Raw genomic sequence first — 57,671 nt, 5'->3', positions numbered from 1 at the left:
GGTGTTTTGCTGGCAACGCGCTGATATCCCCGGAAGGCAGGTAATCCGACAGCTTACCGTTCAGCGGCGTGCTCCAGGTGCCGTCATGACGCAGGTACGAGAAGCTGAGAAAGTAATCCGATGCCTGCGTTACCGTGCCACTGTTGTTCTTCGCTATCGGCCGCTCCGTCACCCACACCACATACAGCCGGTCGTTGAACACCACCGGATGCACCATATTGTTGTACGCCGCGATACCGGTGCCGATCTCCAGCCACTCGCTCCATGCCGTCGCCGGGTATTTCCCGTCCGTCAGCATGTTCTGCTGCAGCGTGCGCCAGTAGTATTTCTCCCCTTCGGCCATCGATTTACCGATAAACCACGTTTTCCCCTCCTCAATACTGGCGTTGTCGTGGTAGGCGCTCACCACCTCCAGGTTCGCCACCTTCTCAAACTGCGTCATGTACCCCCGGAACGCGTCCCCCACCGAGTCCGCACTCAGCTCACTCTGCCCGATGGTCGCCAGCATATTGTCCATCATGCTGGTCTGCCCGGTGCGCACCGTCGGATCGATATAGTTTTCCGGGTAATACACCAGTTCCGACACCCCCGCCCAGGTGCTGTAGCGCTTGTTATACCGGTCCCAGTCGGTGAAGAACTGCCGGGTCAGCACCGCCCGCTGCACCTCCGTCTCCAGGCCGTTCTGGCAGCGGTTGACATACAACTGGATGCTGGCGATCGCTTCCGCCACCCGTGTGGTGGTCACCTGCGACGAGGCCTGCCCGTCGATCAGCAGCCACGCGTACAGCTGCTCGCGGTTGTTCACTTCCGCCGGTCCGGCCGTCTGGATGTAATAGCTGCTCAGCGCCGCGCTGGTCAGCTCGTCCAGTTGATGGTGCAGCATTACGGTATGCTCCGCGCTCAGCCCCGCCTGCAGCAGGTTGCTCACCGCCAGCCAGTCGTCATATGACGGTGAATTATCTGCGCTGATATTTGTATATTTCAGTGCCACCACTGCCGCCGCTGTCGACGGTGTGCAGTTCAGCACCGCCGAGAAGTCCAGCCACTGCAGCGTCACGTCCAGCGTTTTCAGCGAACGGATGACCCCGCCCGCCCCGCTGTCCGCCAGCGCCAGCGCCTGCTCCACCGACTGCGGTGTCGCCCCCAGCGCCTGTGCCAGCAGCGCGGTGGTCAGCGTCCCCGCCTCCAGCGCCGCCAGCACCTGCTGCGCGTAATCCCCGGTCTGCAGGATGCGCCGGTTCATCCGCCCCAGCAGGCGCAGCGACTCAATATCCAGCGGAATGACGCTCACCCCGCCGGCAAACCGCGACGGGTCACTTATCAGCATCGATAACAGGTAGTCGCTGATATCTGTTTTGCGCACCAGCAGCGCCAGCTGGGCCAGCGCCTGGCAGAACGCCACCAGCTGCCCCGTCTCCGCCTCGCTGCGGGTGTCCTTCAGCACCAGCGCGATAAACGTTTTCACGTCCGTGCCGCCCGGTTTACGCACATCCAGCCAGCGCAGAATGCTCTCCGCCCTGCCGGACTGGTTCAGTTGCCCGGCGGCGGCTATCACCGGCGCGATGTCACGGATAAGCGCCGGCGTGTCGGCGTCCGCCTGACCCACCGCCCCGCGCAGGGAAGCCACCAGACTGCTGATTTCCGGGGTCAGCACCGGGCTGTAGTCCGTGGTGGTCATCAGGTACAGGTCACCCACCGTCCAGCCCAGCTGTTTCAGCCAGCGGGTGGTGCTGTAGACAAAGTTCACCGCCGCCGCGAAACCGGCGGTGTCCAGCGACGACAGCGGCACGTCCTGCCACGGCGATACCGCCAGCAGCAGGGCCAGCTCAGACGCAGAAAGGTGGTGAACCTCCGCCAGCAGCTGCGTGCGGTAGAGCAGCGCCAGGTTATCCGCCGTGGCGGTGAACGCCGTGTTCTCACCTGCCGCTATCTGCCACAGCACCTTCAGGTCGGCACCGCTGGTGTGAAAACCGCGCTTGATGACGCTGGCGCGAAACAGGTGGTCCGCGTCCTGTGAATCCCAGTCCACCGGCGCGCCGTCGGCGCTGAAGGACCGGTTACTGAGCGGCGGGGTGTTGAACAGCGTGGTGAAGTAGCTGTCCCGGCCTTTCATCCCGACGGCGCTGATGCGCCCCCCGGCCAGTACCAGCGCATCCTCAAAGCGCAGGCTGTAGCGCTGCAGGTAGTAATAGCTGAGGAAGCTCAGCCCCAGCATACCGGTCGCAAACGGCTCCGTGCCGGGGTGGTTGTAAATCAGCAGGTACATCTGCTCCGCCGTCAGGCGGCAGGCCTTGTACAGGCGGATGATTTTGTTCAGGTAGAGCAGGTACTGCTCTGACGACAGGGTGTACTCACGGAAGGTGGCCTGCGCATAATGATAGGCACCCGTATCGTTCCTGATCCTGGAAATACCGATGTTGACGCCCGCAGTGAGCCGTTCTGCCGTCAGTGTGACCGGGATACTGTAATGCTGATTTTGTACAGGAGTGAGCTCCCCTTCATATAAATCTGAGCTACTACCACCTCCGGTACCTATCTCTAAAATCGACCTGTCAGCGAGCGTTGAGTTGAAACTGAAATTCAACAGATAGCTGTCACTACCCTGTGGCAGCAGTTCCATATAATTGAGTTGATCGGTCTGCCCGCTGCGAACAATCTGCATCACCTCCCCCGCCGTACTGTCATCACCGGAGACCAGCGTGGTCAGCGCGTTGTTAACGTAGTACGGCACCGGCTCGGAAAAATCGTGGTGCGTCAGCAGGCTGGTTAAGGCCGTCAGATCTTCAGCACTTACATCGTAATACCCGGCCAGCATATAGGTGTTCATCAGCGTGTCGGTGGTGATCGTGCCGAAGTTTTTGCTGTACAGATCGGCAGCACTACCGGCGCTGATCTCCTCGGTCAGGATGCGGTACAGCTCCGGCGACACATCCGCCACGATCGCCAGCAGCGAGTTGAGATCCACCTGCTGCGCAATCGCCGGGTTATCCGTCAGCGCGTTCAGCATCGGATCCTGCAGCAGTACCGCCAGGCGCGCGCTTTCATATGGCAGGTGGTACGGCGTGTTGCCGGAGAAGCGCCAGGCGGCGAGTTTTTCCATTACCGCGTCGCCGTCCGTCCCTTCCCGGCTGGCAATGGCGTTCAGCACGATATCGTTGGCGATGGAGAGCGTGGTGACTTCCGCGTCCATATTGTCCTGGCTCAGCGCCAGCCGGGACAGATCCGGGCGGCGGCTGTCCAGATGGCGCGCGTGGCCGGTGGTATGCAGGTCGCGGGCTTCCCGGTAGAGCTCGGTCAGGTAACCGGCAGGCGAGAACATCGATGCCACCGAACCCGGCGAAACGTACATTTGCGCCCGGTTGCCGAACGCAGAGTTGTAATCCCGTGTGTTACGGTTCTGGCTGATCCCCAGGCTGACCGCCTGCGCCAGTTGCGGGTTGGCCCGGCTGAAGGTGCGCACTTCGGTTTCGGTGTTTTTTTTCTGCGCATCGCTGATCGCCTGGCTGAGGTACTCCGCCTCGCCGAGCGTTAACACATCCTGATAGCTGGCCCAGATTTCGGCAAAGGAGTTGGGCATCAGTGAGGCGAGCAGGCTGTTTTCATCAACCAGACTGCTTTGGGTGACCACGCCACCGTCATCTGTCCCGCTGGTGCGGGCAAGGCTGATTTTGTCCAGTATCGTTTTGGTATCGTAATAAGAGTCGTACATAAGGTATCCCCTCAACTTTTTTAAATAGGGAAGGTTGTATGTGACAGAAGAGCTTTTTAACGTGCAGGTAGCGGGGCCACCATTTATTCATGGTTGCCTGTTTCCATCAGCAAAAAACTGTCCACCAGCTCTCCTGGACAGGATCAGCCGCGTTTATTACCGCTATTTCATTCAGTAAGCGTTAAATGACCTCGCCATCATGCGAGCAGATAAGCAGCCCGATAAAAGGAAGTTGAAATACAGCGTAGGAGATCATTTTATATCGCTCCAGCGAAGGTTGATCATTGGCTAAAAGCGGAATAACAGCCATAAACGGGGGGAATTCAAAGAGATACGAAAGAGATTTTATAAAATTAAAATATTCTTTCAGAACTTTATCCTGGATATATCAAACAAAAATCCGTCAGAAACCGGATGTGGATTTTAACGTTGCATAATTACCTAGGATAATTCATAAGTTCATCGTAAAAAAAATAAGACTAATCACGTAAAAAGATAAAACCAGGAATTATCATGATCTTTTCGTGCGTAAATATATTTTTAAAGCGAGTCGTTATTGCGAAAGATAGTCGCCTGCAAGGGAATATATTCTTCCCCATAATGGGGTTCTTTAGCAACATACTGATTACTCTCCTTTAAAGTGTGCAAGGAGTGCTTTTTATCGGGTAGAAATCAAAAGGCGATAATCTTCTTTTTTGGTCGAACTCAGCATTGAACAGGCTAATTTACTGATGTTTAAACGATCTCATTCCTCACTCGCTTTGGTGATATATAATACTTGTCATTTTTTAAACTCATTAAAATCATTACTGGCTTTTAATATAAATAACCGCCAATTTTGTAACTTTGCCTATAATAAATCGACGACAGACCACCCCCTTTATTTTCCCCTTAGCGACAATATACAAAAACAGAATTATGGGCCTTAACCAATATAAGGCGCTGTACTCGCGAAAAAAAACACGGAGGGAATGTTTAATCAATAAGTAGATATAAGACATGCCTGGTAAGGTAAAAGTATTAACAAGAAGTGAAGCGCAACGTCTTCACTTCTTTATGCATCAATGTTGCGCCAGATATTGCTGTACCAGCTCGTTACCGGCAACGCCCATTACATTGAATTGCTTGTATTCGCTTTTATCAAGCACTCTGACGTACTCATCGCCATTGTACAAATGCCCGGCGCTATGGAATATTTTCAGCTCGTTTTTCCACTCCGTCAGCGGGATATGACCAATGATTTCCCACTCACCACTTTTGAGGCTATCAACCGCCGCAAAGATCACATTAGTCATGCCTCTTGAGTTTTTAAACTTCAGAAACTCATCGTGTTGCGGAATGGTTTTATCAGCCTGAATGCTCAGCACGCCAAATGCGAAAGCCTTTTTAAAGCGCCCTTTTAAGGCACAGACGATCTGACACACGGCAAACCGACCATCGGCAGTTGGGATCAGAAAGATATCACCTTCCTGGTACTTTTGACTCATATGCTACCCCTTATGATAGACAGCGCGTCTTGTAAGATTTCTTTACCCCATGCTGAGCTATCGCCAGCGATTTTATAGGTGGGTGCGTTTTTATTTCCGGGGCGGTAAGAACGGATATCATTCAATAAATTCGTTAATGGATTCATTGACTTAGCACCACCATGCATACCAATAAGTTTTTCTTCCAGAAATTTAGCTTCAGCTTTGGTTAAGTTGTTGTCAAAAATGATCAGCTGTTCCAGATGCGATTTACCCGGCGTTTTCGCATGGGCGTTTAAACGGGTAGGTGCATCACCGCGCCCAACATAACGGATTTTGCCATTCTCGTGCAGAATATATAACCCTTGCCCTTTGGCGCGGTTGTACTTCTTCTTCGAGCCACCGGGCGGGCGCGTAGACGGCAGCCCCAGGCAGCGCTGCAAGCCGAGCGGATCGCTCCATGCCAGTGGATTTGGCGCATATTGGTATACGCTAACCCCCGCCACCATCCCCACCGGATCCTGGCTGATATAGGCCGCAATGTTCGGGTCATAATAGCGATAGCGGTTATAGTGCAGCCCGGTTTCCGCGTCGTAATACTGCCCCTGAAAACGCAGCGGATTGTCGATGCGGCTGGCGTAAACCTCTCCTTTCTCGCCCCAGATGCCGCTTTTCTCCGACCAGACAATCTCTCCCTGTGGCGAGGTCAATCTTACCGGCGCACCGTTGGGATCGCAGTGGTAGTGCCAGCTCTGCTTTTCACCCTCTTCTTGCGTCAGTAACGCCAGCGGCCAGAAACTATCCGGGTAGTAGATATATTCCCGCATCTCACTGAACAGGTTAGCCTGCGCTTTCTGCCGTTTTAACCTGCCGCCGGTATCGAAAATACTCAGCGCGGCCAGCGGTTCCTGTAACCTGGTGACCGTTTCACCCGCCAGCACATCATCCTGCCAGTAAAACCAGCGGGTTTCGCTCGCCGTCTGCTTGAATACCCGTCGACCCAGGCCGTCATAGCCATAACGCACCAGGCTCTCGCCTTTACGCACGGCGACCAACTGGCGATTGTCATCCCAGACAAAATCCTCTTTTTCGTCTTCGCACTGGCTATCCCGCCGCTGGCGTAGCTCACCGGCGCGGTCAAACACATAGCGCACGCCGTGGTGAATGCCTTCGCGAAACCAACCGCCCGCGCTGTCATTCACCTCGCGCGTTTGCGTCTGCAATTGATTACCGGCGGCATCCTGCACAAATTGTCGCAGTGCGCCATCCGGTGCGATATGCGCCGTCAACCGTCCCACCGGATCGTAGCTGTAGCGATCGCTGCCCCACAGGCTATCTTCCCGTAACGTCAGATTCCCGGCACGATCGTAAGCAAACCCGCTGGTAAACAATGGTAAATCGTGTTGCAGCACCTGCTGGGTACTGAGCCGCCCCAGTCTGTCGAAAGTAAAGGTACGCAGGACATCGGCGGAGAGCTGTTCGCTCACGCATCGCCCGGCCTCGTCGTAGGTGAACAGAATAGGCGCATCGTCGTTAAGCTGTATCTGGCTGAGCCGTTCATGCTCATCGAGGTGATAATGCACCTGGTGACCACTGTCGCTTTCGCGTGTGATCAACACACCGCGTTCGTTGTAACCGTAGCGCAGTTGAAAACCGTCCTGCTCTTCCAGCAGGACACGCCCGGCATCGTCATAGCGCCAGCTCAGCCGCCGCCACGGGTTTTCACACAGCACCATCCGTCCGCAGGGATCGTAATGGTATTTAACCTGTAACGTGTCGCCGCTGCGCCGCTCCGTCAGCCGTCCCCTTTTGTCATAGCCGTAGCGCACTTCGCGACCCAGCGGATCTTCACGACTTATCAACCGGCTGGCCTTATCCCAACCGTAACGCGTCACCTGCCCCCAATAATCATGCTCTTGTGTCACCCGCCCGAGCGCATCGCGCGTCAGTTGCCAGCGTTGGCCATTTTGATTCACCACCGTCACCAGGCGATCTTCCGCATCATAGAGAAAGCTCAGCGTCGCGCCGTCCGGGGTTTCGCAGGCCGTCAGCATGCCGCTGCCGTTATAGCGAAGCTGCGTAGTGCGCCCCTGCTCATCGGTGTAACTTACCGGGTCATCTTCTCGATCGTAGACAACACGTATTTCCCCGCCTGCCGGATCGGTGGTTGCCACCAGACGGTCTTTGCTGTCCCAGTGAAAACGGGTTACCCCCCCGCTTTCGTCAATACGCTCCAGCAGCGTTCCACGGACCGCGTGGCGAAGCTGTATCGCGCCCGCGCCAGCCTGTTCAATCCGCTGCGGAAAGCCATAACGATCATACTGGTAGCGCGTGGGCGAAACACCGGGCACATGCGCCGCACAAAGCTGCCCAAACGCGTCGTACTGATAACTTGTGGTGACGCCGGTGGGATCGATTTCGCGGGTAAGATTACCGGCCTCACTGTATTCCGAGCGCCAGACCGCGCCTTTCTCATCGGTAAGCGCCAGTAATTGCCCGTCATCGTCATAAACCGCCTGAATCACGCAACCATCGGGCATCTGTTCAACAGTCATGCGCCCCTGTTCGTCATACTCCCAGCGGTGCGTGCTGCCGTCCGGCTCTGTCACTTCCACCGTGCGGCCAAAATCGTCATAGCGGAACACGGTGTTGCCACCCAACGGATCGATTTCCGAGACGGGCAGGCCATTTTCATCAAAGGTGATACGCGAAACAGCACCCTGCGAGTCGGTCACTTCCACTTCGTTGAGCAGCGCGTGGTACGCAAAGTGATAATCCCACACCCCGCCATCACCCCAGGCGTGGATAACCTGCCAGGCCTCGTTGTACTGGTAGTGAAACCCCTGCCCGTTGCGATCAACATGGCTGACCATACGACGCTGCTGATACGCAAAACGGCGCGGATGCGACAGCGCATCGATCTCTGCGCTCAACTGGCCGTGGGTGTCATATTCGTAGCGGGTAAGCGGCGTTATCTCTCCATCCAGCGCATTATGCAGACGCAGAGAATGCAGACGGTTTCGCTCCTGTGTGACGAGGATTTCGCGCCCGGTCATCCCCGCGTGGGTGTACTCGCGAATTTTCCGTAACTCGCCCTCATCACGCTCGAATTTCCAGCCATTACCGCTACGATCGACAATATCGGAAATCGGCAGGGCGCCCTGTTTGCCGCTAAAGTGCAGCAGCGGGCCGCTTTCCTGGTCCACCCGCCACACCACCTCGCCATCACAGGTTTCCCGCCACAGGCGGCTGCCCTCCGGCAAACCGTGAATGGCATGTTCGCGTCCGTCGCTTTGCGGCAACGCAGCAAATAATGTCATCCCTTCCGGCTGCGTCAGCAGCGCGACGCCCTCTTCTGCCAGCACATCGAGGCGGATATCTGCCGGGGTTGACCAGCCAAAGCCGCACACCCCTTCGACCTCAATATCCGCCGACGAATAGGTCCGCGCCCACGCCAGCGGCAGACGACCCGCTAACAGGAAATCCTGCTGTTCCAGGCTGACGCTGCCGTCGCGAATATCCACCGGTTCGGCGCGCAACACGCGGCACTTGAGGAAGCCGGAGTCCATATTGCGAAACAGCTTTTGCCGCAGCTTACGAAAGCGGCGCATAAACAGCCGCCACTGCGGCGTTTTCTTCAGTTTCTTGAAGCCTTTACCCAGCCCGCTTAACCCGGCGCGCATCAGCAACGCCATCAGGTTGATGGTCGGCGGGCCGCCCACTACCACGTTATTGGGAATGGCGAGGTTAAAGGTGAGCGGGAGCGTGAGAGAGAGCGGTTTTGGCTTGGTGGCGCGCTTGAGGCGAAACGGCGGCACCAGACCAATAATGTTGCAGCTCAACACCGGCATGCCGATGCGCGAGAACGGCTCGCCGTCCACCGAGACGGTTTTGCTGCCCATAAACAGCTCGTCTTCAATCTGCGGCCCGCCCGGCGCGCGTAGCGGCGGCACCCATACGCCGCCGACCGGAATATGCACGGCGATGCCGCCCGTTCCTGCACTCGCACGCTTAATGCTGTTGACGTGCACCGTGGTGCCAATCAGCGGCAGGTAATCGAACACGTCAAAAACAATGCCGATATGCGGCGTTGGCAACGGCCACGGGTAGGTATGAATATCCAGCCCGAGCTGCGGATCGAAGTGCGCGCCGGAATGCATAAGTCTGGCCTCAGAACATGGCGCGCAGTAACGCGCGTAAGAACGTTCGAACCTCTGTCGCCAGCTCGCTATCGGAAAGGCTTAAAAACAGCAGCGCGAGCAGCGTGACGACAACAATAATAATGATGCGATTTTTCATAGCGGGTTGCTTCCTGCAGTATCAGATAACGATGCGTCATGGTTGCCCCAGTCGGGCAGGTTTTGCCACTCGCCAGGGGGCGCATCAAAGGGGTGAGCGATCTCCGGCAGGCCGTTCCAGTGCGGGTGTAATTTCTCCCGCGCCAGCCGGATAACGCGGCGAAAACTGTCATCGCCGCGACGGATCAGATTTTCCCGCTCCTCGCGGATCACGGTAAACATGGCCTCAAGTTGTAACTGCAAGCGGCTTTCAGTCTGCTTAACCTGCGCGACGGTCGGCTCACTAGGCAGCGCCGCTTCCGCCTGCTGAATTAGCCGCTGTTTTTCACGTTGCCAGCGCGCGGCGCAGGCTTCGAGCGCTTCGGTGCGACGCTTATCGTGCATACGGAGTAAATCCTGAAACACCAGCGGCAACGTGGTCTGGCTGCGTTCAGGCAGCGGCACGCTTTCCGCCGCCTGTACGGCGCGCGCGTACTCCTCCATCGCCGTCGGTCGGTGACCGGCAAGCCAGAGGCAAAACCCGGACATCCGCCAGCCTTCCATCTCAAATACCGGATGGGGAATGGCCTGCGCTTCCAGCGCCGCCTGGCGATAGCCTTTCGCCGCTTGCAGGTGATCTTTTTTCGCAAACCAGGCGCCCGCTTCACCGAAGGTACTTTGCGTGCGTAACTGCCCTTTCAGCGCCGGATCAGGAATATCACCAGAGAGGGTTTGTGCCTGCCGGTAGTGGGTGACGGCCTGCGCATGGTCGCCGCCTTTTAGCCAGCCACCGGCCATCAGGTTGTGCATCATCGCTTGTTGATCCGTCCAGCCGCGCCGCTGCGCAATGCCCAGCGCCAGCTCGCCGCGTGCGGCGACTTGTGCGGCACTGCCTTTTTCAAGCAGCAGCATCGCGTCAGCAAGGTAGCGGCGAAACAGCAACCGGTCGGCATCGGTATCCGTCTGCTGCTGCGCGGTCTGGTGCATCACCCGCATGCCATCGACTTCATCGACAATCAACTGCACCCCGTGCGGATGCGCCTCATATAACGGCTGCCAGATCGGTTGTTCCAGCGTATCAATCAACAGCACACGCGGGGCACTCGCATCCTGCTCCAGCCAGCCTGTCAACCAACGCGCCAGGGCGCTTTCGTCGCTGACACTGGCGGGTTTAAGCACCAGTACCAGGTAACGGAGATCGTCTGCAAAAGCCTGTGCGAAACTCTGTAATAAGCAGTTCAGTTGCGCCGGGGAGTAACAGGGCAGCCAGGGTTCCGCGTTCCAGGCGGCGGCATTTTCCGTGGCTTCGTACTGCTCGACAAACTCCCGCCCCAGCGCGTCGCTGTAGCCATAACCGGTTTCGAAGGGGGTATTCAGCCCAAGAAACAGATCCGGCAGTGTGCGGCCTTCCGCGTGCTGCTGCAGGGCGATAAAGGCATCCAGCAGCGATTCGCCGCCCGCCGGAACGCGCCAGATAAACAGGCGGGTACGCGCAGCGTTGTCGCTGGCGTCCAGCCAGCTTAGCTCCAGCTCGCTCATCACTTTCTCTGTGGGGTTCTTTGCCGCGCGCATTCCGTGTCCTTATCAGGCGTTAAGCTCGATTTTCTTGCCATTGACCATCACGCCCGCCGCGTTAATGGTGATGGTCGAGCCGCCCGCGGTGATCTCCACGCTGCCGTTGCCAATCAGAATGCCGCTTTCGCCGACGTTGATCTGGAAGGTATCCGTTGCGCTGTCCGCCACGCTACCCTGGGTAAAACGGGTGTCGCCGCCGGTAATGCTCAGCGTGCGTCCGGCACCGATATTCACCTCTTGCTTTCGCACCACCGTACGCACTTCGTTGCTGCTGACGGTGACGTTGCGGTTACCGGTCACTTCCAGCGTCTGGTCGCCAGTAACCTGCACGGTGCGGTTTTGCTGCACGCTCACCTTTTCGTTGCCCTGCACGGTGCGGGTTCTGTCCTGCACCACGATCAGCGTCTGGTTGCCTTGCACGGTGCCGGTGTTGTTGCTCTTCACCGTGGTGGTGTGATTGCCGGTAATGGTCTCATCGCGGTTTTGCTCGACACTGAGGGTTTCATTGCCTTTCACGCTTTCGGTGCGGTTCTGCTGCACGGTGGTGGTTTCGTTACCGTTGATGGTTTTGCTGCGATCCTGGCCGATAGTGACGGTTTCATTGCCGTCCACTGTGCGGGTGCGGTTCTGTTTGATATGGCTGGTTTCGTCTTTGCCAACGGTTTTGGTGCGGTTGCTGCCAACATCATGGGTTTCGTCGTTTTCGACTTCGGTATCCATGTTGCGCTCGGCATGCAGCCAGAGTTGCTCCTCGCCGGGTTTGTCTTCAAAGCGCAGGGCGTTGGCGTTATCCGGCGAACCGTCTTTCGAACGGCTCATAAAGCCCATCTGCGTCGCCGCCGCTGGCAGCGCCCACGGCGGCATGCTGGCTTCGTTATAGACGCGACCAATGATTATCGGTCTGTCCGGCTCACCGTTAATAAAATCGACCACCACTTCGTCGCCCACACGCGGGATCTGCACACCGCCGTAGCCCTGCCCGGCCCACGCGCTGGAGACGCGCACCCAGCAAGAGCTGTTTTCATCGCCCTGGCTTTGCCGATCCCAGTGGAACTTCACCTTCACGCGGCCATATTTGTCCGTCCAGATCGATTCGCCCTGCGGCCCGACCACGCGCGCCGTTTGCGGGCCATAGGTGCGCGGCCAGTCGGTGACCGATGCCGGGCGAAAAGGCGTTGTCGCCGGAATAACGGTAAAGGCGATGTTATGCTGTGAACTGAATTGCCCGCCGGAGGCGTACTGATTCTCTTCAAACGCATACCGGGCGCCAATCACCAGCCACTGCGCGTTATCGGCGAAATTGGGTGCATTGGTAAGGCGAAAAAGATGGCCAGGCGCGATGCCGGTCGCGGTACCGGAGCCTTGCATTTGCTGCTGCTCCGCCTGCCAGGCCTGCTGGCGAATACGCGCGTACGCTTCACCGTCGCCATGCTCAACAAAGCGGCCTGGCCAGTCATACACATCAATTTTCCCTGGGCTTGGCGAAACGGGGTTTTGCAGGGTTTGCAGCATCCAGGCATGCGGCTTTCGGAAATCGTAATCATCGGTGCTGTACAGACCCGGCGTCACCACGTGGTTCGCCACCAACTGGCTGATGCCCTCTTCGTTGACCGCGCCGCCGCCGGTTTGCGCATGCCAGGGAATAGTGTCGTAACCGGGAAAGGCCTCCGCCTGCGAGTAGTCGTCCATCAGCACCAGCGTGTGCCCCTCTTTGCTGTGGCGAAACAGGTAGCTGATGCCTTCAAGCTCCAGCAAACGGCTGATGAAGTGGAAGCTGCTTTCACCATACTGCACGCTGTAATCCCACTGGCGATAGCTGCGCGTCAGTTTGTCTTCAACCCTGACGTTGTATTCGGAAAACAGCGTTTTGGCGATATCCGGCACGCGCTGCTGCTGGAAAATACGGAAGTTGCGATCGCGCATCATCGGCCAGAAATCAGGTTCCAGCGTCGCCTGGTACGCCGCGTACTGCGTGCCGTCCAGTTCTTCGGTACGCACCGAAACGGCGGTCACTTTCCCGGAAAGATAGCGTTCGCTACCCGGAATCTGGCACGGGATCACCACCGTCATCTCCTGCCCGAGCAGTTTTTGCCGATCAAGGGTGAAGTCTTTGCTCAGCAGGTCGACCTGAAAGCGAAAAGGAGCAGAAAGATGCTCTTCCCCTTTCAATTTCCAGAACAGGAGTGAATCACTGCCAACGGATGACAGGACGGTTATCCGGTTAACCATACGTATTCCTTGGTAGCGGCGGCGGATATTTCGGGAGAAAACGATTTGCGGGAAATCATTCAAAAGAAACTTATACGCGCGCGTATTATTTACTAACGACCAACGATTACGAATAATATTATCCACAGTTCATAAAAACGACAGCTAAATACATCTCAGAATCGTCTTATTTTATAATTAAAATAATAACTTATTTAAAATCAATTCAGTGCAAATTACCCTGATAAATCAGTGGATTTCAGGTTATTCGATTCAGCTAACAATAAATAATAACGCATCATATATTCTTTTATTTCACCCAATATTCCCCTAAGCGAAATTAGTCGGTTTTAAATTAAAAACAGACGTCAGCTTGCCTGCATTTTTTAACGTCGCCGCGCTATGGCATCCACCGTTGCCGGTTGACGCTTTCGCAACGACACGCCACTCCTCACGCTACCCACTGTCCGCCAACCAGAGGGCTTTAGCACATTTGCGCATATTCTTATCCGGATATATTGGTTTTCGCCACAGACACAACGAATATAATTCATTTTAATACGGTACCAGAATAATCAACTGGAATATTTACATAGCATTCTGCCAGCTTTTTCTGGCAATAAATGATGTGCGGAAGGTGTTTAGTGCCAACATGGTTACCCTTAGCGATCGATTCGTTCTGGCCAATGCTTTCCGCCGGGCTGAAATTTACCATTCCCTTAACGTTAAGCGCATTTATTCTTGGTCTGACACTCGGTTTTATTGTGGCGTTATTGCGTTTATATGGCCCGGCATGTTTAAAACCGATAGTCATATTTTACGTCTGGTTAATTCGCGGCACCCCGTTATTAGTACAATTATTTTTAATTTTTTACGCGTTGCCCAGCGCGGGAATGACTATCGATGCCTTTCCGGCGGCGGTGATTGGTTTTACGATAAATATTGGTGCTTATACCTCGGAAGTGATCCGCGCCACGCTGCTCGCCGTGCCTAAAAGTCAGTGGGAAGCCGCGCATGCCATCAGCATGACCTGGGCGCAGGCGCTACGGCGCATTATTCTGCCGCAGGCCGCGCGCATCGCTGTGCCGCCGTTATCCAATACCTTTATCTCGCTGGTGAAAGACACCTCGCTGGCCTCGGTGATCACCGTGCCGGAGATGTTTCTCGCCGCGCAGCAAATAGCCGCGGTGACTTACGAGCCGTTAATTTTATATAGCGAGGCCGCGGTGATTTATCTCTTATTCAGCTCTGTCTTATCGCATTTACAAGAGAAGCTGGAGCGGAAATTAGCCGGGACAACCGTTAAGGAGCGAGCAAATGATAACGCTCTGCAACATTGAAAAAAGTTTTGCCGGTCACCGGGTGCTGCAAAATATTCATTTAACGGTAGCAGAAGGCACTGTCACCGCCTTAATTGGCCCCTCCGGTAGCGGGAAAAGTACATTATTACGTTGTATTAATTTGCTGGAAATCCCCCAGTCCGGGGAATTAACCATCGGCAAAGAAGAGATGGTATTTACGCCAGGTGCCCGTATCAAAGGCCAGGATATTCGCCGGATGAGCCGTCAGACCGGAATGGTTTTTCAAAACTTTGCGCTGTTTCCGCATATGACCGCTCTCGACAACATTACCGAGGGACTGATTACGGTGCATAAATGGGACCGCGAGCGAGCCCGCAAACGCGGCGAGGCGCTACTGGAGAAGGTTGGCATGCTGCATAAGCGTAACGCACTGCCGAATACACTTTCCGGCGGCCAGCAACAACGCGTGGCGATTGCCCGCGCGCTGGCACCTTCGCCTGCGGTGTTACTGTGCGATGAGCCAACCTCGGCGCTCGACCCGGAACTTTCCGGCGAAGTGGTCGCCGTCCTGCGCCAGCTGGCACACGAGGGCACGACGATGATTATGGCCACCCACGATCTACGCTTAGCGGCCCATATCGCAAGCCAGGTGGTATTTCTCGAAGCCGGGGAAATTGTCGAATCGGGCAGCGCCAGCACCCTTTTTTCACAGGCGAAGAAACCACGAACCACGGAATTCATCGCCTCTTTAAGCACAGCGTTTTCGACTATCGAAGCGCATCAATAACAATATTTACGGGGTAACGCAGATGAAGGCATTCGCAACACTGGTGATAGCAGGCGTTATGCAGCTGGGCTTTGCTCACGCGGCGCTGGCGCAGGATGATCTGGCAAAAATTCAATCCGCCGGGGTGTTAAAAATTGGCACCGAAGGGACTTATCCGCCCTTCACTTTCCATAACGCCGCCGGCAAGCTGGAAGGGTTTGATGTCGAAATCGGCCAGGAAATCGCCAAGCGCCTGAAAGTGAACGCCCAGTTTGTTGAAGGCAAATGGGATGGCCTGATCGCCGGTATTGATGCTAACCGCTACGACGCGGTGATCAATCAGGTGGGCATTACGCCGGAACGCCAGAAAAAATATGACTTCTCCGAGCCGTATATCGCCTCCAAAGCGGTGCTGATCGTCAACAGCAAAAATACGGCAATCACCCGTTTCGAGGATTTAAAAGGTAAAAAATCCGCCCACACGCTGACCAGCAACTATGCGCAGATCGCGCGCAAATATGGTGCGGAGATCGTCGCCACCGACGGCTTTAACCAGTCTGTCGATTTGGTGGTGCAGGGGCGCGCCGATGCGACCATCAACGACAACCTGTCATTCCTGGATTTCAAAAAACATAAACCCGACGCGCCGGTGAAAATTGTCGCCACGCAATCTGACGCGGAGAAATCCGGCGTGTTATTCCGCAAGGGCAACCCGCAACTGAAAGCCGCGATTGATAAGGCACTCGAAGAGATCAAAGCCGACGGTACTTATCAACGCATTTCGCAGAAATACTTCGGCGCGGATGTGTCGAAGTGATGCGTAGCCGCTGAATGGTAAGACCCCGCAACGCGGGGTTTTTTATGCCGCTGGTGCCTTGCGCACGGACACCCGTTTTATTTGTGCGCGTCTTCAACAATATGCAGTTCGACACTATGCAGAGCTGGGGCGCTGCGTTTGTGCTGCTTGCCGCAGGCGGCGTTGCGCCCACCGTTGCGGAGCTACTGCTGCATCAGTTCAGCGGGCGCGGCGCATAATAGCTGGCTTAAAGCTGAAAACTTTGCGGAACCCCGAGCCTGGCTGGGGGTTTTCTGTAGACAAAAAACCCCGCCAGGCGGGGTTTTTAAATTTGCGGCGTAACGCAAATCAGAACGGGATGTCGTCGTCGAAATCCATCGGCGGTTCGTTAGACGGTGCCGGTGCAGACTGCTGCTGCGGGCGAGACTGCGCGCCGCCGCTGAACTGGTTGCCACCCTGTGGCTGCTGAGGCTGACCCCAGCCGCCCTGCTGCTGGCCGCCACCTGCCGGAGCGCCGCCACCCTGACGGCCGCCCAGCATCTGCATGGTGCCGCCAACGTTAACCACTACTTCAGTGGTGTATTTTTCCTGACCGGATTGATCGGTCCATTTGCGGGTGCGCAGCTGGCCTTCAATATAAACCTGAGAGCCTTTACGCAGGTACTCGCCGGCCACTTCCGCCAGCTTGCCAAACAGCACAACGCGGTGCCATTCGGTCTGCTCTTTGGTTTCGCCGGTCTGCTTGTCACGCCAGGATTCGGAAGTAGCCAGCGTAATGTTGGCAACTGCGCCACCACTCGGCATATAGCGTACTTCCGGGTCCTGGCCCAGATTACCGACGAGAATCACCTTGTTTACGCCTCTGCTGGCCATATTGTGTCTCCTGAAAACGTTGCTTGATTCTTAGTAGTGTAAACGCGCGATTGTAGCATTACAAAGCCACACTTAGATAGCTGCGAGGAGGATTCCAGATTATCGCCGCGCGCCATAGTTTGACATACCCGAAGCGAAGATGCATGCGAATACTGTATATTCATTCAGGTTAAATTGTGTCATAATTAGCCGTTTCTGACCGCTGGTTGTCCTTCAAACACACCAGGCAAAAAGTGTTCCTCCGGGTAAAAGGTGAATGGATTGGATAAGATAGAAGTACGGGGCGCCCGCACCCATAATCTCAAAAACATCAACCTCGTCATCCCTCGCGACAAACTGATTGTCGTCACCGGGCTGTCGGGTTCTGGTAAGTCCTCCCTGGCTTTCGACACACTCTATGCCGAAGGGCAGCGTCGTTACGTTGAATCACTCTCCGCGTATGCGCGTCAGTTTCTGTCGCTGATGGAAAAACCGGACGTTGACCACATTGAAGGTTTATCGCCCGCCATTTCTATTGAACAAAAATCGACATCCCACAACCCGCGTTCCACCGTCGGCACGATCACGGAGATTCACGATTACCTGCGTCTGCTGTTCGCCCGCGTCGGCGAGCCGCGTTGCCCGGACCACGACGTTCCGCTGGCGGCGCAAACCGTGAGCCAGATGGTGGATAACGTGTTGTCGCAACCGGAAGGCAAGCGCCTGATGCTGCTGGCGCCAGTTATCAAAGAGCGTAAAGGTGAACACAGTAAGACGCTGGAGAACCTCGCAAGCCAGGGTTATATCCGCGCAAGGATCGACGGCGAAGTGTGCGATCTCTCCGATCCGCCGAAACTCGAGCTACAAAAGAAACACACCATTGAAGTGGTGATCGACCGTTTTAAAGTGCGCGCTGATCTTGCCCAGCGCCTGGCCGAATCGTTTGAAACCGCACTGGAACTTTCCGGCGGTACGGCAGTGGTTGCCGATATGGATGAGCCGACCGCCGAAGAGCTGCTGTTTTCCGCCAACTTCGCCTGCCCGATTTGTGGCTACAGCATGCGCGAGCTGGAACCTCGCCTGTTCTCGTTCAACAACCCGGCTGGCGCGTGTCCGACCTGCGACGGTCTGGGCGTGCAGCAATATTTCGATCCCGATCGCGTGATCCAGAACCCGGAGCTGTCGCTGGCCGGCGGCGCGATCCGCGGCTGGGATCGCCGCAACTTCTACTATTTCCAGATGCTGAAATCGCTGGCGGAACACTACAAATTCGACGTGGAAGCGCCATGGGAAAGCCTGAGCGCCAACGTGCAGAAAGTGGTGCTGTTTGGTTCCGGCAAAGAGTCGATTGAGTTCAAATACATGAACGATCGTGGCGACACTTCTGTGCGTCGTCACCCGTTTGAGGGCGTGCTGCATAACATGGAGCGCCGTTACAAAGAGACGGAATCCAGCGCGGTACGTGAGGAGCTGGCGAAGTTCATCAGCAACCGACCGTGCGCCTCCTGTGAAGGGACGCGCCTGCGTCGCGAAGCACGCCATGTGTTTGTTGAAAACACCCCGCTGCCGACCATTTCCGATATGAGCATCGGCCATGCGATGGACTTCTTCAACAATCTGAAACTTTCCGGCCAGCGGGCAAAAATCGCCGAAAAAGTGCTGAAAGAGATTGGCGATCGCCTGAAGTTCCTGGTAAACGTCGGCCTGAACTACCTGACGCTTTCCCGCTCGGCGGAAACGCTCTCCGGCGGCGAAGCGCAGCGCATTCGTCTGGCAAGCCAGATTGGCGCGGGTCTGGTAGGTGTCATGTACGTGCTGGATGAGCCGTCAATTGGCCTGCATCAGCGCGATAACGAACGTCTGCTCGGCACGCTTATCCATCTGCGTAACCTCGGTAACACGGTGATTGTTGTCGAACACGACGAAGACGCCATTCGCGCCGCCGACCATGTGATCGACATCGGCCCTGGCGCGGGCGTACACGGCGGCCAGGTGGTGGCGGAAGGGACGCTGGATGCCATCATGGCGGTGCCGGAATCCCTGACCGGGCAGTACATGAGCGGCAAACGTAAAATTGAGCTGCCGAAACAGCGCGTGAAAGCCGATCCAGAAAAAGTGCTGAAGCTGACTGGCGCGCGCGGTAACAATCTGAAAGATGTAACGCTGACGCTGCCGGTGGGCCTGTTCACCTGTATCACCGGCGTTTCCGGCTCCGGTAAATCGACGCTGATCAACGATACGCTGTTCCCAATCGCCCAGCGTCAGTTGAACGGCGCAACCATCGCCGAACCTGCGCCGTATCGCGATGTGCAGGGGCTGGAGCATTTCGACAAAGTCATTGATATCGACCAGAGCCCGATTGGGCGTACGCCACGCTCCAACCCGGCCACCTATACTGGCGTCTTTACGCCGGTGCGCGAGCTGTTTGCCGGTGTGCCGGAGTCCCGCTCGCGCGGTTACACGCCGGGGCGCTTCAGCTTTAACGTGCGCGGCGGTCGCTGCGAAGCGTGCCAGGGTGATGGCGTCATTAAGGTTGAAATGCACTTTCTGCCGGATATTTACGTGCCTTGCGACCAGTGCAAAGGCAAGCGCTACAACCGTGAAACGCTGGAGATCAAATACAAAGGCAAGACTATCCATGAAGTGCTGGATATGACTATCGAAGAAGCACGCGAGTTCTTCGATGCTGTTCCGGCGCTGGCGCGTAAGCTACAAACGCTGATGGATGTTGGCCTGACCTATATTCGTCTTGGACAGTCGGCGACGACGCTTTCCGGCGGTGAAGCCCAGCGCGTGAAGCTGGCGCGCGAGCTGTCGAAACGCGGCACCGGCCAGACGCTCTATATCCTCGACGAACCAACCACTGGCCTGCACTTTGCTGATATCCAGCAGTTGCTGGACGTGCTGCATCAGTTACGGGATCAGGGCAACACCATTGTGGTGATTGAGCACAACCTGGACGTGATTAAAACGGCGGACTGGATTGTCGATCTCGGCCCGGAAGGCGGCAGCGGCGGCGGCGAGATCCTGGTCTCCGGCACGCCGGAAACGGTCGCCGAATGCGAAGCCTCCCATACGGCGCGCTTCCTCAAACCGATGCTGAAGTAATTACACGGAGAGTTGCTGCCGGACCTGTTCCGGCACCAACTCAATCGCCTGCTGATACGACGCATCCACCAGGTAGTAAATCTGCGAATCCGGTAACGAACCATCCAGGTAAACGGTGCTCCAGTGCGCTTTATTTAAATGGCGGCTGGGGCGCACATCTTCATGCTGCTGGCGCAGCAAATCCGCCAGTTCTGGGCTCGTTTTCAACGACGCTGCCGGCCGGCCTTCCACCTCTTTCACCATCACAAACAGCACATCCGCAACTTTGATTTGTGTTGCTTTCCAGTCGCTGTGCACGCTCTGTTCAGCGCCAGGCTTCGCCATGCAATATTGCAGTAACTCGGAAATTGTCACTTTTGCTTCTCCTTGTCATGTCGTGGTGGGGTATCGCGATCGGCATAAATACATCATTAAAGCGTAGTGTATGGATAAAAAAATCGTGGGTCGTTACAAAACCTGACGATTAACACAACCTAAACAGAATTGAGAACGCTGGAACCTTTTGTGTTTTAGAGTGACAAATAGTTACAACCAGAAAGTAACAGTTATTTTTTCATGTTTTTCAAATAGATAAAAGCAGCACACTGATGTGCAATTGATTACGGATTAAAGAGAAAACTCCCGGAGATGCCTGATGAGCATATTACATGGCGAGAAGAAAACCGTCCTTGTCGCTGAAGATGATAGTGATATTGCAGGTGTTATTATTGCTTACCTTGAACGCGACAAGTTCGCGGTGATTCATGCCCCTGATGGTGAAAAAGCGGTCATGATGGCCGAAAAATACCAGCCTGATTTTATTATTCTGGATATCAGGATACCGAAAAAGGATGGCTGGCAAGTATTGATGGAGCTGCGCCAGAAAACCGATATCCCGATTATGATGCTGACCGCATCAGGCGCCGATACGGATAAAGTTCTGGCATTAAAAACGGGCGCTGATGATTATGTAGTAAAACCGTTCAACCCCGAGGAATTAGTCGCCAGGGTGCATGTTATTTTAAAAAGAAGTCAACAATATCATGCACGAGAAAATCTAAAACTGTATAAAACCAGAAACATTGAAATAAATAAAATAACGCATCAGGTATACGTTGGTCCGAAGAAAATGGATTTATCTACAGACTTAACCTCTACAGAGTTTAAGATATTGATGCATTTAATTCGCTACCCGCAGCGCATCTTTACGCGTGAAGAAATTATGAATTCTTGCATGCCAGAGGGAAACGCCTGCGATCGTACCGTAGATAGCCATGTCAGCAAATTAAGAAAGAAGATCCAGCAGGCGGGCATCGTCAATGTGCCGGAGTGCGTACGCGGCTTCGGCTATCGGTTAGGAGATTGATGTAGCCTAACAGGCTCCCGGCGGGGGATAAGCCCCGCCGGGAGCGTTCATTAAAACAGCGTCCTGCCCAACGGCAGAATGTCGCACCACTGTTTTTTATAGCTCCAGTAATCTTTATAGACCCCGAGAGAAAATTTAAATCTTTTATCTTTCGCGAGACATAATTCTTTTGCTTTGCAGATATTCACCCACAACAAAATACTGCCCAGATTAAATTCAGGATAGTTCTGAGAATACCCACCATTAATATCATCGAAATAAAAATAGCCATCGCACTCGGCCATAAAAATGATATCAAACGCGCAGGGGTGACCATGCATAAACAACACCGCGCCAAAGAGTAAATGTCGCAATGCGGCAAATGTTCTGATTAAGTCATCACGCGCAAAACAGTAAATTTTACCCTGCCAGCGCTGCCTGAACACATCGATATAAATGTCGGCCAGTTCACTATCTGAAAAGTCATCAACCCACCGAACTTCACCGCCACAGGCAAGAAACTTTTTCATTTCGCCGTTGCGTTTTTTCTGTGACGCTTTCGACAGGCTCTCTTTGACGTAGCAGATCTTGTTTTTTAAATAACCGCTGAATAAAGCATTGAGAAAATCGGATTGATGATGTGGAGATAACCGCTTGGTAACAGCAGGTAAATACCCCACTTTTTTCGTTTCCAGCGGCAGTATGATGTCATCGAAAACAAAGGGATAACGCCGATCCTGTAGCGATAACGCCCCATTCACCGCGTAACACGCGCCAACATAAACCTGCTGGCGACGAATAGCGTAAAAAGCCAGCTTCGCCCCCGTTTCAGCACTTAAAAAGTGCAGCACATCCGGATGTGTACAGACAGAACCGCCACGTTGTTGCCAGACCATTTTGTAGGTGGCGAAATCGCACGGTTCCCAACCGTACAGCCACGCGAAAACATTCCGTAAAACCATAACTACCCCGTGTTATCAGACGCACCCACACGTCTTTATGCAGGCTTATAACCGGGGTATATGGAGGTTTGATGGAGCGACTACTCTCCCTGCAGCGTGGCGATGATTTTGCGCGAGCCGCCGTGAATACGGTGTTCGCCAAGCCAAATTCCCTGCCACGTACCCAGCACTACGCGCCCTTTTTGCACGGGTAACAGCAGCGAAACGCCAAGCGTGGAGGATTTGATATGCGACGGCATATCATCCGGCCCTTCGTAATCATGCTCATACGGCGCGTTGTCCGGCACGGCTTGCAGGAAATGCTGCTCCATATCGTGGCGCACGGTGGGATCGCAATTTTCGTTCAGGGTGAGCGAAGCAGAGGTATGTTGCAGCAACAAGTGCAGCAAACCAACGTTAATGCGGGAGATATCGCGAAGTTGCCCAAGCACCTCGTCCGTCACCAGATGAAACCCGCGCGACTTCGCGCCAAGCGTAAGGGTTTGTTGATACCACATGCACATCTCCTGTCAGCAAAATGAACTCTTGTCAGTGTGGCAGCAGGCTGCGAAACAGGAAAGCCGGGGCTAATATTCGGAGTTCACAATCACTTCCTCACCCAACGCACCCGCCTGCGGTAAAGGGCGATAGGTCGAGTTTGAAGCGCGTAGCACGCGAATTGGCCGGGCTTCGCTTTCGCGCGCGGCGGTGATATCGCTGTCTGAATCGCCATAGAAAATGCGGATTTTATTGGCCTTCAGCCACTGGGTTTTGCTGTTCTGGCCAGGCTTATCACCGGCGAAAATCACCGGGTTCATATTGGCCGCAGGAATAAGAAAATCGTCCTGTAACGTTTTACTTACCGTTTCAGTTTTTGTCGGGCTACGTCCGGTGATGAAAAAGATGGTGTCACCGCGCTTTACATGCATCGCAATCAGATGGCGGGCCACTTCTTTCGGAATACTGAAGTCATCCCAGCCGTTGTTCATCTTTTCCCAAAACGCCGGGTTTTGCAGATAGGCATCGCTATCCGGCGACCAGTTTTTTTTACCGCGCCAGAAACCGGGGCTGGAAAACAGCACCGTGTCGTCAATATCAAACCCGACCGCCATTGGCGGGCGTTCGATCAGAGAATTTTCGATTTGCGCCACGGAAACCCAGTGAACGGGCGCCTGTTCGGCGAGTCTGGCAACATTGGTGCCTTCAGATACCGGCGTGGGCGCCGAAGCGTAAACCGCGCTGCCAAACGTCATCCACAGGCAGACCGCGCCGAGCGCGCGTATGAACTTTCGCATATTTATCCCTAAATTATCAGTTCGTTATATTTTATAAATGGTGCGAATGGTCAAAATGTTACCAGACCATACCCTGTGAAGCCGATGAAAAAAAGGATTTTTTGCAGATTATTCAGAGAATAAGCGAATATTGAGGCATAAATAATCCCCTGCCAGAACGCAGGGGACGGACAAAAGTAAGTGGGTGCTTACATTACTGCGGCAAATGCTTGCGCCACGCGGTGCACGTTACGGCTATTCAAGCCGGCAACACACATCCGCCCGCTGGCGATGAGATAAACGCCAAACTCTTCACGCAGACGATCGACCTGCGCCGCGCTCAGGCCGGTATAACTGAACATGCCGCGCTGTTTAAGCAGATAATCGAAATTACCGCCCGGTACCGCCTCTTTCAGCACGGTGACCAGCTCCTGGCGCATCGCCAGAATGCGCGTACGCATGGCTTCCACTTCCGCCAGCCAGGAGGCTTTCAGACCGGCGTCGCCAAGTACTGTTGCGACCAGTTGTGCGCCAAAATTCGGCGGGCTGGAGTAGTTACGGCGCACGGTGGCTTTGAGCTGCCCCAGCACGCGGCTGGCGGCGTCCACATCGTCACACACCACGGAAAGCCCGCCAACGCGCTCGCCATACAGCGAGAAAATTTTCGAAAATGAGTTGCTGACCAGCGCAGGCAGCCCGGCGTGGGCAACCGCGCGGATGGCATAAGCATCGTCTTCCATTCCGGCACCAAAGCCCTGATAGGCGATGTCGAGGAACGGGATCAGATTGCGCGCTTGCAACACCTCAACCACCTGGTCCCACTGCGCGTGAGTCAGATCCGCTCCGGTTGGGTTATGACAGCAGGGATGCAGCAGCACAATGCTCTGGGCGTCCAGGGTGTTCAGTTTTTCCAGAAATGCTTCAAAACGCACGCCGTTAGTCGCGCTGTCGTACCAGGGGTAAGTACTCACTACGAAGCCAGCGCCTTCAAAAATAGCGACATGGTTTTCCCAGGTCGGGTCACTGACCCACACGCCGGAATCTGGAAAGTAACGTTTCAGAAAATCTGCGCCGACTTTCAGCGCACCGGAGCCGCCTAATGTCTGGATGGTGGCAACGCGGTTTTGCGCCAGTACCGGGTGTTCTGCACCGAACAGCAGCGGAGCGATCGCGTTGCGATAGCTATTGAGCCCTTCCATCGGCAGATAAACTGACGCACCGTGCGGCTGCGCATTCAGGCGCGCTTCGGCTTCGGCGACCGCCTGCAAACGCGGAATAATGCCATCTTCGTTGTAGTAAAGCCCGATACTGAGATTGACCTTGTCGCTGCGGGGATCTTCTTTAAAGCGCTCCATTAACGACAGAATCGGGTCGCCGGCGTAGGCGTCAACTTTCTGAAACACGCGTGTACTCTCCAGGTTTACAGTAGGCAAGAACCACCACAATAAACCGGAAGCAGAGGAAGATCGAGAGCAGCAACTGCGATGATAAAAAATAAGCGATTTAGCCGCGCAGCGCGGCCAGTATTTGCGCCACACGCTCGCTTACCGAACCACGAACACGCAGAAAGGGAATGCCGCGTTGCGTCAGCTGTGCGTTGTACCAGGCCTGCTGACGCTGGCGGAAGGTTTCATCCTGGCGGGTGCCGTCCTGCACAAACGGAAAATCGTCGTCGCACAGCACCACGAGGTGATAATGCCGCTGCGCCAGTGCATAGAGCGCATCCGGCGCGTGGCCAAACATCGCCAGCGTATAAAACAACGTTGTTAGCGGCGAGGTGTCACATACCAGCCACTGCCGGGCATCGGCGGCTTCTTCACGCTGTACCTGCGTTTGTGCAATCGCCAGCATATCGTCATAAACCAGTTCACCGCCCTTTTCGTCCCAGCGCTCGCGGCCATATTCCGCCACATACGCCGTCTCCAGTGCCTGCGCCAGTGCGATGCTCAGCGTGCTTTTGCCGGTCGACTCGCCACCCAGCAGGCAGATGCGCTGAACGAAATCCCGGTAAACAACAGGCGCTAACATCTGCCGCCAGCGGTGAACATCACTGCGAATCAGTGTGCCGGAAGGTGCCTGCTCTCCTTGCTCACGCTGCAAACGGACATGTACGACGGGGCTGGCGAAGCGTTCGCTGAGTACGCGGGCAAAGCCGTCGCCGTACTCTTCGGCGGTAAAAACCGCCTGCGGTTGGCAGTGCAGCACCTGCAAACAGATATCAGCCATATAGTGGCGATGCAGATCGCCGTCGGCCTCGTTATGCGGTGGCGTGCTCAAGCCATAATCAGCAAGACGCTGGGGGGTGAGAACCAGAATGTCGCATTGCGGAAAACGCGCACGAAGCCAGCGTTCACGCTTTTCCGGCTCGCATCCAGGCAACTCTGGCACAGAGTAGCTGACGATCCACAGGCGTTCGCACTGTTCCAGCGCGGCGTTAATCAATCGTTCGTGGCCGCAGTGTAACGGCGCAAATTTACCGACGATCAACCCGCTGGCAAAGCGTTTCATCGCGCGGCCATCGCTTTGCGCCATTGATACAGACCATGCCAGGCGTTACACCAGAAGACAAGATATAACCCGGCGGAGAGCCAGAGATCGCGGGCGGCATACAGCGGCACGGCAATGGTGTTAACCAGCAGCCAGAAATACCAGCTTTCGAGCCTGCGCCCCATCAGCATAAATTGCGCGAGCACGCTGAAAACCATAATGGCGGAGTCCAGCCACGGCGACCACGCGTTGGTAAAGCGGTGCAACAGCCAGGCGTAACAGCCGGCGACAACCAGCGCGCCCGCTAACATCAGCAACAAATGGTTAAGCGGCGTTTTACGCACCGCCAGTTCGCTGCCGTGGTTGCCTTTCAGCCAGTTGATCCACCCGGCAATACTGCTGGCGATAAAGAACAGTTGCAGCGTGACATCGGCGTAGAGCTGTACGGAGTAGAACACCCAGCCATACAGCACGCAGCCAATAATCCCCGTCCACCAGGTGTGCATATTGTTGCGCGCGGCAAGCCATACAGAGAGGGCATAAGCCAGGCAGGCGGCGATTTCCATTGGCGACAAGGCGCAATCCTTTTAGTCGATGTATTTTAAAGTCGCCCGCGAAGTCAGGCGCGTGATAAGTTCGTAAGCACTCACTTTTGTTGCTTCAGCAATGCGTTCAACGGGTAAACCTTCGCCCCACAGCACCACTTCATCACCGGCTTTGTCTTGCGTATCCGGGCCGAGATCAACGCAAATCATATCCATCGCCACACGACCAACAATCGGCACTTCGCGACCATTAACCAGCACCGGCGTGCCGGAAGGCGCAGCGCGCGGATAGCCATCGCCATAGCCCATCGCCACCACGCCTAAACGCGTGTCGCGCGTACTTTCCCACGTGCCGCCATAGCCCACCGCATCGCCAGCTTTATGCTCGCGCACGGCGATCAGTTGCGAAGTCAGCGTCATGACTGGCTGAAAACCGAAATCGGCACCCCACGGTTTACTCTCGAGCGGCGAAACACCGTACAAAATAATGCCAGGGCGAACCCAGTCGAAGTGCGATTGCGGCCACAGCAGCGTACCGCCAGAAGCGGCTATGGAACGCAGACCAGGTTTGCCGTCAGTAAAGGTGGTGAAGATATCAAGCTGGCGCTCTGTTGCGCCGCATTCCGGTTCGTCGGCGCGGGCAAAATGGCTGGCAACGTTAACTGGCTGGCGCACATTTTTGCACTGTGACAAGCGCGCATAAAACGCCTCAGCCTCGTGCGGATGTACGCCCAGGCGGTGCATACCGGTATCGAGCTTCATCCACACGGTCACCGGCGCTTTCAGCGTTGCGGTTTCCAGCGCTTCCAGCTGTTCAAGGCTATGAATAACCGTGTGAAGCTGGTGTTCAGCGACCAATGGCAGATCGCTGGCGGCGAAGAAACCTTCCAGCAGCAAAATCGGTTGTGTGATGCCGCCCGCGCGTAATTGCAGGGCTTCTTCAAGACGGGAGACACCGAAAGCATCGGCATCGGGGAGCGTTCGCGCGGTCTCGAGAAGACCGTGTCCATAGGCGTTCGCTTTCACGACCGCAACCACGCGGCTGGCGGGAGCCAGTTGACGCAGGCGTTGCAGATTGTGTCGCAGAGCGCGGCGGTTAACTACTACGGTTGCCGCTTGCATTTACATTACCCTATCAAGCAATCGTCAACATCATTCGTCTACAGGAAGACGACAAGTCCGTCGATCCCGGCGGTTTGGTATAAACCAGGCGACCGGGATCCACGGACGCGGTCAACGTCCCTGGAATGCGAAGGATGAAGAGGATTTATTCGTCGTCGTATTGTGGCCCTGCATAATTATCAAAGCGCGACCACTGCCCGTTAAATGTCAGACGCACGGTACCAATTGGGCCGTTACGCTGTTTACCAATAATGATTTCTGCAATGCCTTTTAAGTCACTGTTTTCGTGATAAACCTCGTCACGATAAATAAACATGATCAAGTCGGCGTCCTGCTCGATGGAGCCGGATTCACGCAAGTCGGAGTTCACCGGACGTTTGTCGGCGCGCTGCTCCAGCGAGCGGTTAAGCTGCGACAGCGCCACCACCGGCACCTGTAACTCTTTCGCCAGCGCTTTTAGCGAGCGGGAGATTTCGGCGATTTCCAGCGTACGGTTATCCGACAACGACGGTACACGCATCAGTTGCAGGTAGTCGATCATGATAAGCCCAATGCCGCCATGCTCGCGAGCGATGCGCCGCGCACGGGAACGGACTTCCGTCGGCGTCAGGCCGGAAGAGTCATCAATATAGATGTTGCGTTTTTCCAGCAGGATGCCCATGGTGCCGGAGATGCGCGCCCAGTCTTCATCGTCCAGTTGGCCGGTACGAATACGCGTCTGATCGACACGTGAAAGGGAGGCCAGCGAACGCATCATGATCTGTTCGGAGGGCATCTCCAGACTGAAGATTAATACCGGTTTATCCTGCAACATCGCCGCGTTTTCGACGAGGTTCATCGCAAATGTCGTTTTACCCATCGACGGACGCGCGGCAACGATAATCAAATCCGACGGCTGTAAACCTGCCGTTTTCTTATTAAGATCGTCGTAGCCCGTGTTAACACCGGTGACACCGTCGTGCGGCTGCTGGAAAAGCTGTTCGATGCGCGAAACGGTCGCTTCAAGCACATCGGCGATGTTTTTCGGGCCTTCGTCTTTATTCGCGCGGCTTTCGGCGATTTTGAAAACACGGGATTCGGCAAGGTCGAGCAGATCTTCGCTGCTGCGCCCCTGCGGATCAAAACCGGCGTTGGCGATTTCATTCGCCACCGAAATCATTTCACGAACTACCGCACGTTCACGCACGATATCGGCATAGGCACTGATGTTCGCAGCACTTGGCGTATTTTTCGAGAGCTCCGCCAGGTAAGCAAAGCCGCCGACAATGTCCAGTTGCCCCTGCAGCTCCAGCGATTCTGCAAGCGTTATCAGATCGATGGGTTTGCCCATCTCCTGCAGGCGGTGCATCTCGGTAAAAATATGGCGGTGCGGGCGCGTATAAAAATCATCCGCCACGACGCGTTCGGCGACATCATCCCAACGCTCGTTATCCAGCATTAAACCGCCCAACACCGACTGCTCCGCTTCAATAGAATGCGGAGGCACTTTCATCCCCTCGAGCTGTACGTCGCGGGTTTCAGTCTGTTTGTTGAAGGGTTTATTTCCTGCCATAGTGAATGGAGCTATCCGGGTAATGAATGGGTTGAGAGATTATCACATCAGGAGGAAGCATGGCGACGAGAATAGAATTTCAAAAGCATGGTGGGCCTGAGGTGCTTAAAGCGGTTGAGTTCACCCCCGCAGCGCCAGCGGAAAACGAAGTGCAGGTAGAAAATAAAGCCATTGGTATCAACTATATCGATACCTATATCCGTAGCGGATTATATCCGCCGCCAGCGTTACCAAGCGGGCTGGGCACCGAAGCGGCAGGCGTGGTAAGCAAAGTGGGCAGCGGCGTCACGCAGGTGAAAGTGGGTGATCGCGTGGTGTATGCGCAATCGGGCCTGGGTGCGTATAGCTCGGTGCATAACGTTTTGGCGGATAAAGTCGCGGTGCTGCCGAACGCGATCTCCTTCGAACAAGCTGCGGCGTCATTCCTGAAGGGTCTGACGGTGTTTTATCTGCTGCGCAAAACCTACGAAATCAAGCCAGATGAAATGTTCCTGTTCCATGCTGCCGCCGGTGGTGTCGGGTTGATTGCCTGCCAGTGGGCAAAAGCTCTTGGCGCGAAACTGATTGGCACCGTGGGTTCCGCGCAAAAAGCGCAGCGCGCGTTACAGGCCGGTGCCTGGCAGGTGATCAACTACAGCGAAGAGAATGTGGTGGAACGTGTCAAAGAACTCACCGGCGGTAAAAAGGTGGCGGTGGTGTATGACTCGGTAGGGAAAGACACCTGGGAGACGTCACTTGATTGTCTGCGCCGTCGTGGGCTGATGGTCAGTTTCGGTAACGCTTCCGGCCCGGTGACCGGCGTGAATCTGGGTATTCTTAACCAGAAAGGCTCGCTCTACGCCACGCGCCCCTCCCTCAATGGCTATGTCACTAACCGGGAAGAGTTGCAGGAAGCCAGTAATGAGCTGTTTTCGCTGATTGCCAGCGGGGTTATCAAAGTGGATGTGGCTGAGAGCCAGAAGTTCGCGCTGCACGATGCACAGCGGGCGCATGAAGTGCTGGAGAGTCGGGCGACGCAGGGCTCCAGTCTGTTGATCCCTTAAGCTAATCGCCTGAAAGAATTAGGGCTTCCCGTGGGAAGCCCTTTCTTTTTTAGTTCGGCTGCATTGTAGGGTACAGCGCGATGAATTCGTTAACGTCGCGATAGTGACAGATTTAATAAGTAAATCCTATTCGGTTCTAAGCAATGTACCGGGAAAAGTCTTCGGTATGTGACGAACCACGCAATACTTTAGTAACGCCAGCGGTTATTGCGTTGATAACGTGGGAGCTTCGGTTCTTTCACGGCACGGATAATCCAGACAACGGCGACGGCCAGCAGCAGCCATGGCAATAGCTTGATCATCAACGCGAAAAGCCCGCCGAGGAACATAACAGCCGTTGCCACCAGCAGCGCCGCGATGATGCCCAGCAGCGAAACGCCGGTCACCAGCAACATGATAAAAAAGCCCACGATAAACAGTAATTCCAGCATGATGGATCTCCCAAAGAGGTAACTCCCCGGTTATTACAAGAACCATGCCAGGAAAAAATTAGCTTATTTATCAATAAAAAAGCTCCGCAACAGAAGGCGGAGCTTAGTGAATTTGACTACCTTTTGGTGAAACTTTAACGCTTTGAGGCCACCAGGTTGATCGCGTGTTCCACTACCGCGATATCCGCACCGGCTTTATGCGCATTTTCACTCAGATAACGACGCCACTGACGCGCGCCGGGAACGCCCTGAAACAGCCCCAGCATATGCCGTGTGATATGTCCGAGATACGCGCCCTGGCTCAGCTCGCGCTCAATGTAGGGATACATCGCGCGCACCACGGCGACCGGATCGGCATCCGCCACGTCTGCGCCAAAGATCTCGCGGTCAACAGACGCCAGTATGCCAGGGTTCTGATACGCTTCACGACCGACCATCACGCCATCCATATGCTCCAGATGCGCTTTGGCTTCTTCCAGCGATTTGATACCGCCGTTAATGGCCATTTTCAGGTGCGGAAAATCACGTTTCAGCTGATACACACGCGGGTAGTCCAGCGGCGGAATTTCCCGGTTCTCTTTCGGGCTTAACCCCGAAAGCCACGCTTTGCGCGCATGGATGATAAAGCTTTCGCACTCGCCTTTTCCGGCCACGGTGCCAATAAAATCGCAGAGAAATTCGTAGCTGTCCTGATCGTCAATGCCAATACGCGTTTTGACAGTGACCGGAATCGACACCACATCACGCATCGCTTTAATGCAATCCGCCACCAGTTGCGCTTCGCCCATCAGACACGCGCCGAAACGACCATTCTGCACACGATCGGACGGACACCCGACGTTGAGGTTAATTTCATCATACCCGCGCGCTTCGGCCAGCTTTGCACAATGGGCAAGCTGCGCCGGATCGCTGCCGCCGAGCTGCAACGCGACCGGATGTTCTTCTTCGCTGTACGCCAGGTAATCCCCCTTGCCATGAATGATGGCACCGATGGTGACCATTTCGGTGTAGAGCAACGTCTGGCGCGACAGCAAACGCAAAAAGTAGCGGCAATGTCTGTCCGTCCAGTCGAGCATCGGCGCCACGCTAAACCGGCCATTCCAGTGTTGAGTGGAATTGAGCGTCGTTGCGTTGGTTTGATGGGGGTTTGTCATTTCAGGGTTACCGTGCATTTTGGACAGTTAAAAAGGTTTGTCGTATCTGATTTCCACTCAGGTCCGGCAATCGCCAGCGTCTGAAATAGCGGGGCATTATTCTAGCATAGAGGAAGCACGTAAACCCGCTGACACAATGCATGGTCAGCATCTGTTATGGATATATGCCCGGGGTCGCCTTGTACAAAACGAAACCACTACCTAACATTTTTGGTAGGCATAGGAAATGTTCATTAATAGCGAAAGCTATTTATAACCGTAACAGGTCAAAGGGAGTTAAGGAAAATGACTAAACCGTATGTACGTCTTGATAAAAACAATGCCGCTGTGTTGCTCGTCGATCATCAAACGGGCTTGCTATCACTGGTCCGGGATCTCGATCCGGATAAATTCAAAAACAACGTGCTGGCGCTGGCCGACCTCGCTACATATTTTAAGCTACCCACCATTCTGACAACCAGCTTCGAGACTGGCCCGAATGGCCCTCTCATGCCGGAACTGCAAACACAATTGCCTGCGGCGCCCTACATTGCTCGTCCTGGTAATATCAACGCCTGGGATAACGAGGATTTTGTGAAAGCCGTAAAAGCAACGGGTAAGAAGCAGTTGATTATTGCGGGAGTCGTAACGGAAGTTTGCGTGGCATTTCCGGCGTTATCTGCGCTGGAAGAGGGCTTCGAGGTGTTTGTCGTCACCGATGCGTCAGGTACATTTAATGAAATTACCCGTCATTCAGCATGGAACCGTATGTCGCAGGCCGGGGCGCAGTTGATGACCTGGTTTGGTGTTGCCTGCGAGTTACACCGCGACTGGCGTAACGATATTGAAGGGTTGGGCAATCTTTTCTGTACTCATATTCCTGATTACGGCAATTTGATGACCAGCTATGCCAAGATGAGCAACATTTAATTCCACTTCTTGGCTTAATCATCTGATTTATAAGCCATAAAAAAGAACCGGAGGCATCAAGCCTCCGGCCAGAACATCTTAGAATGTGACGCTTAGCTGTGCGCCTGCGCCCCAGGTTTCATCTTCACCAACCAGACCCATCAAATCGACATGGACACGGTTAAACGGTGCAAAACCGACACCGCCTGTGAAGACGTTTTTATCATCACCTTTCACATCCGCACGGTAACCGGCCCGCACCGCCAGCCAGCTAAGCGGGCGAACTTCCGCACCAACGCCCACGTACTGGGAGTTTTTCTCGCTCTTAAAGCCTTTGGTTTCGGTTAAATCCCCGTCGGCGCTTAATGTCACCAGCTCATTATGCCAGGCCGCGCCAGCCGTCACTACCGGGCTAATCTGGTAGGTATCTTTGTAATTGGTGACCACACCGGTTCTACCATTGCGAATTCGAATATTCTGTGTATCGATATCGCGCGAGATAAGGTTGGTGCCGGTTAAGCCCACAGTGATGTTTTCACTAAGATCTGCCGCAGCACCGACATCGATGTTAAAGCCTGTGTCATCGGTACGATAACGGCTGTCTCTCAGGTCGCTGCTCTTATAGTCATAAATAGACGCGGTGTAGTTGTAGACCCACGTTTTTTGCAGTTTCGGCGTCACGCCAAGGGACAACGGCACGCCAGCGACTTCAAACTGGCGCGCCATGGCGATACCAAAGTCAGAGACGATTGCCGCACGACCGGCAGCGGTAGAGTTAAGGTTTTTGGTGATCTCTTCGCTACCGTTTGGCGAGACAACCGCCCGCAGCGCTTCGCTCAAAGCAATGCCGTCGTTGTTCTGAATGCCGCGCAGGTAATCAATATCTTGTTGATCGATATTCGAGCTGACACGGGCGTGGGCGTAGGCTTTGGTAACAAAGGCCAGCGAAAGCACATCATTGGGAATACTAACGGCAAGCCCGGCAGCGGCTTTGGCCTGCGCGGTTTTGCCTTTCAGGAACACCAGTTCGTCAGCCAAATCTTTCGCCGCCCCCTGGAACTGATTTAATGTACCAATCGGGTTAGCAATGATCTGTGCGGCGGTCAGGTTATCGACCACATCCTTGTAACCATCAATTTTGTCATTGATGTTATCGATTTCATCGCGAAGGTTATCTTTGTCGGTAATTTGCGCCTGCACGCTCGGCAGGATAATCGTGACGTCATCTTCCGGCTTGGCTTTCGCCAGCAGCGCCGGGTTGATGAGTGCCCCACTACCATAATTTGCCGATGCAACACCGGTTCCTCCCATTGCATCGTTACGTGCTTCTGCCCAGGTATTGGCTGCTCCTGCCTGATTTGCTGCAAAGAAGGAGACAGCGATAGCGACCACTGAAAGTTTACGTTTTTTATTCACAATATGTGTCTCGTAGCCAGATGAGTTTTTTTAAGCCTGTTTATTTTAAAAGAAACAGGAATTCACTATTGCTGCGAACAACGACCAAAAAAGAAGCTAAATCATGTGAACGTACAGGATATATATGAACGTTATAGTTATTGAGGAAACTCTCAATATTTATAGAAGAGGAAATTCGTTTCGGGAAGGAAAGTGAGAAAAGGAGTTTACGGGCGGCGATCTCGGCGTTTTGGGCAGGACATGGTAAAGTGTGGGTTTCTGTTCCCACCACCCCGAGGGCGCCAATGGATAAGACCACTTCGCAAGAGATGTTAGTGCAGGCTGAAAAGCTGTGCGCGCAGCGCAATGTGCGCCTGACTCCCCAGCGCCTTGAAGTGTTGCGATTACTGAGCCTGCAACAAGGGGCGATCAGCGCGTATGATTTGCTCGACCTGCTGCGCGAGAGCGAACCGCAAGCAAAACCGCCGACAGTTTACCGCGCGCTTGATTTCCTGCTGGAGCAAGGCTTTGTCCACAAGGTTGAGTCCACCAACAGTTACGTGCTGTGCCACCTTTTTGATCAGCCGACGCATACTTCTGCGATGTTTATTTGCGACCGCTGCGGTTCGGTGAAAGAAGAGCAGGCCGAAGGTGTGGAAGATATTATGCATGCGCTGGCGGCGAAAATGGGTTTTGCCCTGCGTCATAATGTGATTGAAGCCCATGGCCTGTGTGCGGCCTGCGTGGAAGTGGAAGCCTGCCGCCATCACGATCACTGCCACCATGACCATAGCGTCCCGCTAAAGAAAAAACCGCGATAATGGTTTCCCGTCTTTTATCAGCTCTTTATTACCTGCAACACAACCCGCCAGGTTTCGCATTTTAATGGCGGCGAGCAAGTGCATGCTGCGGGAGCTCTGGGTCGGGCGAACTGTTGGTAAAACGAGGCAGACAGAGGGATGCGATAAGAGCACAAAATCAGGAAGTTTGTGCGCAAAACAATGTAGTTAGAGTTAATAAATATGGAATCTGGAGGGGTGGTACATCCTTGTACCTTCGGGCAGGGTAGCCTTTAGAGGGTTAACACATTTGAGGGGATGTGCTGGCTACCAACGGTAATCATTACGCGTTTCCCAGTCCGTCACTTCTTTTTCCGCCTGATCTTTTGCGTAACCGTAACGTTCCTGGATTTTACCCACCAACTGATCACGTTTACCTTCAATGATAGTCATATCATCGTCGGTGAGTTTGCCCCATTTCTCTTTCACTGTGCCTTTAAACTGTTTCCAGTTACCGCCGACTTCGTCTTTATTCATCATGGACTCCTTATCGTTCGGTTAAAATGACGTTCTCACCGTGCTGAACGTACTGATTATTGTAGTCAGGGATTCGGCATTATGAATTTTATTCGGAATCTTTAACCATTTAACAAGATAAAAGTAGCGTAAACGAGACGAGAAAATCGGAGCGTTACCTTAGAAAATAAAGCGCTATCAGGAAGGAGCGCTGGCAGCAAACCAACTGTTGTTACGCCAGTGACGACGCCATATTAGCGCCAGCGTCAGCCCACGCAGAGCAAGGAATACAGCAAGTGACAGCCACAAACCGTGATTGCCCAAAACAGGCACGGTGAGTAGCGTAGCGGCAAACCCCGCCGCCGCCACTGCCATACTGTTACGCATTTCGGCCGCGCGCGTGGCACCGACAAACATACCGTCCAGCAGATAACACCACACCCCCACCAACGGTAAGATAACCTGCCAAATCAGATAATGTCCGGCAAGCTGTTGCAGCGCGGGTAACGATGTTAACAGCCCGATAATTTGCTGACCCGCCACTGCATACACAACGGCAAAGAACAGCGCCACCAGACCGGCCTGCCGGCAGGCAGCCCGCCAGATATGCATCAATTGACTGCCGTCTCTGGCACCGTAAGCCTGCCCGGAGTGCGCCTCAACCGCATACGCGAAACCATCCAGCGCATAGGCGGTAAAGGTTAAAAACATCATCAGCACCGCATTTGCCGCCACCGTCTCATCCCCGAGCCGGGCACCAAACACCGTTATCGAACCAAAGCAGAGTTGCAGCAGCAGCGAACGCAACATGATATCGCGGTTCAGCGCCAGCAAGCGCCGTACGCCACCGCGCCATGCATTTTTCAGCGTCAGCAATGAAATGCCGCGCATTACCAGTACGTGTCGCACCATCCATAAACCAATAGCGAAGGTGGCGTATTCTGCAATGACCGTGGCAAGTGCCGCACCTTGCACATTCATATGCAGCCCCATGACCAGCCACACATCGAGCACGATGTTGAGCAGATTCCCCACCACCAGCAATATCACCGGTGCACGCGCATACTGCACGCCGAGCAACCAACCGAGCAACACCAGATTGCCCAGCGAAGCAGGCGCACTCAACCAGCGAATATCCAGGAACCGTCGCGCCTGTTCCAGTACCGCCTCGCTACCGCCAGTGATATGCAGCGCCAGGTCGATAAGCGGCGTGCGCAACAGGGTAATCAACACGCCGGCCCCTAGCGCCAGCAGCAAAGGCTGGACTAACGCACGCGCCAGCGCGGGCGCATTTTTCGCGCCGAACGCCTGAGCTGTCAGGCCGGTGGTGCTCATGCGCAAAAAGAGCAGCAGCATAAAGAGAAAACTGGTCGCCGTTGCACCAATCGCCACACCACCCAGGTAAACCGGGCTGTCCAGATGCCCCACTACCGCCGTATCCACCAGCCCCAGTAATGGGACAGTGATATTCGAGAAGATCATCGGCAGCGCAAGCCGCCAGAGCGCTTTGTCAGATGCGGTTAGCAGTGGCATGGTTTGAATGTGAAATTTAATGAGGGAAAAGAGGAGATCGCTGCGGAACCTGAACCCGCCCCGCAGCAAAGCGAATGTGCGTTACAACCACGCGCCATTACGAATAACACCGACCGCCAGCCCTTCGATGGTGAAGTTTTGATCGCGAAGATCGACAACGATCGGGGAAAACTCGCTGTTTTCCGGCAACAGTTCGACGGTGTTACCCTGCTTTTTTAAACGCTTGACGGTCACTTCGTCTTCAATGCGCGCTACAACGACCTGGCCGTTACGCACATCCTGCGTTTTATGCACCGCCAGCAGATCGCCATCCATAATGCCAATGTCACGCATCGACATACCGCTAACGCGCAGCAGGAAATCCGCATGAGGTTTAAAGAGACTCGGATCGACCTGGTAATGGCCTTCGATATGCTGCTGAGCCAGCAGCGGCTCACCCGCAGCGACGCGACCAATCAGCGGTAAGCCGATATCGTCCTCTTCTTCTTCAAGCAGCAGACGAAGGCCGCGTGATGCGCCAGATACGATTTCGATAACCCCTTTGCGCGCCAGCGCTTTGAGGTGTTCTTCCGCCGCATTTGGGGAACGGAACCCCAATTGCTGTGCGATTTCCGCACGCGTTGGTGGCATACCGGTTTGAGTGATGCGATCGCGAATAAGATCGAACACCTCTTGCTGCCTGGCCGTTAATGCTTTCATCCCGCCCCCTGGGTGTATATACAGTTATGCTGTGAGTATATACAGCTAAAGGCGATTTTGGAACCAAATTTAAGCAAAAAACCAGGGCGTTATCGAATTCTGGAAGCGTTATCGAAAATGTGACCACAGTAATGCGATCCAAGTAAACAGCGCCAGCAGGATGGACATCAGCACCGCCGCCGACCCCATATCCTTCGCCCGCCCGGAAAGTTCATGGAATTCCGAACCAATTCTGTCTACCACGGCTTCGATAGCGCTGTTCAGAATTTCGACAATCATTACCAGCGTCACAGAACCAATCAGCAGTACGCGCGTCATTGTGTCAATATCGAGCCAGCAAGCGATTATAATTGCCAGGATAACCGCAACGGACTCCTGACGAAATGCCGCTTCATTAATCCAGGCGGCGCGAACGCCTTTCCAGGAGTATCCAGCGGCTTTAATGATCCGGGTGAAACCGGTGGTATTATTAGCCATTTAAAAGAACCTTTTTATTAAATTGGCGTCAATGTCTCAGCAAGCGCGCAGCGGTACAACAGAAATTATGTGCGCTTTCTGATATTCTTGCGGCGCAATGGCACTATTAACCAGAGGCTTTACATCCTTTATGTCCGGCTGGCCACGAATTTACTACAAATTACTGAATTTACCATTAAGCGTGCTGGTAAAAAGTAAATCGATCCCCGCAGAACCTGCACAGGAACTGGGTCTCGATACATCACGCCCCATCATGTACGTGCTGCCTTATAACTCAAAGGCAGATTTACTGACTTTACGCGCGCAGTGTCTGGCGCATGAGTTGCCCGATCCGCTGGAACCGCTGGAAATCGACGGCGCGTTGCTGCCGCGTTTCGTGTTTATCCACGGTGGGCCGCGCGTGTTCACTTATTACGCGCCAAAAGAAGAGTCGATCAAGCTGTTCCACGACTACCTGGATCTACACCGCAGCCATCCCGATTTGGACGTGCAAATGGTGCCGGTATCGGTGATGTTTGGCCGTTCGCCCGGACGTGAAAAAGGCGAAATTAATCCGCCGCTGCGCATGCTGAACGGCATCCAGAAATTCTTTGCTGTTTCCTGGCTTGGCCGCGACAGCTTTGTGCGTTTTTCACCGCCGGTTTCGCTGCGCCGTATGGCGACGGAGCACGGCACCGATAAAATTATCGCGCAAAAACTGGCGCGCGTGGCGCGTATGCACTTTGCCCGCCAGCGTCTGGCCGCAGTAGGCCCACGTCTGCCGGCGCGTCAGGATTTGTTTAACAAATTGCTCTCTTCTAAAGCGATTGCCCGCGCGGTCGAAGATGAAGCGCGCAGCAAAAAAATCTCCCATGATAAAGCGCAGCAAAACGCCATCGCGCTGATGGAAGAGATCGCCGCGAACTTCTCCTACGAGATGATCCGCTTGACCGACCGCATTCTGGGTTTTACCTGGAACCGTCTCTATCAGGGCATCAATGTGCATAATGCAGAGCGCGTACGCCAGCTGGCGCACGACGGTCACGAAATTGTCTATGTGCCCTGCCATCGTAGCCATATGGACTACCTGCTGCTCTCCTATGTGCTCTATCACCAGGGGCTGGTGCCGCCGCATATCGCTGCCGGTATCAACCTGAATTTCTGGCCCGCCGGGCCGATTTTCCGCCGCCTGGGCGCTTTCTTCATTCGCCGCACCTTTAAAGGCAACAAGCTCTATTCCACCGTGTTCCGCGAATATCTGGGTGAGCTGTTCAGCCGCGGTTATTCGGTAGAGTACTTCGTTGAGGGCGGGCGTTCGCGCACCGGACGTTTGCTGGATCCGAAAACTGGTACGCTGTCGATGACCATTCAGGCGATGCTGCGCGGCGGTACGCGCCCCATCACGCTGGTGCCGATTTACATCGGGTATGAACACGTGATGGAAGTGGGCACTTACGCCAAAGAGCTGCGTGGCGCGACAAAAGAGAAAGAGAGCCTGTTGCAGATGCTGCGTGGTTTAAGCAAGCTGCGTAACCTCGGTCAGGGCTATGTGAACTTCGGCGAACCCATTCCGCTGATGAACTACCTGAACCACCATGTTCCGGAGTGGCGCGAAGCCATCGATCCCATTGAATCCATCCGTCCGGCGTGGTTAACACCAACGGTGAACACCATTGCCGCTGATCTGATGGTGCGCATCAACAACGCTGGTGCGGCTAACGCCATGAACCTGTGCTGTACGGCGCTGCTGGCTTCCCGCCAGCGTTCGCTGACCCGCGAGCAACTGACCGAGCAGTTAAGCTGCTATCTTGAGCTGATGCGCAACGTGCCTTATTCGCCGGATTCGACCACCCCGTCGGCCAGCGCCAGCGAGCTTATCGACCACGCGCTGCAGATGAACAAGTTCGAAGTCGAAAAAGACACCATCGGCGATATCATCATTCTGCCGCGTGAGCAGGCGGTGTTGATGACGTACTACCGCAACAACATTGCGCATATGCTGATGCTGCCGTCGCTGCTGGCGGCGATTGTCACCCAGCATCGCGCTATCTCCCGTAGCGAGATCCTGCGCCACGTCGAGTTACTCTACCCGATGCTGAAAGCCGAGCTGTTCCTGCGCTGGGAAAAAGCGGAGCTGGCGCAAGTGCTGGAGAACCTGACGCAAGAGCTGCTGCGCCAGGGCTTGTTGACGGTGAAAGACGATCGTCTGAGCATCAATCCGGCGCACTCCCGCACCTTGCAACTGCTGGCGGCAGGCGCGCGAGAAACCTTACAGCGTTATGCCATCACTTTCTGGCTGCTGAGCGCCAACCCGGCGATGAACCGCAGTACGCTGGAAAAAGAGAGCCGTACGCTGGCGCAGCGCCTGTCGGTGCTGCACGGTATCAACGCACCGGAGTTCTTCGATAAAGCGGTGTTCAGTACGCTGGTGCTGACGCTACGCGATGAAGGTTATATCAGCGATACCGGCGATGCGGATCCGGCGCGTACCTTAAACGTGTACCAGATGCTGGCGGATTTGATAACGTCGGATGTGCGTCTGACGATTGAGAGCGCGACGCAAGCGGAAGCGTGAGGGTAAATGTTCCCCTCTCTTGTCAGAGAGGGGAAAAAACTCAAGGCAAATGCAGGTAACTTAACGCCAGCCCTAAAAACAGCACCAGCCCTACATAGTTATTGTTCATAAACGCTTTAAAACAGGCATCACGCTCACGCCCGGCAATCAACTTTTGCTGGTAAACAAACAGCGCACCGGCGATCAGCACCGTCCCGTAGTAGGTCCAGCCCAGCCCATTCAGCCAGCCAATCGACGCCATCAGCATCAGCACTGCCACCTGCAATATCCCGATAATCAGCTTGTCGAAACGACCAAACAGAATTGCCGTCGACTTGATGCCAATCTTCACATCATCGTCACGGTCAACCATCGCATACTGCGTGTCATACGCGACCGCCCACAGGATGTTGGCGAGAAACATAATCCAGCAGCTCAGCGGTACAGATTCACTCACGGCCGCAAACGCCATCGGAATCGACCAGCCGAACGCCGCGCCTAGCACCACCTGCGGCAGATGCGTATAGCGCTTCATAAACGGGTAAACCCACGCTAGCGCCAGCGCCGCGACGGAGAGCAAAATGGTCATGACATTTAGCGTCAGCACCAGCGCGAAGGCCAGCAGCACCAGCACCACAAACAGCACGCGCGCTTCGTTTTCCGTTACCGCGCCGCTTGGCAACGGGCGATTTGCCGTGCGTTTAACATGACCGTCGAATTTACGATCCGCATAGTCATTGACGACACAACCGGCAGCGCGCATCAGCCAGACGCCCGCGACAAAAACCAGCAAAATCCACAGCGGCGGCACGCCCGGCGTCGCCACCCACAGCGCCCACAGCGTTGGCCACAGCAGCAACAAAGCGCCAATTGGTTTGTCCGTACGCATAAGCCTGTGAAAGGCCAACAGCTTATTCTGCGTGAGACTCCACTCCATTTTCTTTTCCTCTTAGTACAGCGGCGATGCAGGCAAAAACAGTTCGGTCAGCATCAGCGGTTTCCCGCCCAGACGCAGACGGGAACGGCGTCCCCAGAGCTGCTCATGACGACCGATTTCAATAAAGTCACGCGTAAGCGTAGATGAGGTAAAGAGATATCGCCCAAGCGGCGTTTTACCCAGGGTTTGCAGCGCCAGTTCCGGACCGCTCAGCGTAGATTCCGGCACCACGGTGCGTCCGGCGAGCCAGGGCTCCCCGTCGGCGCAGAGAATAATTTCCCGCAACCAGTAACGATCCTCCTTCGGCAGACTGTCGCGTTCTTCGGCGATCTCATCCACCGTCACAAAGCCTTCCCGAATCAGCGTAACGCTGACCGTCTTGCCTTGTTGCTCAAAACGTTTGGTCATTGAATCTTCCAGCAACAGCCACTCGAGCAGTTGCGGTTCAAGCGCGGGAATTGCGTCTACGTAGCGCAGCGCACGCAGTTGCGTAAGCGCAGGGTGTGACATGCCTTACTCTCCGGTACATAACGTAGCGTTATTGTATCGCAGAACCGGCGCACGGGGCGGGGAAACTTCATTCAGTTTTCATCAGCGCAACAGATGCGCAACAGCGCGCATCTGCGCCGGAAAAAAAGGTGCGTCAGGCGACGCACCAGTTGCTGCAAATATCAGCATTGTGGGGAGAGATTACCCCTTGCCTTTTACACTGCTGATAAAAGTGGCACGGGCGGATTTCGACCCGAGGCGTTCTGCTTCATTCAATAATTTCAGCGCCTTATCAATATCACCTTTGGAAGCGGCTTGTTTGATGGCCTGGTTAAAGTAGCTCTCTGTATCGTTGAGCATCGGCTCGCTTTTCGCCACTGGCGCAGGAGCCGCAGCGGGCGCGGCGGCAGGAGCCGGTTGCGTGTTGTAAGCCGGTGCAGCGGTGTTGCCCACGGTAACGGAAGCCGGGCCAGAAGAGCCAAACAGCGGGCCGACTAACACACTGGAACCACTACTATTTTTTACCTTCAGGTTTACCACTCCGTCAGCAATATGACGGGCAATCGGATCGGGGATATCAGGGATCGCGTTGCCCACGCCTTTAGCATAGGCTTTGGCCGGATCGAGCAGTGTGGTGGTTTTCTGCAAATCACTTTCGGTCGTAAACGCAAGGATATAGAGCTTCTGCTGGCCCAGCGCAGGCGTCAGGCGCATAACCCCTTCCAGACGGTCAGCATTTAATACCCCCGGCTCCTGGTAGGTAAAATAGCTACTGGGGAAATAAGCCGCAGGCGACATGTTTTGATCAAATACCAGCACATTTGGCGCAAAAACCCCTGTATTTTTATTAACATCGCTGGAAAGCGTCAGCGTAAGCTCACCAATATTGGCAGGCACGCTAAACGCCGCAACGGGACCGGTTATGCCCGCGACGTTCAGATGCTGCCCACCTGTTGCAAGCCGAACCGTCTGGCTTTTGGACGTATCGACAGGTGTCCAGGTGAGTTGTTGAAGTGCAGAGTTTGGAATCGACGGCGCTGCCGCGGTGTTCTGTGGGACGATATTCACATCAGCAAAACTGATACCCGGTGTGCCCGCCAGCAAACCCGTGGAGAGACACAGAGCGATGAGACTTTTTTTCATTTTCATTGTTATCACCTTCAGGATGCGAAACAGCGGTGGCCAGGCAATAGCGCGCTGTTTATCAGGAGTAGAGGGGCTTTCGCCCCTCTTTTGGTCATTGCATGAGGGAAAAACTTACCACCAGATTTCCATCTGGGCACCGAAGCTCCATTCGTCGCTGTCGCCACGACCGAAGCTTGAGCCGCCCGTACCATTGCGGGTTGCCAGACCATAGTTGGCATTCGTGCCCGGATTATCGCTGGTGTTGTAGCCCCATTTTTCATCCCATTTCGCATAAGTTGCGAATACACGGATTGCCGGACGAGACCAGATGCTGTCGCCTGCTTGCCACTGTTGCGCAAGGGTGATTTTGTACTGATTGTTGGTGTCGTTAGTGCGCTGGGATTTGACGTTGTCATAACCGACTTCCAGCAAGGTGCTCATGATTGGTGTCCATTTGTACATTGGGCGCACGCCGACGGTCCACCATTTGGTACCATTCTGGTTATCCCAATCAATGTCCTGATACATACCGACGTACATCAGATCCCAATTATCACCCAGAGAAATTGCACCGTGGTCGAGGATACGCAGCAGGGAGCCGTTGTTGTTGGCGCTATAAGGCAGTTTACTATTGCCCTCGATGCCAATACCGGAGCCTTGCGATAACCCTTTGCCCTGTGATGTCAGCGCATCGGTCGCATACTGCACGACAAATTTGTTATAGCCTTTCAGCATGCTCTGAACGTGTTCAGCGGTGAACATCCAGCCATCTTTCGTTTCGGTATTATCGTATAAATGGTAACCGTCACGGGTATTGGCGCGGCCATAGTCAACGCCGAACTCTAATGTACCGCCCGGGTTGACTGCCATCTGTGCCAGACGCACATCAAACACATCGTTAGCCGTTTTTTCGGTGTAATCATAAATACTGTTGCTGGCGAAGGTAGCGGAGCCGCCTGCTTCCGTCGAACGGGTTGCGGCCAGAGAGAGTTTACCAAAGCCGAGATCGACGTTTTCCAGACCAGCACCCGGGCCGGAGATGTCCCAGTAATAGAAGTCGATCATATGTACGTCATGACGCTGATAGAAGCGTTTACCTGCCCAGATCGTGGAGCCCGGCAGCGCATCAATCAGGTTTTTACCTTGTACGTTGGCTTCACGAAATGCTGGATCAGTAGCTTCCCAGTCATTTTGCTGCGCGACTGAGTACGCAACGTTCGTGTCGAAGTAGAAGCTTTTATCGCCTTCTTTCCACACTTCCTGACCGAGTTTTAATTCTGCATAGGTTTCACATTCGTTACCGAGACGGTATTTGGAACCTGCACCAGTGGCCTGGAAGCATTGCTGCTCGCCGCCGCTGCCGGTCCAGCCAATCCCCGAACGGGCGTAACCTTTGAAATCAACAGCACCCGCCTGTGCAGACAGCACGCCTGCCGCGATGGCGAGAGCCAGTGGAAGTTTGCGCAGAGTAATCATCGTTCTATCTCCTGAGCTTGCTTTTCTTTTTTTACACATCCCCCTTCGCGCTATCTCTTTATTGGCTGCCGTCATGAATCCCGGTCAGGTACTTTTGTACGCTGCCGGAGAGTCATCACGTTGCCGCCTCGACATAATGCGAATGGCTTTGTGTAAACGCTTTGTGGGGTACGCTTAAACGCCCGGTTCTTTATGTAACCGGCGGCAGGCGGTGCCATCTTCACGGAACAGATGGCAACGCTCCGGCGGTAAGCCGATGGCGAATGTGGCACCCTCTTCTACCAGCACCACGTCGTTCTGGCGGTAGACCAGGTTCTGACGTATTGCAGGGATCTGGATATGAATTTGTGTTTCGTGGCCAAGCTGTTCGACGACCTGAACTTCGCCCTCCAGCGTGACATCGGCGATGTCGCTGGGCAGCAGATGCTCCGGGCGGATGCCCAAAGACATATTTGCGCCGACCTGCACATTGGCGCTGTCCACCGGCAGCCACACGCGCTGGCGGTTAGGCAGCTCAACCTGAACCTGTTCAATGGCGGTAGAGGTCACTTTTACCGGCAGGAAGTTCATCTTCGGCGAGCCGATAAAACCGGCGACAAAACGGTCTGCCGGGTAGTGATACAACTCCAGCGGTTTACCCACTTGCGCCACGCGCCCGGCATCGAGCACCACGATTTTGTCGGCCAGCGTCATCGCTTCCACCTGATCGTGGGTGACGTAAATCATCGTGCGGCCAAGACGTTTGTGCAGACGGGAGATCTCAATACGCATCTGCACACGCAGGGCGGCATCAAGGTTGGAGAGAGGTTCATCAAGCAAGAAGACGCTGGGTTCAGCCACCAGCGTACGACCGATCGCCACACGCTGACGCTGACCGCCAGAAAGGGCTTTCGGTTTGCGATCCAGTAAATGCGCCAGTTGCAGCACTTCCGCTACTTGCGTGACGCGCGATTTGATCATCTCTTTTTTCGCGCCCGCTAACTTCAGGCCGAAAGACATATTTTCCGCAACTGACAAATGCGGATAGAGCGCGTAGGACTGAAACACCATGCCAACGCCGCGTTCTGCGGGAGGAACCTCATTCATGCGGGTATCGCCAATCAGCAAATCCCCGCTGGTGATGGTTTCCAGCCCGGCAATCATGCGCAGCAGCGTCGATTTACCACAGCCTGACGGACCGACAAACACCACGAATTCTCCTTCGTGGATGTCGAGACTGATGTCTTTCGACACCACCACATCGCCCCAGGCTTTCGTTACATTACGCAGCTGTACGCTCGCCATGCCCTTCTCCCTTCGTTACAACCTGTCACCAACAGAAACATTCAACGTGGGCTGACTATGGAGCATCGATTCAGCGGGCGAATCCTCCACCCCCCTGGTTTTTTGTGGGGGAGGAGGCGGGAGGATGAGAACAATGTCTCTGCCCCCTCGACAGGCGGGCTGCGGGCATTTTCGTGATGGGCTCTGCAAAAATCGGCGCTTTTTTATGTGCGCTAACACACATAATGCAAATCTCTGTAACAGAGATCACACAAATCGCCCCAGGGGCGTAGGGTTAAGGAGGATGAGAAGCGCTTGTCAAAAAAGGAGACTAATCCCGTCGAACTACCTTGAGCGTATCCACGAGCACATCACCTAAAGGACGGGATATATGAAAATCAAAACAGGCGCACGCATCCTCGCTTTGTCCGCAGTGGCGACGATGATGTTTTCCGCCTCTGCCCTCGCCAAAATCGAAGAAGGTAAGCTGGTCATTTGGATCAACGGCGACAAAGGCTATAACGGCCTTGCCGAAGTGGGTAAGAAATTTGAGAAAGACACCGGCATTAAAGTCACCGTAGAACACCCGGATAAACTGGAAGAGAAATTCCCGCAGGTTGCTGCAACCGGCGACGGCCCGGACATTATTTTCTGGGCACACGACCGCTTTGGTGGCTATGCGCAATCCGGTCTGCTGGCAGAAGTCACCCCGGATAAAGCCTTCCAGGACAAGCTGTACCCCTTCACCTGGGACGCGGTGCGTTACAACGGTAAGCTGATTGCCTACCCGATTGCTGTCGAATCCTTATCGCTGATTTACAACAAAGACCTCGTGCCAAACCCGCCGAAAACCTGGGAAGAGATCCCGGCGCTGGATAAACAGCTGAAAGCGAAAGGTAAGAGCGCGTTGATGTTCAACCTGCAAGAACCGTACTTCACCTGGCCGCTGATTGCCGCCGACGGCGGTTACGCCTTCAAGTTTGAAAACGGCAAATACGACGTGAAAGATGTCGGCGTCGACAACGCAGGCGCGAAAGCGGGTCTTGGCTTCCTCGTGAAGCTGATTAAAGACAAACACATGAATGCCGACACGGATTACTCGATTGCAGAAGCGGCGTTCAACAAAGGTGAAACCGCGATGACCATCAATGGTCCGTGGGCGTGGGCCAACATTGATAAGAGCAAAGTCAATTACGGCGTCGCGCTGCTGCCAACCTTTAAAGGTAAGCCTTCTAAACCGTTCGTTGGCGTGCTGAGCGCAGGCATCAACGCCGCCAGCCCGAACAAAGAGCTGGCGAAAGAGTTCCTCGAAAACTATCTGCTGACCGATCAAGGCCTGGCAGACGTTAACAAGGACAAACCGCTGGGTGCGGTCGCGCTGAAATCCTATCAGGATCAGTTAGCAAAAGACCAACGCATCGCCGCGACCATGGATAACGCGAAAACCGGTGAAATTATGCCGAACATCCCGCAAATGGCCGCCTTCTGGTACGCCACACGCACCGCGGTTATCAACGCCGTTAGCGATCGCCAGACCGTCGACGCCGCGCTGAAAGACGCCCAGGGTCGTATTACCAAGTAAAAATGTGAATGCCTTATCCCCGCACGGGGATAAGGCGAATTGGACATGTTGTATACGCGGCATCCTTCACGCGCATCATGGCGGCAACGTTGAGTATCCCGGCGCGCTTACAAAAGTAAGCTACCAGCGTGCGCAACCGCAGCCAACAACGCGGCAGCGTGAAGGGTGTTGAGTAGAGAGGAAATCCCCATGGATGTAAGAAGAAAACGCCACTGGTGGCAAAGCCCGCAACTCGCATGGGCGGCCATCACCGTTGTTGGCCTGTTGGTGGCTTACCTTGTCGTTATGATGTATGCCCAGGGGGAATACCTTTTCGCCATTACCACGCTCGTCCTCAGCTCGGCGGGCCTCTATATTTTCGCCAACCGTAAAGCCTATGCCTGGCGCTATGTTTACCCCGGCGTGGCAGGTATGGGGCTGTTTGTCCTGTTCCCGCTGGTTTGTACCATCGCCATTGCGTTTACCAACTACAGCAGCACTAACCAGCTCACTCAGGAGCGCGCGCAGCAGGTGCTGCTCGATCGTTCCTACCAGGCAGGCAAAGCGTATAACTTTGGGCTTTACCCGGCGGGAGATGCGTGGCAACTGGCACTGACTGACGGCGACAGCGGTAAAAACTACGTTTCCGATGCGTTCAAACCCGGCGGCGAGCAGCAACTGACGTTAAAAGAGGCTGACGCCCTGCCCGCTGGCGAGCGCGCCAACCTGCGCATCATCACGCAAAATCGCCAGGCGCTGAACCAGCTGACCGCCCTTCTGCCGGATGGCAGCAAAGTGGCCATGAGTTCGCTGCGCCAGTTCTCCGGTACGCGCCCGCTGTATCAGCTTGAACAGGATGGCACGCTGCTCAACAACCAGAGCGGCGCGAAATACCGCCCGAACAATGAAATCGGCTACTTCCAGGTGATTAACGCCGATGGCAGTTGGGGCAGCGAAAAGCTCAGCCCCGGCTATACCGTGACCATCGGCTGGGATAACTTCACGCGCGTCTTTACCGATGAAGGCATTCAAAAACCGTTTATTGAGATCTTTATCTGGACGGTGGTGTTCTCGGTGCTGACCGTGGTTCTGACCGTTGCCGTGGGCATGGTGCTGGCCTGCGTCGTACAGTGGGAATCCCTGAAAGGCAAAGCGATTTATCGCGTGTTGTTAATTCTGCCGTATGCCGTACCGTCGTTTATCTCCATTTTGATCTTCAAGGGGCTGTTTAACCAGAGCTTTGGCGAGATCAACATGATGCTGAGCGCGCTGTTTGGCATTAAACCGGCCTGGTTTAGCGATCCCACCACCGCGCGTTCAATGATCGTGATCGTCAACACCTGGCTCGGTTATCCGTACATGATGATCCTGTGCATGGGGCTGTTGAAAGCGATCCCTGACGATCTGTATGAAGCCTCAGCCATGGACGGTGCCGGACCGCTGCAAAACTTTTTCCGCATCACCTTCCCGCTGCTGATCAAGCCGCTGACGCCGCTGATGATCGCCAGCTTCGCGTTTAACTTTAACAACTTCGTGCTGATCCAACTGCTGACCAACGGCGGGCCGGATCGCATCGGCACCACCACGCCAGCCGGTTATACCGACTTGCTGGTGAGCTACACCTATCGCATCGCCTTTGAAGGCGGCGGTGGTCAGGACTTTGGGCTCGCTGCCGCTATTGCCACGCTGATTTTCCTGCTGGTAGGTGCGTTGGCTATCGTCAACCTGAAAGCTACGCGCATGAAATTCGATTAAGGAGGACGAAAATTATGGCTATGGTGCAGGCGAAATCGCAAAAGCTGCGGCTGTTTATCACCCATTTGTTATTGCTGGTGTTTATTGCCGCGATTATGTTCCCGCTGCTGATGGTGGTCGCCATTTCGCTGCGTGAAGGTAACTTCGCCACCGGCAGTTTAATTCCGGAGAATATCTCGTGGGAACACTGGCGCCTCGCGCTGGGCTTTAGCGTCGAACACGCCGATGGCCGCGTCACGCCGCCGCCGTTCCCGGTGCTGCTGTGGCTGTGGAACTCGGTAAAAATCGCCGTGATCACCGCGGTCGGCATTGTGGCGCTCTCCACCACTTCTGCGTACGCCTTTGCCCGTATGCGCTTTCGCGGCAAAGCGACATTGCTGAAAGGGATGCTGATTTTCCAGATGTTCCCGGCGGTGCTGTCGCTGGTGGCGCTGTACGCGTTGTTTGACCGGCTCGGCCAGTACGTGCCGTTTATCGGCCTGAATACCCATGGCGGGGTGATCTTCGCTTATATGGGCGGGATCGCGCTGCATGTGTGGACGATCAAAGGTTATTTCGAAACGATCGACGGTTCGCTGGAAGAAGCCGCCTCGCTGGATGGCGCAACACCGTGGCAGGCGTTCCGCCTGGTGCTGCTGCCGCTGTCGGTGCCGATCCTGGCGGTGGTGTTTATTCTGTCGTTTATCGCCGCCATTACCGAAGTACCGGTTGCCTCGCTGCTGCTGCGCGATGTTAACAGCTACACGCTGGCGGTCGGGATGCAGCAATATCTCAACCCGCAAAACTATCTGTGGGGCGATTTTGCCGCGGCGGCGGTGCTGTCCGCGATCCCAATTACGGTTGTCTTCCTGCTTGCGCAGCGCTGGCTGGTTAACGGCCTGACCGCAGGCGGTGTGAAAGGTTAATTTTCATTGTTGTTATTGCGCCTTAAATAGTTCGGGTTAGAGCAAGGCGGCGACTGCATGAATCCCCGGCAACTGACTGAAGTCAGTGACCGGGGTGAGTAAAGGAAGCCAACGCAGCTATCACCCGAAAGATGACCGGCGTTGCCACTGCACCCTCAACTTGTATCACCCAACTTGTGAAGTCATTGGCGATCCCCGGATCGCCCTTTTTTTATTCGCGCCTCAGCCGCTTCGAGTTACACAACCACAGCGTGATCACCAGCAACAGGATCGCCGCCGAGTAGATCAATACATCCATTGGCGACTGGTGATCGACGATGATCAACCGCACAATCGCGGTAATACCAATGTAGATAAAATAGCGCAGCGGGAAGTGAAACCCGGACTGAAAGTACTTCACAATCAGGGCGATAAATTCGAAATAGAGAAAATAAACCACCAGCCCTTCCACCAGCTCATATTTGCTGGTTTGCACCGGCGCGAACAGCACATCCGCCAGATGCAGTGTCTCTTTGCCCAGAAAGACAATCAAAATCAGACCGAGGCTGAGCAAACCAAGATTCAGCACGGTCTGCAATATGGTCGAAATAAATTCAACGCGTGGACGAGTTAGCGATGTCATAGCGGCACCTCATTACTGGTGAACAACGCTTTGTATATCGCAAAAATGTGATCTGGATCTACATTATTTGCTTATATTTTGTGACACCACGTGATGACATGTTGCACAGACATGTCCACGCAGGAGACGAAAAAGAGCATGCTTACCGTACGTAAAGCTGAAATCGCGGACGCCGCGTTACTGAGTGAAATGGGCTACGCCAGTTATCGCCATCATTTTGCCCCTCTGTGGCGCGAACCGGCCGAGCTGGAGGCATTTCTCCGCCAGGAGTATTCCCCGGCAGTAATCGAGCACAGCCTGCAAAGCGAAGCGGGCAGCTGGTTTATCGCGCAGAATGCGGCGCCTGTCGGTTTCGCTAAAGTCTCCTGGCATCGCGCGGTCGACGAGCACGGCCCGGCGGGTACGCTGCTGCACAAACTCTATCTTCTTCCGGGCGAAACGCGTAAAGGCTACGGCGAGCAACTGCTGGCAGAAATAGAACGCCTGGCGCAACAGCGTGGTGAGCGGTTTATCTGGCTGGAAGTGCTGGACGCCAACCCGAACGCGCGGCGCTTTTACCACCGGCTGGGATTCACGCATCTCAAAGACACACTATTCAGTACCGCGTCGCAGCAAAGTACACTGCATATTCTGGGCAAACCGCTTTAAGGAGGGAGGATGGCAAGCGCCGCTTTGCGCCAAACCGCCGTACGCAATGTGACCTGCGGCGAAAACGTGGTGATTTATGAACCCGCGAATTTATACGACTGCACGCTGGCGGACGATGTGTTTGTCGGCCCGTTTGTCGAAATCCAAGGGCATACCCAGATCGGTAAAGGTTCGAAGATCCAGTCGCACAGCTTTATTTGCGAATATGTCACCATTGGTGAGCGCTGCTTTATCGGTCACGGCGTGATGTTTGCCAACGATATGTTTCGCGACGGCAAACCGGACCCCGACAGCAACAACTGGGGGCGCATCGTGATTGGTAATGACGTGTCGATTGGCAGCGGCGCGACGATTCTGGCAGTGACTATTGCCGATGGCTGTGTGATAGGCGCGGGCAGCGTGGTGACCAAATCGATCAGCGAGAAAGGGGTGTATGCGGGAAATCCGGCGCGGCTGTTGCGCCGGTTATAAATGCACCTTTCCCTCCCCGGATGGGGAGAGAAACAGGGTTGAAGATAGGTAAAGACAGGCCTTGCGGCCACTCTCTCCCCACTCGGGGAGAGAAACAGGGTTGAAGATGGAGAAAGGCAGACCTTGCGGCCACTCTCTCCCCACTCGGGGAGAGAAACAGGGTTGAAGATGGAGAAAGACAGACCTTGCGCCCGCTATCTCCCCACACGGGGAGAGAAACAGGGTTGAAGATGGGGAAAGACAGGCCTTACGGCCACTCTCTCCCCACACGGGGAGAGAAACAGGGTTGAAGATGGAGAAAGACAGGCCTTGCGGCTATTCTCTCCCCGCACGGGGAGAGAGAAGGCTTACTGGAAGTTGACCGTCTTATCGTTGGTCATGTTATAAAGCTCAAACTTACGGCCCAGCATCTGGCCACCGTCACGCGTCAACGGCGTCCAGCCAACGCCAGCGCGGCTGCGGGTCGGACCGGTGCTGAACAGATCCAGCGGAACCGAAATGTAGACCCCTTTGGTGAAGTCCCCTTCCCCATACTGCGCGGCTGAAACGTTGGTTTTGGTGGCATACGCGCCCACCACAATCCCGCTGTCGAAGTGCTTCGACACATCCAGCGTGACGCCTTTATCGCCCGCCAGATATTGACCGACGCTGGCTTTCACCAGCACATTTTCGGCGAACCACGGCGTCCAGTAAGCGGTAAAGTGGCCGGTTTTGACGCTGTAATCGGTGAATTTCATCATGTCCTGCGCACTGCGCCAGTCACGCTGTTTCACGTAGTTGCCGTCAATACCAAACGCCCAGTGACTATCAACCGGACGCCACAACAGTTCGGCACCGGCACCGCCGTACATGGTTTCCAGATACCCGGCATACACCTGGCCATAGAAATTATTGCCCAGGTACTGGAAGTAGTTCGCCTGCATGTTGTTGACGTAAATATCGTTCTGCACATATTCACGCACGCGGGTACGCACACGCGGCAAGGCGGTGTCTCTCGGCGGGTTGGTGTAGTTAAACTTGTCGTAGTTATTGGTCAGGTTGCCAAACAGGCTACCGGTGGTCAGCAGGTGATCCGTGAGCCACCAGTCGGCAGTGGCCATCACGCCAAGCTGGTACATGTAGAAAGCTTCCGGCCCGCCGAATGACTGGTTAAGCACCGGGTCGATATGGAAATCGAACGAGGATTTATCGATATACCAGCCCTGCTCCGGTTTGTCCGGCACGATAGGCGTTTCGCGTTTTTGCACCAGTTCCGTATCCTGCCCCAGCGGTTCGCCTTCAAGGTGGCGCTTCAGGCTGGCAACATCCGTCTCGGTGGTGACAACCGGCATATTGAGGCGGTTTTCCGTCACGCGAATAGTGCGAATGCCATCAGGCAGATCATTCATGATGATGCGATTCGCGCGCTCAACCCCTTCCTGGGTATTGCGGTATTTCACCTGCTCGCCGGTGACATACAGCGTGTCACCTTTCACCTGAATTTGCGGATCGGTAAGCCCGGCGTTGTATTTCAGTAAGGTCAGCTGATTCGCCACCACCGAATGCTGGAGGATCGCATCTTGCGGCTGTGGCTGATATTTTGGCCGCGCGTTGTCGATATACGATGGGCGCAGATCGCTGAAGTTGTTACGCAGGGTAAAGCCGAACATCCAGGTATTCCCGCGCTCATAGCTCAGGTTGATGTCCGCCCAGTCGGTAACGCGGTAAATCGCGCCGACGTTGACCTTGCTGCGCTGCGGCAGTTTACCGGCGAAGTCCTGCTGGTAGTTATTCCCTTCATACTCCAGTTTCAGGCGCAGCGGGTTCCACGGCGTCTGGTACTCCACCCCGCCAAACAGCGCGGTCGGGCCACGGAACATCTGGCTGGTATCCGTGGAGCCAGCGGCTTTGTAACGGGTGTCGCGCGTACAATATTTCTCGTCGTAGGAGCAGAGCGGGTTTTTGATATTACCGCTGGTGCCAAGGTAGCCCCAACCGATACCCAGCGAGAAATCGAACGGCCCCCAGGCTTTGTTCGCCACCAGATATTCGCCGTCGAACAGCCCGGTACCGCCAATATCGCGCGCGCCCACGGAAACTTCCGGCAGCCAGTAGCCTTCTTGCCACAGGCGCAGTTTTAAATCGAAGGCTTTATCTTTGTAGGACTGATTGCCCGAGAAGGCTTCTACCGAACTGTATTTCCGCGTCCGCACATCGGTGTAGCGCAGCGTTGTTTCCAGCCACGGGAAGAGCTGCACCGAACCGGAGTAGTAACGGTACTGATTGTTATCGCGGTAGTTAAAGCTCAGTTCACCCTCGCGCGACATCCGCGCGGTGGGCGTTTGCAGCAGGCCAACGCCGCCGAAGTCCGACTGCGATGGGCCAATCGGTTCCGGGTACGATTCTGCGTGACAGGCGGCGCTAATCCCCAGCGCCAACAGGCTAATGACAAACGATTTTTTCATTATTATTCCGGTATCCGATGCGTCAGGGACTGAAGAATGTCGGCATTCAGCTCGTCATACTCGTTGCTCCACAAACCCGGTGCGAAACCGACAAAAATCACGCTGCCGGGCATCGGCTCCACGTGGCGTCGGTTCCAGTAGCCAACCGGTACCTTTTGCGTTTTGCCGTTGGGGTAAATCACCCAGGCATAGCTGCGTTCCGCACCGCTCAGCAGGCTCATCTCATCCAGATAGCTCACCACATCGCGTCCCGGCGTGAACACTTTTTTGCCCGGGCTGCTGATAAGCCCAACCACGGTGATAGTGGTCGGCTGCGAGCCAACCCATAAGGTGTACTGCCCTTCTAATGGCCGGTTGGCGAGACGGTGGGTACGCAGGTAATCTGGATCCAGCTCAACGATTTGTCGACCGGTGACCTTCATCGCCTGCAACTGCTTGCGCAGCGCGTTGATCGCCGCGGCGCTGTTGCCGCTCTCATCGGCGGCAAGTGCGCTAAGCCGCGCAAGAAGCGCCTGATGGCGAGCCTGTTCGGCAATCGTCGCCTGCCGTTCGCTGACCACCGCGCCGGGCCACCAGCTATTCGCCAGACGGGGCTGCCCGACCAGATCCACCAGGTGTGCGGCGTTGGTTAAGGTTTTCGGCTTGCTATCGCCCTCGGTATAGACATCAACAGTGCCGACAGCGAACGCCAGCGGGGAAGCGAGGCTGGCTAACAGCGGAAGAAGAGCGCGTTTTTTCATTATTTCGCCGCCTTAACCAGGGTGGTTTTCACCGGGAACCAGTCCGCGCCAAGGTACTGCTCGGATTGCCGGATAACCCCTTGTTCATCCACCCAATAGCGGTTGCGCCAGCGTTTCTGGTCGGTCGTCACCTCTTCATCAAGGATGCGTACTGCGGTGACGTCGCTCGCCAGCTTCACCGTGTCGGTGCCATTCCAGCGGAAGACAGAACGGGCGGTGGCGTAGCGCACCTGCTTGTTTTCCGTCCAGCCCATTAAGCGCGTCCAGCTCGCGCCATCGACAATCTGGTTCGGTTTCGCCAGCGGATCTGCCGCCAGGTTATTAACATCCAGCAGGTTGTCGCCAGGCAGATGCGTTTTCACGATGCGATAGTTTTGCGTGACGATGGTGGACTGATCCTGCGTCACCCATTTCTGCTGCCCGTTTTCGGCGAAAGCGAGCACCACAAACAGTTGTGGGCCGTTGTTGAGCTGCATGTACTGGCTGGCATACGGCATATTGAGGATTTCTTCATCCGTGAGCTGCACGCCCGGCATACCAAATACGCTGTTCCAGAGTGAATTCCCGAGGCCTTTGATGGGGCCTGAACATGCCTGAAGGAGCAGGCAAATCAAGATGATACCAGGTCGCTTCACGACTCTTCTCCGAAAGGGGCGGAATAACCACACCGAAGTGTGGTTATAGTTAATGTACCCGCTATTACTGGGTACTTGTGGTCGTGGTGGTCGTGGTTCCCGTGTTGGAGCCATCACCGCCACCGGTTGCCGCCAGCGCGACACCCACCGCAGACCCTACGGTGCTAACGCTCGTTGCTGCGGAGCTACCCGCAGAAACAGAGGTCGCTGCCGACCCTGCCGCTTCACCGATTTGCACCGGTGCTGCAAAAGCAGAAGTCGCCGCAAGCGCGGATATGGCAAAAATGCCATACAGGACTTTTTTCATATCAATTTCCCTTCATTGAATGAATGGAGATTTACCTGAAAGAATTCAGGCGATATCGAGTATACACAACTACAGCAGAGGGTTTACGCATCGGGAAATAGCGGGGAACGTTTTCGGAAAATTGGTATCAGGCATTTAAAAAGAGAAGACAAAAATCAAAAATAGCATATCTTTCAAACGATTAAATAATGACAAAATATTGACACAATAAGGCTAGTCCTAAAATTTATAGCCGCCGCTTATCCACCTGTAGCGTTTTTCAGATAAACCTGATGATAGATATAGAAACAGCGAACCAGGAATAATCCCCGTAATTTAGCTTTAAAATATCGATATCGGAATTGCTTATATATATCGGGCGAAATCCTCGCGCAATATAACCTCGCAGGAATAAATATAATCGGTAAAAAAAAGCGCCGCCGAAGCGACGCTTATGTGGCTTAACCGCGCCAGGATTTGTAGCGGTTAATCAGACCATTGGTTGAGCTGTCGTGGCTGGAGATGGATTTGTCATCGCCCAGCTCCGGCAGAATGCGGTTCGCCAGCTGTTTACCCAGCTCCACACCCCACTGATCAAAAGTGAAGATGTTAAGGATTGCGCCCTGGGTGAAGATTTTGTGCTCGTACAGCGCAATCAGCGCGCCCAGGCTAAACGGGGTGATTTCGCGCAGCAGAATAGAGTTAGTCGGGCGGTTGCCTTCAAACACTTTGAACGGCACAACGTGGTTAAGCGTTGCCGGATCTTTACCCTGATCGCGATATTCCTGCTCGACCACCTCGCGGGATTTACCGAACGCCAGCGCTTCGGTCTGCGCAAAGAAGTTCGACAGCAGTTTCTGGTGGTGATCGGAAAGCGCGTTATGGGTGATAGCCGGCGCGATGAAATCACACGGAACCATTTTGGTGCCCTGGTGAATCAGCTGATAGAACGCGTGCTGACCGTTGGTGCCCGGCTCACCCCAGATGATCGGGCCAGTCTGGTAATCCACCGCGTTGCCGTTACGGTCAACGTATTTACCGTTGGACTCCATATTGCCCTGCTGGAAGTAAGCGGCAAAACGGTGCATGTACTGGTCGTACGGCAGAATCGCTTCGGTTTCAGCGCCGAAGAAGTTGTTGTACCAGATACCAATCAGCGCCAGCAGCACTGGCAGGTTTTTATCAAGCTCAGTGGTGGAGAAGTGCTTGTCCATCGCGTGCGCGCCGGAGAGCAGCTCAACAAAGTTGTCGTAACCGACGGAGAGGATGATAGACAGGCCAATCGCCGACCACAGAGAGTAGCGGCCACCAACCCAGTCCCAGAATTCAAACATGTTCGCGGTGTCGATGCCGAACTCACCCACCGCTTTCGCGTTGGTGGAGAGCGCCGCGAAGTGTTTCGCCACGTGTTTGTTGTCACCGGCGGTTTTCAGGAACCAGTCGCGCGCGCTGTGGGCGTTGGTCATGGTTTCCTGGGTGGTAAAGGTTTTGGACGCCACGAGGAACAGCGTGGTTTCCGGGTTCACTTTTTTCAGCACTTCGGCGATGTGTGTACCATCGACG

General features: G+C 54.8%; 49 protein-coding genes (2 of these 49 only partly in view). 15 read left to right on the top strand and 34 right to left on the bottom strand.

Annotated features, from left to right (window positions below):
- From H650_RS24255 to H650_RS15875, 6 genes are all read right to left on the bottom strand, one after another.
- Window positions 1-3,709 carry the 5' portion of a neuraminidase-like domain-containing protein gene (locus H650_RS24255; protein ID WP_052332813.1) on the bottom strand. 3,161 nt of this gene lie to the left of the window's left edge, so 3,709 of the gene's 6,870 nt are visible here — the first part of the coding sequence; the start codon lies at window positions 3,707-3,709; the stop codon falls past the left edge of the window.
- 1,061 nt (window positions 3,710-4,770) lie between these two features.
- A complete protein-coding gene (locus H650_RS15890) occupies window positions 4,771-5,196 on the bottom strand; it encodes an immunity 26/phosphotriesterase HocA family protein (protein ID WP_020456139.1) in 426 nt (141 codons plus the stop codon).
- Window positions 5,193-9,335: an RHS repeat-associated core domain-containing protein gene (locus H650_RS15885; RefSeq protein ID WP_020456138.1), complete on the bottom strand. Its 4,143-nt coding sequence runs from the start codon at window positions 9,333-9,335 to the stop codon at window positions 5,193-5,195. The genes H650_RS15890 and H650_RS15885 overlap by 4 nt, the downstream gene beginning before the upstream one ends.
- A 10-nt stretch (window positions 9,336-9,345) precedes the next feature.
- On the bottom strand, window positions 9,346-9,474 hold the full coding sequence (locus H650_RS26075) for a hypothetical protein (protein WP_020456137.1): 129 nt from the start codon (window positions 9,472-9,474) through the stop codon (window positions 9,346-9,348).
- Complete coding sequence (locus H650_RS15880) at window positions 9,471-11,024, bottom strand: hypothetical protein (RefSeq protein WP_020456136.1); 1,554 nt, start codon at window positions 11,022-11,024, stop codon at window positions 9,471-9,473. Before H650_RS15880 ends, H650_RS26075 begins: the two co-directional genes overlap by 4 nt.
- 12 nt (window positions 11,025-11,036) lie before the next feature.
- Window positions 11,037-13,256 (bottom strand): type VI secretion system Vgr family protein, encoded by a 2,220-nt coding sequence (locus H650_RS15875; RefSeq protein ID WP_020456135.1) that lies wholly within the window; start codon window positions 13,254-13,256, stop codon window positions 11,037-11,039.
- 623 nt (window positions 13,257-13,879) lie between these two features.
- On the opposite strand from H650_RS15875, the gene H650_RS15870 reads away from it, so the two are divergent.
- Genes H650_RS15870 through H650_RS25765 form a run of 4 tightly spaced genes read left to right on the top strand, consistent with a single transcriptional unit; the run spans window position 13,880 to window position 16,337 of the window.
- Window positions 13,880-14,575, top strand: coding sequence for an amino acid ABC transporter permease (locus H650_RS15870; protein WP_189660072.1), 696 nt, complete (start codon window positions 13,880-13,882; stop codon window positions 14,573-14,575).
- Window positions 14,553-15,323: an amino acid ABC transporter ATP-binding protein gene (locus H650_RS15865; RefSeq protein ID WP_020456133.1), complete on the top strand. Its 771-nt coding sequence runs from the start codon at window positions 14,553-14,555 to the stop codon at window positions 15,321-15,323. The genes H650_RS15870 and H650_RS15865 overlap by 23 nt, the downstream gene beginning before the upstream one ends.
- Before the next feature lie 22 nt (window positions 15,324-15,345).
- A complete protein-coding gene (locus tag H650_RS15860; RefSeq protein WP_020456132.1) occupies window positions 15,346-16,119 on the top strand; it encodes an amino acid ABC transporter substrate-binding protein in 774 nt (257 codons plus the stop codon).
- Window positions 16,120-16,163: 44 nt separating this feature from the next.
- Window positions 16,164-16,337, top strand: coding sequence for a hypothetical protein (locus tag H650_RS25765; protein ID WP_020456131.1), 174 nt, complete (start codon window positions 16,164-16,166; stop codon window positions 16,335-16,337).
- Between the two features lie 109 nt (window positions 16,338-16,446).
- Here the strand turns inward: H650_RS25765 and ssb1 are convergent, their stop codons facing one another.
- Window positions 16,447-16,971, bottom strand: a complete 525-nt coding sequence (gene ssb1 / locus H650_RS15855; protein ID WP_017459456.1) for a single-stranded DNA-binding protein SSB1 — start codon at window positions 16,969-16,971, stop codon at window positions 16,447-16,449.
- Window positions 16,972-17,232: 261 nt separating this feature from the next.
- On the opposite strand from ssb1, the gene uvrA reads away from it, so the two are divergent.
- The gene (uvrA, locus tag H650_RS15850) at window positions 17,233-20,058 is read left to right on the top strand and encodes an excinuclease ABC subunit UvrA (RefSeq protein WP_020456130.1); all 2,826 of its coding nucleotides are present in this window, start codon (window positions 17,233-17,235) and stop codon (window positions 20,056-20,058) included.
- On the opposite strand, the gene H650_RS15845 is transcribed toward uvrA, so the two are convergent.
- Window positions 20,059-20,412 carry an MmcQ/YjbR family DNA-binding protein gene (locus tag H650_RS15845; RefSeq protein WP_020456129.1) on the bottom strand — a complete coding sequence of 118 codons (354 nt, stop codon included), beginning with the start codon at window positions 20,410-20,412 and terminating at the stop codon, window positions 20,059-20,061.
- A gap of 280 nt (window positions 20,413-20,692) precedes the next feature.
- Between H650_RS15845 and H650_RS15840 the strand changes: the two genes are divergently transcribed.
- Window positions 20,693-21,403, top strand: coding sequence for a response regulator (locus H650_RS15840; protein ID WP_020456128.1), 711 nt, complete (start codon window positions 20,693-20,695; stop codon window positions 21,401-21,403).
- Window positions 21,404-21,453: 50 nt separating this feature from the next.
- On the opposite strand, the gene H650_RS15835 is transcribed toward H650_RS15840, so the two are convergent.
- From H650_RS15835 to dnaB, 8 genes are all read right to left on the bottom strand, one after another.
- Window positions 21,454-22,344: a GNAT family protein gene (locus H650_RS15835; protein ID WP_020456127.1), complete on the bottom strand. Its 891-nt coding sequence runs from the start codon at window positions 22,342-22,344 to the stop codon at window positions 21,454-21,456.
- Window positions 22,345-22,424: 80 nt separating this feature from the next.
- The gene (locus H650_RS15830) at window positions 22,425-22,841 is read right to left on the bottom strand and encodes a secondary thiamine-phosphate synthase enzyme YjbQ (RefSeq protein ID WP_020456126.1); all 417 of its coding nucleotides are present in this window, start codon (window positions 22,839-22,841) and stop codon (window positions 22,425-22,427) included.
- A 69-nt stretch (window positions 22,842-22,910) separates the two neighbouring features.
- Window positions 22,911-23,618, bottom strand: coding sequence for an acid phosphatase AphA (gene aphA / locus H650_RS15825; protein ID WP_020456125.1), 708 nt, complete (start codon window positions 23,616-23,618; stop codon window positions 22,911-22,913).
- Window positions 23,619-23,806: 188 nt separating this feature from the next.
- Entirely contained in the window at window positions 23,807-25,000 is a 1,194-nt protein-coding gene (tyrB, locus tag H650_RS15820) for an aromatic amino acid transaminase (RefSeq protein ID WP_020456124.1), read from the bottom strand.
- 100 nt (window positions 25,001-25,100) lie between these two features.
- Entirely contained in the window at window positions 25,101-26,129 is a 1,029-nt protein-coding gene (locus tag H650_RS15815; RefSeq protein ID WP_020456123.1) for an AAA family ATPase, read from the bottom strand.
- Window positions 26,102-26,659 (bottom strand): nicotinamide riboside transporter PnuC, encoded by a 558-nt coding sequence (gene pnuC, locus H650_RS15810; protein WP_189660071.1) that lies wholly within the window; start codon window positions 26,657-26,659, stop codon window positions 26,102-26,104. The genes H650_RS15815 and pnuC overlap by 28 nt, the downstream gene beginning before the upstream one ends.
- A gap of 12 nt (window positions 26,660-26,671) precedes the next feature.
- Window positions 26,672-27,751, bottom strand: coding sequence for an alanine racemase (alr, locus tag H650_RS15805; RefSeq protein WP_020456121.1), 1,080 nt, complete (start codon window positions 27,749-27,751; stop codon window positions 26,672-26,674).
- Between the two features lie 145 nt (window positions 27,752-27,896).
- On the bottom strand, window positions 27,897-29,303 hold the full coding sequence (gene dnaB / locus H650_RS15800; RefSeq protein ID WP_017459445.1) for a replicative DNA helicase: 1,407 nt from the start codon (window positions 29,301-29,303) through the stop codon (window positions 27,897-27,899).
- A 59-nt stretch (window positions 29,304-29,362) separates the two neighbouring features.
- On the opposite strand from dnaB, the gene H650_RS15795 reads away from it, so the two are divergent.
- Window positions 29,363-30,346, top strand: a complete 984-nt coding sequence (locus H650_RS15795; protein ID WP_020456120.1) for a quinone oxidoreductase — start codon at window positions 29,363-29,365, stop codon at window positions 30,344-30,346.
- A gap of 188 nt (window positions 30,347-30,534) precedes the next feature.
- On the opposite strand, the gene pspG is transcribed toward H650_RS15795, so the two are convergent.
- Together pspG and dusA are read right to left on the bottom strand one after the other, a co-directional pair.
- Window positions 30,535-30,777 carry an envelope stress response protein PspG gene (pspG, locus tag H650_RS15790; protein WP_020456119.1) on the bottom strand — a complete coding sequence of 81 codons (243 nt, stop codon included), beginning with the start codon at window positions 30,775-30,777 and terminating at the stop codon, window positions 30,535-30,537.
- 134 nt (window positions 30,778-30,911) lie between these two features.
- The gene (dusA, locus tag H650_RS15785) at window positions 30,912-31,949 is read right to left on the bottom strand and encodes a tRNA dihydrouridine(20/20a) synthase DusA (RefSeq protein ID WP_020456118.1); all 1,038 of its coding nucleotides are present in this window, start codon (window positions 31,947-31,949) and stop codon (window positions 30,912-30,914) included.
- A 267-nt stretch (window positions 31,950-32,216) separates the two neighbouring features.
- Here dusA and ycaC point away from each other — a divergent pair, with 267 nt between their 5' ends.
- On the top strand, window positions 32,217-32,840 hold the full coding sequence (ycaC, locus tag H650_RS15780; RefSeq protein ID WP_020456117.1) for an isochorismate family cysteine hydrolase YcaC: 624 nt from the start codon (window positions 32,217-32,219) through the stop codon (window positions 32,838-32,840).
- Window positions 32,841-32,918: 78 nt separating this feature from the next.
- Here ycaC and H650_RS15775 read toward each other — a convergent pair whose 3' ends face one another.
- Window positions 32,919-34,235 carry a conjugal transfer protein TraF gene (locus H650_RS15775; RefSeq protein ID WP_020456116.1) on the bottom strand — a complete coding sequence of 439 codons (1,317 nt, stop codon included), beginning with the start codon at window positions 34,233-34,235 and terminating at the stop codon, window positions 32,919-32,921.
- A gap of 284 nt (window positions 34,236-34,519) precedes the next feature.
- Between H650_RS15775 and zur the strand changes: the two genes are divergently transcribed.
- The gene (zur, locus tag H650_RS15770; RefSeq protein WP_020456115.1) at window positions 34,520-35,035 is read left to right on the top strand and encodes a zinc uptake transcriptional repressor Zur; all 516 of its coding nucleotides are present in this window, start codon (window positions 34,520-34,522) and stop codon (window positions 35,033-35,035) included.
- Window positions 35,036-35,320: 285 nt separating this feature from the next.
- Here zur and H650_RS15765 read toward each other — a convergent pair whose 3' ends face one another.
- The 4 genes from H650_RS15765 to H650_RS15750 form a co-directional block, all read right to left on the bottom strand.
- Window positions 35,321-35,530 (bottom strand): CsbD family protein, encoded by a 210-nt coding sequence (locus H650_RS15765; RefSeq protein WP_007372427.1) that lies wholly within the window; start codon window positions 35,528-35,530, stop codon window positions 35,321-35,323.
- Between the two features lie 177 nt (window positions 35,531-35,707).
- Window positions 35,708-37,042, bottom strand: coding sequence for an MATE family efflux transporter DinF (dinF, locus tag H650_RS15760; protein ID WP_044489772.1), 1,335 nt, complete (start codon window positions 37,040-37,042; stop codon window positions 35,708-35,710).
- Window positions 37,043-37,123: 81 nt separating this feature from the next.
- The gene (gene lexA, locus H650_RS15755; RefSeq protein ID WP_017459437.1) at window positions 37,124-37,741 is read right to left on the bottom strand and encodes a transcriptional repressor LexA; all 618 of its coding nucleotides are present in this window, start codon (window positions 37,739-37,741) and stop codon (window positions 37,124-37,126) included.
- A gap of 108 nt (window positions 37,742-37,849) precedes the next feature.
- On the bottom strand, window positions 37,850-38,218 hold the full coding sequence (locus tag H650_RS15750; RefSeq protein WP_020456113.1) for a diacylglycerol kinase: 369 nt from the start codon (window positions 38,216-38,218) through the stop codon (window positions 37,850-37,852).
- Window positions 38,219-38,348: 130 nt separating this feature from the next.
- On the opposite strand from H650_RS15750, the gene plsB reads away from it, so the two are divergent.
- Window positions 38,349-40,772: a glycerol-3-phosphate 1-O-acyltransferase PlsB gene (gene plsB / locus H650_RS15745; RefSeq protein ID WP_020456112.1), complete on the top strand. Its 2,424-nt coding sequence runs from the start codon at window positions 38,349-38,351 to the stop codon at window positions 40,770-40,772.
- A 40-nt stretch (window positions 40,773-40,812) separates the two neighbouring features.
- On the opposite strand, the gene ubiA is transcribed toward plsB, so the two are convergent.
- The 5 genes from ubiA to malK all read right to left on the bottom strand — a co-directional run bounded on the left by ubiA (window position 40,813) and on the right by malK (window position 46,062).
- A complete protein-coding gene (gene ubiA / locus H650_RS15740; protein WP_020456111.1) occupies window positions 40,813-41,688 on the bottom strand; it encodes a 4-hydroxybenzoate octaprenyltransferase in 876 nt (291 codons plus the stop codon).
- Window positions 41,689-41,700: 12 nt separating this feature from the next.
- On the bottom strand, window positions 41,701-42,198 hold the full coding sequence (gene ubiC / locus H650_RS15735) for a chorismate lyase (RefSeq protein WP_017459433.1): 498 nt from the start codon (window positions 42,196-42,198) through the stop codon (window positions 41,701-41,703).
- Window positions 42,199-42,378: 180 nt separating this feature from the next.
- A complete protein-coding gene (malM, locus tag H650_RS15730) occupies window positions 42,379-43,326 on the bottom strand; it encodes a maltose operon protein MalM (protein WP_020456110.1) in 948 nt (315 codons plus the stop codon).
- A gap of 108 nt (window positions 43,327-43,434) precedes the next feature.
- A complete protein-coding gene (locus tag H650_RS15725) occupies window positions 43,435-44,778 on the bottom strand; it encodes a maltoporin (RefSeq protein ID WP_020456109.1) in 1,344 nt (447 codons plus the stop codon).
- 174 nt (window positions 44,779-44,952) lie between these two features.
- The gene (gene malK / locus H650_RS15720; protein WP_020456108.1) at window positions 44,953-46,062 is read right to left on the bottom strand and encodes a maltose/maltodextrin ABC transporter ATP-binding protein MalK; all 1,110 of its coding nucleotides are present in this window, start codon (window positions 46,060-46,062) and stop codon (window positions 44,953-44,955) included.
- Between the two features lie 370 nt (window positions 46,063-46,432).
- Between malK and malE the strand changes: the two genes are divergently transcribed.
- The 3 genes from malE to malG all read left to right on the top strand — a co-directional run bounded on the left by malE (window position 46,433) and on the right by malG (window position 50,262).
- A complete protein-coding gene (malE, locus tag H650_RS15715; protein WP_020456107.1) occupies window positions 46,433-47,623 on the top strand; it encodes a maltose/maltodextrin ABC transporter substrate-binding protein MalE in 1,191 nt (396 codons plus the stop codon).
- 189 nt (window positions 47,624-47,812) lie between these two features.
- Window positions 47,813-49,357 (top strand): maltose ABC transporter permease MalF, encoded by a 1,545-nt coding sequence (gene malF / locus H650_RS15710; RefSeq protein WP_020456106.1) that lies wholly within the window; start codon window positions 47,813-47,815, stop codon window positions 49,355-49,357.
- 14 nt (window positions 49,358-49,371) lie between these two features.
- Window positions 49,372-50,262 carry a maltose ABC transporter permease MalG gene (gene malG / locus H650_RS15705; protein WP_017459427.1) on the top strand — a complete coding sequence of 297 codons (891 nt, stop codon included), beginning with the start codon at window positions 49,372-49,374 and terminating at the stop codon, window positions 50,260-50,262.
- Window positions 50,263-50,473: 211 nt separating this feature from the next.
- On the opposite strand, the gene psiE is transcribed toward malG, so the two are convergent.
- A complete protein-coding gene (gene psiE, locus H650_RS15700; RefSeq protein ID WP_020456105.1) occupies window positions 50,474-50,884 on the bottom strand; it encodes a phosphate-starvation-inducible protein PsiE in 411 nt (136 codons plus the stop codon).
- Between the two features lie 138 nt (window positions 50,885-51,022).
- Between psiE and H650_RS15695 the strand changes: the two genes are divergently transcribed.
- Together H650_RS15695 and H650_RS15690 are read left to right on the top strand one after the other, a co-directional pair.
- Window positions 51,023-51,532, top strand: coding sequence for a GNAT family N-acetyltransferase (locus H650_RS15695; RefSeq protein WP_020456104.1), 510 nt, complete (start codon window positions 51,023-51,025; stop codon window positions 51,530-51,532).
- 9 nt (window positions 51,533-51,541) lie between these two features.
- The gene (locus H650_RS15690; protein ID WP_020456103.1) at window positions 51,542-52,003 is read left to right on the top strand and encodes an acyltransferase; all 462 of its coding nucleotides are present in this window, start codon (window positions 51,542-51,544) and stop codon (window positions 52,001-52,003) included.
- 347 nt (window positions 52,004-52,350) lie between these two features.
- Here the strand turns inward: H650_RS15690 and H650_RS15685 are convergent, their stop codons facing one another.
- From H650_RS15685 to pgi, 5 genes are all read right to left on the bottom strand, one after another.
- Window positions 52,351-54,447 (bottom strand): YjbH domain-containing protein, encoded by a 2,097-nt coding sequence (locus tag H650_RS15685; RefSeq protein WP_020456102.1) that lies wholly within the window; start codon window positions 54,445-54,447, stop codon window positions 52,351-52,353.
- A 2-nt stretch (window positions 54,448-54,449) separates the two neighbouring features.
- On the bottom strand, window positions 54,450-55,187 hold the full coding sequence (locus H650_RS15680) for a capsule biosynthesis GfcC family protein (RefSeq protein WP_020456101.1): 738 nt from the start codon (window positions 55,185-55,187) through the stop codon (window positions 54,450-54,452).
- The gene (locus H650_RS15675) at window positions 55,187-55,822 is read right to left on the bottom strand and encodes a YjbF family lipoprotein (RefSeq protein WP_044489544.1); all 636 of its coding nucleotides are present in this window, start codon (window positions 55,820-55,822) and stop codon (window positions 55,187-55,189) included. Before H650_RS15675 ends, H650_RS15680 begins: the two co-directional genes overlap by 1 nt.
- A 64-nt stretch (window positions 55,823-55,886) precedes the next feature.
- Entirely contained in the window at window positions 55,887-56,129 is a 243-nt protein-coding gene (yjbE, locus tag H650_RS15670; protein ID WP_007372406.1) for an exopolysaccharide production protein YjbE, read from the bottom strand.
- Window positions 56,130-56,569: 440 nt separating this feature from the next.
- A protein-coding gene (pgi, locus tag H650_RS15665) for a glucose-6-phosphate isomerase (RefSeq protein ID WP_020456099.1) crosses the window boundary here: on the bottom strand, window positions 56,570-57,671 show its 3' portion. Its footprint extends 548 nt past the window's final position; the window shows 1,102 of its 1,650 coding nt (coding positions 549-1,650); its start codon lies beyond the right edge, outside the window; it ends in the stop codon at window positions 56,570-56,572.

Origin of the sequence: Enterobacter sp. R4-368 (assembly GCF_000410515.1) — a bacterium.
Lineage (GTDB): Bacteria > Pseudomonadota > Gammaproteobacteria > Enterobacterales > Enterobacteriaceae > Kosakonia.
This window is presented reverse-complemented; position numbering and strand designations above follow the sequence as displayed.

Excerpts from the sequence above, each read along its gene's own strand:
- H650_RS15890 (WP_020456139.1), bottom strand. The coding sequence starts at position 5,196 with ATGAGTCAAAAGTACCAGGAAGGTGATATCTTTCTGATCCCAACTGCC.
- H650_RS15885 (WP_020456138.1), bottom strand. The coding sequence starts at position 9,335 with ATGCATTCCGGCGCGCACTTCGATCCGCAGCTCGGGCTGGATATTCAT.
- H650_RS26075 (WP_020456137.1), bottom strand. The coding sequence starts at position 9,474 with ATGAAAAATCGCATCATTATTATTGTTGTCGTCACGCTGCTCGCGCTG.
- H650_RS15880 (WP_020456136.1), bottom strand. The coding sequence starts at position 11,024 with ATGCGCGCGGCAAAGAACCCCACAGAGAAAGTGATGAGCGAGCTGGAG.
- H650_RS15875 (WP_020456135.1), bottom strand. The coding sequence starts at position 13,256 with ATGGTTAACCGGATAACCGTCCTGTCATCCGTTGGCAGTGATTCACTC.
- H650_RS15865 (WP_020456133.1), top strand. The coding sequence starts at position 14,553 with ATGATAACGCTCTGCAACATTGAAAAAAGTTTTGCCGGTCACCGGGTG.
- H650_RS15860 (WP_020456132.1), top strand. The coding sequence starts at position 15,346 with ATGAAGGCATTCGCAACACTGGTGATAGCAGGCGTTATGCAGCTGGGC.
- H650_RS25765 (WP_020456131.1), top strand. The coding sequence starts at position 16,164 with ATGCCGCTGGTGCCTTGCGCACGGACACCCGTTTTATTTGTGCGCGTC.
- ssb1 (WP_017459456.1), bottom strand. The coding sequence starts at position 16,971 with ATGGCCAGCAGAGGCGTAAACAAGGTGATTCTCGTCGGTAATCTGGGC.
- H650_RS15840 (WP_020456128.1), top strand. The coding sequence starts at position 20,693 with ATGAGCATATTACATGGCGAGAAGAAAACCGTCCTTGTCGCTGAAGAT.
- H650_RS15835 (WP_020456127.1), bottom strand. The coding sequence starts at position 22,344 with ATGGTTTTACGGAATGTTTTCGCGTGGCTGTACGGTTGGGAACCGTGC.
- H650_RS15830 (WP_020456126.1), bottom strand. The coding sequence starts at position 22,841 with ATGTGGTATCAACAAACCCTTACGCTTGGCGCGAAGTCGCGCGGGTTT.
- aphA (WP_020456125.1), bottom strand. The coding sequence starts at position 23,618 with ATGCGAAAGTTCATACGCGCGCTCGGCGCGGTCTGCCTGTGGATGACG.
- H650_RS15815 (WP_020456123.1), bottom strand. The coding sequence starts at position 26,129 with ATGGCGCAAAGCGATGGCCGCGCGATGAAACGCTTTGCCAGCGGGTTG.
- alr (WP_020456121.1), bottom strand. The coding sequence starts at position 27,751 with ATGCAAGCGGCAACCGTAGTAGTTAACCGCCGCGCTCTGCGACACAAT.
- dnaB (WP_017459445.1), bottom strand. The coding sequence starts at position 29,303 with ATGGCAGGAAATAAACCCTTCAACAAACAGACTGAAACCCGCGACGTA.
- H650_RS15795 (WP_020456120.1), top strand. The coding sequence starts at position 29,363 with ATGGCGACGAGAATAGAATTTCAAAAGCATGGTGGGCCTGAGGTGCTT.
- pspG (WP_020456119.1), bottom strand. The coding sequence starts at position 30,777 with ATGCTGGAATTACTGTTTATCGTGGGCTTTTTTATCATGTTGCTGGTG.
- dusA (WP_020456118.1), bottom strand. The coding sequence starts at position 31,949 with ATGCACGGTAACCCTGAAATGACAAACCCCCATCAAACCAACGCAACG.
- ycaC (WP_020456117.1), top strand. The coding sequence starts at position 32,217 with ATGACTAAACCGTATGTACGTCTTGATAAAAACAATGCCGCTGTGTTG.
- zur (WP_020456115.1), top strand. The coding sequence starts at position 34,520 with ATGGATAAGACCACTTCGCAAGAGATGTTAGTGCAGGCTGAAAAGCTG.
- H650_RS15765 (WP_007372427.1), bottom strand. The coding sequence starts at position 35,530 with ATGAATAAAGACGAAGTCGGCGGTAACTGGAAACAGTTTAAAGGCACA.
- dinF (WP_044489772.1), bottom strand. The coding sequence starts at position 37,042 with ATGCCACTGCTAACCGCATCTGACAAAGCGCTCTGGCGGCTTGCGCTG.
- lexA (WP_017459437.1), bottom strand. The coding sequence starts at position 37,741 with ATGAAAGCATTAACGGCCAGGCAGCAAGAGGTGTTCGATCTTATTCGC.
- H650_RS15750 (WP_020456113.1), bottom strand. The coding sequence starts at position 38,218 with ATGGCTAATAATACCACCGGTTTCACCCGGATCATTAAAGCCGCTGGA.
- plsB (WP_020456112.1), top strand. The coding sequence starts at position 38,349 with ATGTCCGGCTGGCCACGAATTTACTACAAATTACTGAATTTACCATTA.
- ubiA (WP_020456111.1), bottom strand. The coding sequence starts at position 41,688 with ATGGAGTGGAGTCTCACGCAGAATAAGCTGTTGGCCTTTCACAGGCTT.
- ubiC (WP_017459433.1), bottom strand. The coding sequence starts at position 42,198 with ATGTCACACCCTGCGCTTACGCAACTGCGTGCGCTGCGCTACGTAGAC.
- malM (WP_020456110.1), bottom strand. The coding sequence starts at position 43,326 with ATGAAAATGAAAAAAAGTCTCATCGCTCTGTGTCTCTCCACGGGTTTG.
- H650_RS15725 (WP_020456109.1), bottom strand. The coding sequence starts at position 44,778 with ATGATTACTCTGCGCAAACTTCCACTGGCTCTCGCCATCGCGGCAGGC.
- malK (WP_020456108.1), bottom strand. The coding sequence starts at position 46,062 with ATGGCGAGCGTACAGCTGCGTAATGTAACGAAAGCCTGGGGCGATGTG.
- malE (WP_020456107.1), top strand. The coding sequence starts at position 46,433 with ATGAAAATCAAAACAGGCGCACGCATCCTCGCTTTGTCCGCAGTGGCG.
- malF (WP_020456106.1), top strand. The coding sequence starts at position 47,813 with ATGGATGTAAGAAGAAAACGCCACTGGTGGCAAAGCCCGCAACTCGCA.
- malG (WP_017459427.1), top strand. The coding sequence starts at position 49,372 with ATGGCTATGGTGCAGGCGAAATCGCAAAAGCTGCGGCTGTTTATCACC.
- psiE (WP_020456105.1), bottom strand. The coding sequence starts at position 50,884 with ATGACATCGCTAACTCGTCCACGCGTTGAATTTATTTCGACCATATTG.
- H650_RS15695 (WP_020456104.1), top strand. The coding sequence starts at position 51,023 with ATGCTTACCGTACGTAAAGCTGAAATCGCGGACGCCGCGTTACTGAGT.
- H650_RS15690 (WP_020456103.1), top strand. The coding sequence starts at position 51,542 with ATGGCAAGCGCCGCTTTGCGCCAAACCGCCGTACGCAATGTGACCTGC.
- H650_RS15685 (WP_020456102.1), bottom strand. The coding sequence starts at position 54,447 with ATGAAAAAATCGTTTGTCATTAGCCTGTTGGCGCTGGGGATTAGCGCC.
- H650_RS15680 (WP_020456101.1), bottom strand. The coding sequence starts at position 55,187 with ATGAAAAAACGCGCTCTTCTTCCGCTGTTAGCCAGCCTCGCTTCCCCG.
- yjbE (WP_007372406.1), bottom strand. The coding sequence starts at position 56,129 with ATGAAAAAAGTCCTGTATGGCATTTTTGCCATATCCGCGCTTGCGGCG.